A 57,671-nucleotide genomic window follows, 5' to 3' on the forward strand; every position below is an offset into this window, starting at 1 on the left:
TGGGTCGTGAGCACTCGTTCCCTGAGCCTGTCGAAGGGTCGTAAGCGGGGCTGGGTCGTGAGCACCCGTTCCCTGAGCTTGTCGAAGGGTCGTGGGCGGGGCTGGGCCGTGGGCACTCGTTCCCTGAGCCTGTCGAAGGGTCGTAAGCGGGGCTGGGTGGTGAGCGCTCGTTCCCTGAGCTTGTCGAAGGGTCGCTTCCGCGCGCACGTCGCGATGCTTCGACAAGCTCAGCGAACAATGGGGCTGGGTCGTGCGTGCCCGTTCCCTGAGCTTGTCGAAGGGCCGCGAGGGAACCCGGCTCGCGAGCGCCTCCAAATCCCACAACAACCCTTGTACAACGACTCTTGTGCAATTAGGCTCGATCCATGGCCGAGCCCGACCGATCCATCACCGTCAACGACCCGACGTCGATGCGCGCGCTCGCGCATCCGCTGCGGCTGAAGCTTCTCGGCATCCTGCGCGTCGAGGGTCCGCGATCGGTCGGGCAGCTGGCGGATGCCGTCGACGAGGCACCCGGGTCCATCAGCTATCACCTGGGCACGCTTGCCAAGTCGGGCTTCGTCGTCGAGGCGCCCGAGCTGGCCCGCGACGGCCGCGAGCGCTGGTGGCGGGCGGCCCACCAGCTCACGGAGTCGCATCCGGCACAACTGCGTGAGGACCCTCAGACCTTCGGGGCCTACCAGGCGATGCGCCGCGCAATCCTGGCGACCTACCTCGCCGAGCAACTGGCCGCCCTCGACGCCGAGGCCGGCCTCGAGAGACCTTGGCTCGAGGCCTCGACGAGCGGGGACTCCATCGGCCACCTCACGCTCGAACAGTTCCGCGAGTTCACCGACGAACTCAACGCCCTCAATGCGCGTTGGAGCGAGATCGGGCGGCACGAGGGCGCCGGCACGACCCCCATCCACTTCATCTACAGCGCGTTCGTTCGCCCATGACCGCCCCGCGGCAGACCGAGCGCACCGGGACGACACCGACGACGGATGCCGCCGGGCCGAACCCCGCATCCGCCGCCGACGACATCGACGACACCGACGAGCCGCGGCGCCGTGCCCCGCTCGCCGGCCTGCTCACCGCACAACTCGTGTCCCGCGCCGGCAACGCCGTCACGGCCATCGCGGTGCCGCTGTACGCGCTGCAGAGCACCGGGTCCCCCCTCGCCACCGGAGTGGCCGGCGTGTTCGCGACCGTGCCGATCATCATCGGCGGCACCTTCGGAACGGTGCTCGTGGATCGCTTCGGCTATCGGACCTCGAGCATCGTCGCCGACGTGGCGAGCGGCGTGACCGTGCTGGCGATTCCCATCTTGGCCGCCACGGTCGGCCTGCCCTTCTGGGCCCTGCTGGCCCTGGTCTTCGTGAGCGGAGTACTCGACACCCCCGGCGACACGGCCAAGTCGGTGCTGCTGCCGAGCCTCGCTCGACTGGCCCGGATGCCGCTGCCTCGGGCAGCAGGAATCCAGTCGGCGGTGGAACGCAGCGCCACACTCGTCGGCGCCGCGATCGCCGGTCTGCTCGTGGCCACCATCGGCTCGCTGCAGGCACTGCTCGTGGATGCCGCGAGCTTCGCCGTCGCCGCGCTGCTCATCGCCCTGCTCGCGCCCCGGCGCATCCGTGCCGCGCACGACGACGTCGACGAGTCCGCTGCCGTCGCCCCCGCCGGCTACCTGCACGGTCTGGCGGAAGGCCTGCGGTTCCTGTGGTGCACGCCTCTTCTGCGCGGTGTCGTGCTGCTGGTCACGCTCACGAACGCGATCGACGCCGCCGGCATGACGGTGCTGAAGCCCCTCTACGCCACGCAGGCGCTGCACGCGCCGGCCGCTCTCGGCGCGATGGTGGGCTGCTTCGCCGCGGGGGCGCTCACCGGCTCGCTGCTGTTCGCCACCATCGGCAGCCGTCTGGCCGGGCGCGCCCTCTTCGTCGGCTGCTTTGTGGTCGCGGGAGTGCTTCCGTACACCGCCATGGCGATCGGACTGCCCCTGCCCGCACTCCTGGTCGTGCTGCTGGCTTCCGGTCTCGCCGCGGGTTCGATCAACCCGATGATCTCGACCGTGATGTTCGGCCTCGTTCCCGAGGGCATCCGGGCGCGCGTCTTCGGCGTCACGCTCGCGGGAGCCTCGGCCTCGATGCCGCTCGGCGCGCTGGCCGCGGGCCTGGGCGTCGAGGCATTCGGACTGCACGGGGTGCTCATCGCCTGCGCCGTTCTCTACGCGGTGCTCACGCTGGCGCCGTTGTTCGCACCGAGCTTTCGGCAACTCGGCGACGCCCGCTGAGCGCCCGCTGAGGGCGCCCTCCACCGGGCATCCCGCGCCGCCGATGGTGTCGTCGGCGCACATTACGATTGACCCGTGGTCACCGCCCTGTATCGCCGCTATCGGCCCGAGACGTTCTCCGAGATGATCGGGCAGTCCCAGGTGACCGATCCGCTCATGACCGCACTGCGCGCCGACCGAGTGAACCACGCCTATCTCTTCAGTGGTCCCCGCGGATGCGGCAAGACGACGTCCGCCCGCATCCTCGCCCGCTGCCTGAACTGTGCCGAGGGCCCCACCGACACCCCCTGCGGAAAGTGCGACAGCTGCGTCGAGCTCAGCCGCGCCGGCGGAGGATCGCTCGACGTCGTCGAGATCGACGCGGCCAGCCACAACGGCGTCGACGACGCCCGCGACCTGCGCGAGCGCGCCATCTTCGCGCCGGCTCGCGATCGCTACAAGATCTTCATCCTCGACGAGGCGCACATGGTCACGCCGCAGGGCTTCAACGCCCTGCTCAAGCTCGTCGAAGAGCCGCCCGAGCACGTCAAGTTCATCTTCGCCACCACCGAGCCCGAGAAGGTGCTCGGCACCATCCGCTCCCGCACGCACCACTACCCGTTCCGGCTCGTGCCTCCGGCCCAGATGCTCGAGTACGTGCAGCAGCTCTGCGACACCGAGGGCGTCACCGTGGCGCCCGGAGTGCTGCCGCTCGTCGTGCGCGCCGGCGGTGGCTCGCCCCGTGACACCCTCAGCCTGCTCGACCAGCTTATGGCGGGGTCCGAGGATGCGACCGTCGACTACGAGCGCGCCGTCGCGCTGCTCGGGTACACGCACGGCGCCCTGCTCGACGAGGTCATCGACGCCATCGCCGCGCGGGATGCCGCCGGCGCCTTCGCGGGAGTCGACCGCGTCATACAGACCGGTCAAGACCCGCGGCGTTTCGTCGAAGACCTGCTCGAACGGCTGCGCGACCTCATCATCGTCGCTGCGACCAGCCTCAAGGGTGCCTCCGCCGTGCTGCGCGGGGTGCCGCAGGACGACCTCGAGCGCATGGCGCAGCAGGCAGCCCGCTTCGGCCAGGCCGAGCTGAGTCGCACCGCCGACATCGTCAACACCGCCCTCACCGAGATGACCGGTGCCACATCGCCGCGCCTGCACCTCGAACTGCTGGTCGCCCGCGCGCTGGTTCCCTCCAGCGACGAGACCGAGCGCGGCGCTCTTGCCCGCGTCGAGCGGCTGGAGCGCCGCATCGGGGTGTCGGATGCCCCGGCGTCGGGAAGCGAGCCGGCTGCCGGTTCCCTTCGACAGGCTCAGGGAACGAGCTCTCAGGGAACGGCGTCTCAGGCGACGGCAGGGGTTGTCGCTGAGCCCTCGGGAAACCCAGGGAGGCAGCCCTCGGCTGGGACGGTCTCGTCGATGGCCGGGCCCGGAGAGGCTGCTGGTTCCCTTCGACAGGCTCAGGGAACGGGGGCGCAGAAAGCCGCTTCGGGCGCTCAGGGAACGGGCTCTCAGGAACCCGCTTCGGGCGCTCAGGGCACGGCCGCTGCCGAATCGGTCGCGCCGCCGCCCGCGCCCGTCGGACCGGTGACGCTGCAGCAGGTGAAGGATGCCTGGCCCGAGGTTCTCGAGGTCGTCAAGGCCGAGCGTATGAACGCCTGGATGGTCGTCTTCACCGCCCAGGTGCGCGAGCTGCGCGACGACGACCTCCTCGTACTGGCCTTCCCGAGCCAGAAAGACGTCGCCGATCTCAAGCAGGCGGCGGCACCCGGACAGGGCGTCGGCGACATCCTCAAGCGGGCCGTGAACAGCGTGCTGGGCTTCACGCCCAAGCTCATCGCTCGAGTCGAAGGACCGCAGCGCTCCGACGAGCCCGGTGCGCCGACGGATGCGGGCACGCCCTCATCCGGTGCGGCGAGTGGGCCGGCTGCCGCGGCGAAGACCTCGGCAGCCACGGCGCCGGCAGCTAAGGGTTCCGCAGCCCAGGGTTCGGCAGCAAAGGGTTCGGCAGCAAAGGGCTCGGCCGCCCCGGCGCCGACCGGAGCGGCTGCGGCAGCGCCGGCTCCCGCCGGCTCCGCGGCGCGCTCGCGCACCGCCCTGGCTGAGAGCAAGGCGCCGGCGGCGTCGCGTGCAGCGGCCTCCGGCGCAGCAGCAGCGAGCGACGAGGTCTACGACGGCTGGGCGACCATCACCATTCCGGGGTCGGGCGGTGCCCCCGACGCCGGTGCGGCCTCGGTCGCCACCTCGACCATCGCCCCGCCGACGGCCGCGGCGCAGCAGAGCGCCCCGCCTGCGGCGCCGATCGCGCCCACGGCCAGCGCGCCGAGCGCACCCGCGGCCAGCGCGCCGAGCGCTCCCGCACCATCCGTGCCGACCGATGACGACGTGCCGTTCGACGACGACGAGCCTCCCTTCGACCCGTACTACGAATCGGGCATCCCCGAAGATCCCCAGGCCGCCGCTCGTTCCGCAGCTCCGGCACCGACGCAGCAACCCGCCTCGGCTTCTGCGGCACCCTCGGCGACCGCCCAGACGAGCGCGCCGGCACGCCGTCAGCCGAACGCCCGCCGCGGCACCCAACCGGCGGCATCCGGTCCCCAGCGCTACGGGGAGTCGGTCGTGCGCGAGGTGCTCGGCGCGACGTTCCTCGAGGAACAGCCGCACACGCCCAACGTGGGCTTCCGGGGCTAGCGGCGCATGTACGAGGGAATCGTTCAAGACCTCATCGACGAACTGGGCCGCCTGCCGGGCATCGGTCCCAAGTCCGCCCAGCGCATCGCGTTCCACATCCTGCAGACCCAGTCCTTCGACGTGACGCACCTCGCCGAGATTCTCACCACCGTGCGCGAGCGGGTGAAGTTCTGCGCCATCTGCGGCAACATCTCGGAGCAGGAGACCTGCGTCGTCTGCCGCGATCCGCGCCGCGACCCGTCGCTCATCTGCGTCGTGGAAGAAGCGAAAGACGTGGTCGCCATCGAGCGCACCCGCGAGTTCCGCGGCCTCTACCACGTGCTCGGCGGAGCCATCTCGCCCATCGACGGCATCGGCCCCGACGACCTCAGCATCCGCCAGCTCATGCAGCGGCTCGCCGACGGCACCGTCCAGGAGGTCATCATCGCGACCGACCCCAACCTCGAGGGCGAGGCGACGGCGACCTACCTCTCGCGCCTGCTGACCACCATGGAGATCCGGGTGACGCGGCTCGCGTCCGGCCTGCCCGTTGGCGGCGACCTCGAGTACGCCGACGAGGTCACGCTCGGTCGAGCCTTCGAAGGCCGCCGCATCGTCAGCTGAGCGGATGCCGAACCGTTCTGCAAGCGCCACGCCGGCTCTGCTCAGCGCAGCACTTCGACGAGCACGACCCAGGCGATGATGACGGCGGACGCGACGGCGACGATGCTGCCGACACCGATCACCACGAGTCCGGCGCGATTGCCTGCCAGAGCGAGCACGCTGCCCACGCTGTAGGCGACCGGCGCTGCGACGCCCAAGACGATCTTCGCGGTCCGGGCGCCGCGTGGCTGTTCCCGGTTGCCGCTGATCGCCCGAATGGCGAAGGCCTCGATCACCCAGACGAACGCCGTGGCGGCGAGCACCTCCCAGCCGAGCGCCCACACCGGGTTGTCCGGAATCAGGCCGAGCATCGAGGCCGTGATGGCGAGAACGAGAGCCGCGATCGTCGCCCCCGAGCGCGTGGCCAACTGCGGCGACTTCAGGACATCGGCGATGTTGACCGACATGGCGACGATGATGAGTCCGGCAAGCGCGGCACTGGCGCCCGCCATGGCCACGTTGAAGTCCGACCAGCTCGCCAGGGCGCTCTCCATGCGCGGCAGCCTACCGCCGCCCTCCGCCGGGCGCTCTGTCGCTGACAGGGGCGATGCGCTACGTTGAGCGGAAAGTCCGCCGCCAGCGACAGCTTGGGGAAGCATGATCGAGACGGTCATCGGCGAGCAGGGGCTCACGAGCGCCGAGGTCGCCGACCGTACGCGCCGCGGCCTCGTGAACGCGATCGACGACAGCTCCAGCCGCAGCATCTGGAGCATCGTGCGCGCGAACGTGCTCACCCTCTTCAACGGCATCGTGCTGGTCGCCTTCGGGCTGCTGCTCGTCCTCGGGCGCTGGCAGGATGCCCTGTTCGGCCTGACCGCGATCGCCAACGCCGTCATCGGCGTCACCCAGGAGTATCGGGCGAAGCGTGCCCTCGACCAGCTGGCACTGCTGCACGCGCCCAAGGCGCGGGTGGAGCGCGACGGCGTCGAGCAGCTCATCGCCGTGCGCGAGGTCGTGATGGGCGACCTGCTTGTGCTCGTCGCCGGCGACCAGGTGACGGCCGACGGCGTCGTGCTGAGTTCTCGCCGCCTCGAGATCGACGAGTCCCTGCTCACGGGCGAGGCCGATCCGGTCGACAAGTCGCCGGGCACCGAGGTGCTCTCGGGCTCGATTGTCGTCGGCGGAGAGGGCCGAGCCCGCGTCACGCGTGTCGGTGCGGACTCCTTCGCCAACCGCCTGACGAGCGAGGCCCGCCGGTTCTCGTTGGTCTCGAGCGAACTGCGCACGTCGGTCAACCGCATCCTGCGCTGGATCACCTGGGCCATCTTCCCGATCATGCTGCTCGTGGTGAACTCGCAGATGCAGGTGCACGGCGGGTGGCAGGCGGCCATCGAATCGGGCGAGTGGCGCGAGGCCGCGGTCGGCGCGATCGCGGCGGTCATCGCCATGATCCCGCTCGGTCTCGTGCTTCTGACGAGCATTGCGTTCGCCGTCGGGGCGGTGAAACTCGCCCGCCGGCAGGTGCTCGTGCAGGAGCTTCCGGCGGTGGAGGGCCTCGCGCGGGTCGACGTCATCTGCCTCGACAAGACGGGAACCCTCACCGACGGCGAGATCATGTTCGATCGGGTGCACAGCGTCACGGACGAGCCGCAGCAGGGATGGGAAGCGGTGCTCGCGTGGAGCGGGAACGACCCGCGCGCCAACTCGACGGCCCGGTGCCTGACCTCGGCCTTCTCCGACGCGCATCCGGTCGACCCGGTGCACCAGATCGAGTTCTCGTCGGCGCGCAAGTGGAGCGCGGTCGCCTTCGCCACCGACAGTGGGCGCGCCGGCACGTGGGTGCTCGGTGCGCCCGAGATGGTTCTTCGCAAGGCCGAGAACCCAGAGATCCTCTCCACGGCACGCGATCTCGCGTCCACCGGCCGGCGAACGCTCGTGCTCGCGCACGCCTCCGAAACGCTCAGCGACGGCGACGTGGCCGAGGCGGTTCTGCCCGGCGCCCTGCGGCCGGTCGTGCTGCTCACCTTCCGCGAGAACCTGCGACCGGATGCCGCGCAGACGCTCGCCTACTTCGCCAAGCAGGGCGTCGGCATCCGCATCATCTCCGGCGACAATCCGCTCACGGTGGCGGCTGTCGCCCGGGATGCGGGTGTGGAGGTCGGCGCGGGCTATGACGCCCGGCGGCTCCCGACCGACATCGAGCAGATGGCCGACGTGCTCGAGACCGAGCACGTGCTCGGGCGCGTGACGCCCGGCCAGAAGAAGGGCATCGTCGAGGCACTGCAGCGTCGCGGCCACGTCGTCGCCATGACGGGCGACGGAGTGAACGACGCCCTCGCGATCAAGACGGCCGACATGGGCATCGCGATGGAGTCGGGCTCGGCGGCGACGAAGGCCGTCAGTCGCATCGTGCTTCTCGACGGAAAGTTCTCGCACCTTCCGGGCGTGGTCGATGAGGGCCGCCAGGTGATCGCCAACATCGAGCGGGTCTCGATGCTCTTCCTCACCAAGACCGCCTACGCCATCACGCTCTCCGTGCTGTTCGGCGTGCTGCTCTGGGGCTTCCCGTTCCTTCCCCGCCAGCTCTCGATGACGGACGGGCTCACCATCGGCATTCCGGCCTTCTTCCTCGCTCTCATGCCCAACGCGCGGCGCTACCTGCCCGGCTTCCTGCGCCGGTCGCTGTCCTTCGCCATTCCGGCGGGCCTCATCGTGGCTCTCGCGCTCGTGGTGATCAACGGCTTCGCGCGCTCCCTCGACACGGACCCGGCCGAATACCGCACCGCATCCACCATCGCCCTGGCGGTCATCGGGTTGTGGGTGCTCATGGTGCTCTCGCGCCCGTTCACCATCTGGAAGGCGCTCATCGTCGCGGCAATGTACGTCGGACTCGTGCTCGCCTTCGTCATTCCGCTCACCCGTGACTTCTTCGTGCTGGTGCTGCCCCAACCGCAGCTGCTCACGGTCACGCTCGTGACCGCGGTCATCGGATCCGTGCTCGTCGAAGTGCTCCGGTTCATCCAGGTGCGGTGGATGCGCCGGGCCGGCCTGGCCGAATAGCGTCGCCTGCCATACGGCGGAGGATCGATGCTCGGGCGGATGCCGCTGCATCCGCCCGAGCGTGCAACCACCGCCCAATCGCCGGCCGCAACGACGGAGCGCCGGAGCCCGATGGACTCCGGCGCTCGGCCGCTCAGGAGAGCGCTACTTCGTGATGCGCACCGTGACGGGTGAGCTCGTGCTCGACGCATGGTTCGCGTCGTTGGGCACGAACGTGGCCGTGTAGGTGTGCGTGCCGACGGAGGTTCCGCGGGGCAGGGTTCCGATCGCGACACCGAGCACCACGTTCAGCCGCGCGATGACGGTGTTCCCGTCGCGCAGCTCGATCTTGCCCGAGGGCAGGGTGCGGTCGGCCTGCGCGACGTACGCCGCGAAGACCGTCGGCAGCAGCGCGTTGCTCGGCTGCGAGCTGCGCGTCGCGACGAGCGTGGTGCTCGTGGCGACGGGCTTCACGATTACCGGGACCGCGGCCGACTCGGAGCCGCCCACCGTGGCGTCGCCGGCGAACCGCGCGACCACGTCGTACTGGCCCGCCGGCGTCTTGGCCGGCAGCTTCAGGGTGGCGACGCCTCCGCTGAGGGACGCCGTGCCCAGCACTGTCGTTCCGCTCACGAACTGCACCGAGCCCGACACCGGAACCGTCGAGGAGACGGTCGCGGTGAGAACCACCGCGCTGGACCCGTAGGTCTGCGACGAGGGCGTGGCGCTCAGCGTGGTCGTCGAGGTCGGCGTGCCGGCCTCGACGGTGATCGGCAGGGTCACCGTGGTTCCGCTGGGAGCCGCCACGACGGTCAGCGTGTGCGCGCCCGGCGCAGTGCCCGCGGGCACCGTCGCCGAGATCGCGGCCGAGCCGCCCGTCACCGGCGCCGTTCCGATGGCCGTGCCGTCGAGCCGCACCTCGACCGAGGTGTTCTGCGGCGAGCCGAGGCTCGTCAGGTCGAGGCCGCCCACCGTGAAGGCGAGCGTGTCGCCGGCGGCGACGGATGACGGGGGCGCGTCCACGATCGCCGACTGACGCGCGAAGTCCGGCGTGAGGGCGGGATGCGACTGCAGGTAGGCGATCCAGCCGTCCCGGTCGATCAGGCCGGAGTCCTGCGTGTTGGCCCCCTGTGTGAACACCCGGAAGTTGTCGCCGCCCTGCGCCAGGAACGAGAACGTGCCGATGCGGTACGTGGCCTCGGGGTCGAGGGGAGCTCCGTTCACCGTCACCGAGGTGATGTGCGCGCCGAGTGCCGCGTCCGCGTCGTAGGTGTACGTCACGTTGTCGGACAGTCCGAGCTGCAGGTAGGGCCGCGACGGGATGGTGCCATCGGCGTTCGTCTGCCACTGCTGTTCGAGCATGACCTTGAACTGGGCACCGGTGAGCGTCGTGGTCCAGAGGTTGTTGACGAACGGCAGCACCGAGTTGGCCTCGGCGTAGTTGATCACGCCGTCGGGCGCGAAGTACAGCTCCGAACGCAGGCCGCCGGGGTTGACCACGCCGATCTCGGCTCCGCCCCGCTCATCGGAGGCGAGCGTGTCGCGCAACGAGTTCGCCACGAGGTCGCCGAGCGTCGACTCGCTCGCGCGGTCGTCGCGGGTGCCTCCGGTGTAGACGCCGTTCACGTACGAGCCGCCCGAGAAGGCGGTCGTGATGTCGGACGTGACCGAACCGACCGGCTGGTTGCCGACGGTCGCCGCGTTGGCGAGTGCGGCATCCACGATGGTCTTCACCTGCGCGACGGCGGGGTAGGCGGCAACGAGGGCCGCGTCATCCGTCGTCACTCGCGGCACGTTGACCTGGCTGTGCGCGGTCACCTCGTCGCTGTCGCGGTCGTAGGTGAGAACGATCTTGCCGATGTTCTCGCCGTACGAGCCGGTCTGCAGGATGGGTCGCGTCTTGCCGTCCTTGTCTCCGGGAATCGGTGCCTCCCACGCGTACTGCTTGTGGGTGTGGCCCGTGAAGATGGCGTCGACGGCGGGCGAGGTCTTCGTCACGATGTCGGCGAAGGCTCCTCCGGCCGCGATCTCCTGCTCGAGGGTGGCCTTGTCGGGCGTTCCGGCTCCGGCGCCCTCGTGGTACTCGGCCACGATCACGTCGGCCTCGCCGTTGGCGGGGTCGCCGTCGGAGAGTTCGGCTGCCACGCGGTTGGTCGCCGCGACCGGGTCGCCGAAGTCGAGGTCGGCGATGCCGCCGGGGCTCACGAGCGACGGAGTCTCCTGGGTGACCGTGCCGATCACGCCGACCGTGACGCCGCCCATGTCGAAGGTGGCGTACTCGGGCAGCACGGGAGTGGTCGTTCCCTTGGCGTACACGTTCGCGCCGAGGTAGGCCCACTTGGCGTTCGCGCCTCCGTTGATCACCCGATCGGTGAGGTCGGCGAACCCCTGGTCGAACTCGTGGTTGCCCACGGCCGATGCCTTGAGACCCAGCGCGTTCAGCACGTCGATCGTCGGCTGGTCTTTCGCGACCGCCGAGGCGAACAGCGAGGCGCCGATGTTGTCACCCGCAGAGAGGAACGCGACCGGTCCGGATGCCGCGGCCTTCTGCTGCTCGACGGTACCGGCGAACTTCACCGTGTTGGCGTCGATGCGGCCGTGGAAGTCGTTGATGTTCAGGAAGGTGAGGTCGACCGGTCCGGTGGCCGTGCCCGCCGAGAGTCCGACGATCACGGGGTCGTGGTCGCTGGAACGGTACTCATCGGGGGAGTAGAACAGCGTGCCGTGGTAGTTGTAGCGGCTGTACTCCAGCGCGATGGACTCCTCGGCGTTGATCTCCCAGATGTCCGCGCCAGTGGCGCGGGCCAGGGCAGGCCCGTTGAGCAGCACGTGGTCGAGCGAGCCGGAGAGGCCGCTGAAGGAGTACGAGTACTGTCCGGGCGCGAGCTTGGACGCGGCATCCGTGTAGCCGGCGGCGTAGAGCAGGCGCAGCGGGTCTTCCTGGGTGTAGGAGTTGAAGTCGCCGACCAGCGCGACCGACTTCGCGTCGCCCTGGATGGTGGGAACCCAGTCGCGCACGGCCGTCGCCTGGCGCACGCGGGACTCGTTCGAGGCGCCCTGGCCGTTGCCGGTGTCGGCGTCGCCGGGCCACGGGCCGGCAGAACCCTTCGACTTGAAGTGGTTGACGACCACGAGGAACGGGTCGCCGCCGCCGACCGGCGCGAAGGCCTGGGCGATCGGCTCGCGTGCGTTGCCGAACGCCTGGTTGTCGGCGCTCAGGGTGCCGAGGGCGTGGGAGGCGCCGCTGCGCTTCACAGCATCCGTGCGGTAGATGATCGCGTTGGTGATCACGTCCATCTCGGATGCCGGGGGCAGCTCGCTCGACGATGGCACGAACGCCCATTCGTCACTACCGGCGGCGGTGTTGAGGGCGTCGACGAGCGTCGAGAGTGCCTCGTCGGCGACGCCGTCGACGACGAGCGAGTTCTCGATCTCGAGCAGGCCGACCACGTCGGCGTCGAGGTCGTTGATGGCGGCGACGATCTTGGCCTGCTGGCGGCTCAGGTCGTCGGGGTCCCACGCGCCGCGGGGGCTGCATCCGGAGTCCACCGTCACCGGGTCTCCGGTGCGGTCCTTGAACGCGGTGCAGCCGGCTGTTCCGGCGCCGAGGGTCGTGAAGTAGTTGAGCACGTTGAACGAGGCGATCTTCAGGTCGCCGCCGACGGGCTCGGGGGCCGCGGTGCGGTCGTTCTCGAAGCTCACCGGGCTCGGGCCGCCCGCCACGACGGCGGCGGTGGGGTTCAGCTTCCAGACGTTGTTGCGGTAGTCGACGATCACGGGCTGCGTGAAGGTGACCGCCTCGCCGACGCGAACGGGGGCGTCGAGCGAGATGTACGGGGGAGTGAGTGCCGAGTTCGCCGCGGAGAGGAAGTTCGTGCTGGCGCCGTCATCGAGCACCACGCCGCGCGCGGCGTTGTCGGCCGCGGCAGCGGTGGCCTCGGCGGAGCCGGGGGCGCCCACCTCGGTCGGCTGGATGAGCGGGCGGGTTCCGGCGGCGAGGCCCACCTCGCCGTACTGGTTGGTGCTGTACGTGTTCGAGACCGTGAAGTCGCCGGTCGGTGCGAACAGCATCGACTCGATCGCCTCGCGTGCGGCATCCGTCGTCGGCCATGACCCGCTGACCGGGGTGACGGATGCCGGCGTGGCGAGCACGGTGAGGTCGGCTGCGGCGGCGACGTTCAACTCGGTCAGTCCCTGGTACTCGCTGACCGTTCCGGTCACCTCGACGTGCTCGCCGACGGAAACGGACCCGACGGTGGCGGCCGAGTACACGAAGACCGCGTCGGAGGCGGTGTGCGAGGCATCGAGCGTTCCGCCCGTTCCCGGGGTCTGGATGACGTAGCCCGAGAGCCCGCCGGCGGGGTACACCGCTGTGACGACGCCCTCGGTGCTCACCGTCTGCCCGGCCAGGGGCGATGCGGCGCCCGGACCCTGGATGGCGGCGATCGTGACGGGCGTGGGGTCGGTCGGGTCGGTCGGGTCTCCGCCCCCGTCGCCCGAGCCGGTCGGCGTCGGTGCGCCGGCCGTGAAGTCCGCCGCGTTGTTCGCGGTGTTGGCGTGAGCGGCGTTCCGTGACACCGAGGTGGCGTTGGACGTCGCCGGGGCCGCGCCGGTTCCGGCGTAGTCGGCAGCGGTGCCGTAGCCCACGAGGTCGACCACGGCCGCCTGGGCGGCGCACGAACCCACAGGGGTGCCGCACGAGAGGGCGGCGGTGGTCGAGGTGAGGGCGACCTTGCCGTTTGTACCGCTCAGAGCGAGGGTGCCATCGATGTCGGCCGCGACATCCGGTGCGTCGGTGTTGGCCCCGAACGCCTCGCCGACCAGCAACGTCGCGTGCGGCTGGATGGAGCCGCTGAGCGCCGTGACCTGCCACGAGGTGCCGGCCGCCGACGCGTACTGCACGGCCCAGCCGTCGACCGCGACGGCGGAGTCGGTGGTGTTGACGAGTTCGACGAAGTCGCGATCGAAGGGAGCGCCGGAGTTTCCTCCACCGCCGTAGACCTCGTTGATCGCGACCGGAGCACCGACGGCGACCGCCGCGCCTGCCGCGCCCGCTCCCGTCACCGCCCCCAGAACTCCGATGGCGAGGGCCGCGACGGCTCCGGTCGCCTTCTTCACACCAGCATGCACGTCGAGAACTCCTTCGTTGGGGAACACAGCACCGACCCTCGTCGGGGGGACAACCCGCTCAGTCTGTCGTTCGCCTCCGACACTGTGCAAGAGGTCGTTCATGACCATCCCGTGAACGGAAGATCCTGCGGCAACCGTCGCTCGAATCGCCGATTTCGGGGTACATTCGGGCGTCCGCGTCGCGGAGGCTTCCATGGGCGCCCCGTCGTCACATGACTCAGGGGGCATCCGCCGGGAATTATGATGAACGCTTGGGCCGCATCCGCCCACCCGTCCTCGTCAGGAGTCATTCGTGAGCTTGATCGTGCAGAAGTTCGGCGGTTCCAGTGTCGCCGATGCCGAGAGCATCAAGCGCGTTGCCAAGCGCATCGTGGAGACCCGTCGGCAGGGCAACGAGGTCGTCGTCGCCGTCTCCGCCATGGGCGACACCACCGATGACCTCATCGATCTCGCGCACGAGGTCGCGCCACTGCCCGCGCCCCGTGAACTCGACATGCTGCTCACCGCCGGCGAGCGCATCTCGATGGCGCTGCTGGCCCTCGCCATCCGCAGCCTCGGCTACGACGCCCGTTCCTTCACCGGCAGCCAGGCCGGCATGATCACGGATGCGCAGCACGGCTCGGCCCGCATCGTCGACGTCACGCCCGTGCGGCTGCGCGAGGCGCTGGACGAGGGGGCGATCGCCATCGTCGCCGGGTTCCAGGGCTTCAGCCGCGAGTCGCGCGACATCACGACGCTCGGCCGCGGCGGGTCCGACACGACGGCGGTCGCACTCGCCGCGGCGCTCGGTGCCGACATCTGCGAGATCTACACCGATGTCGACGGCGTCTTCACCGCCGATCCGCGCGTGGTGAGGTCGGCGCGCAAGCTCGACCGCGTCTCGAGCGAGGAGATGCTCGAGCTGGCGGCATCCGGTGCCAAGGTGCTGCATATTCGCGCGGTGGAATACGCCCGGCGGCACGGCGTGACGCTGCACGTGCGGTCGTCGTTCAACTACAACCAGGGCACCATCGTCTACGACCCGAACCGGCTGCCCGAGGGAGAAGAGTTCATGGAAGAGTCCATCATCGTCGGCGTGGCCACCGACCTGACCCAGGCGAAGATCACCGTGGTCGGAGTGCCCGACAAGCCGGGGGTCGCCGCGAAGCTGTTCAAGATCGTCGCGCACACCAACGCCAACGTCGACATGATCGTGCAGAACGTGTCGGCTGCGGCGACGGGCCGCACCGACATCTCGTTCACCGCTCCCAAGGACGACAGCGAGAAGGCACTGACGGCACTCAGCAACTCACAGGCCGAGATCGGCTTCGAGAGCCTGCAGTACGACGACCAGATCGGCAAGCTGTCGGTGGTCGGCAATGCCATGCGCATCAACTCCGGCATCTCGGCGACGCTGTTCGAGGCCCTTTACGAGGCGGGCATCAACATCGAGATGATCTCGACGAGCGAGATCCGCATCTCGGTGGTGACCCGTGCCGACTCCATCAACGACGCCGTTCGCGCGGTTCACACCGCGTTCCAGCTCGACAGCGACGAAGAGGCGGTCGTGCACGCGGGAACCGGGCGCTAGTCGCATCCGCACCGCCGCTGTGCCGGACCGGTGTGCAGGAGATGACGGCTTTTGCCGGATGTTTGGCGGTCCGACCGTCCTGCATAACCGCCGAAATCCTGCAGAGTAGACGTATCAACGAGAGGCATGAGAAGTGACTGGCATCAACATCGGCGTCGTCGGCGCCACCGGCCAGGTCGGCGCCGTGGTGCGCCGCCTGCTCGACGAGCGCGACTTCCCCGTCGCGAGCATCCGCTACTTCGCCTCGGCGCGCTCGGCCGGAACGACGCTGCCGTGGCGTGACGAGAACATCGTGGTCGAGGATGCGGCGACCGCCGACCCGACCGGCCTCGACATCGCGATCTTCTCGGCGGGCGCCACGCTCTCGAAGGAGCAGGCTCCGCGCTTCGCCGCAGCCGGCGTCACCGTCATCGACAACTCGAGCGGCTGGCGCATGGACCCCGACGTGCCCCTCGTCGTGAGCGAGGTGAACCCCGACGCCATCGCGGATGCGCGCAAGGGCATCATCGCGAACCCGAACTGCACGACGATGGCCGCGATGCCGGTTCTCAAGGTGCTGCACGACGTGGCGGGGCTCGAGCGGCTCATCGTCTCGACCTACCAGGCCGTCTCGGGCAGCGGTCTCGCCGGCGCCGAGGAACTGGACTCCCAGGTGCGCGCCGCCGTCGGGCAGAACACCCTCGGACTCGTGCACGACGGGGCGGCGGTGTCCCTGCCCGAACCCGTGAAGTACGTGCGCCCCATCGCGTTTGACGTGATCCCGCTCGCCGGCTCGATCGTCGATGACGGCGATTTCGAGACCGATGAGGAGAAGAAGCTGCGCAACGAGAGCCGCAAGATTCTCGACCTGCCTGGCCTGCTCGTCAGCGGAACCTGCGTGCGGGTTCCCGTCTTCACGGGCCACTCCCTCTCGATCAACGCCGAGTTCGCCAACCCGCTCTCGGTCGAGCAGGCCACGCAGCTGCTCGCGGATGCGCCGGGCGTCGCGCTCTCCGACGTGCCGACGCCGCTGCAGGCCGCTGGCAAGGACCCCTCGTACGTCGGTCGCATCCGTCAGGACCCGGGCGTGCCCGATGGCCGCGGCCTCGCGCTGTTCATCTCGAACGACAACCTGCGCAAGGGCGCGGCGCTGAACGCGGTGCAGATCGCGGAACTCGTCGCGGCGAAGAAGGTGCCCGCGGCCGTCTAGGCCCAGCTGGGGTCGGGATGGGCGCGCGGCGCGCCGACCCCGCAGTTTCGGTGGGTGCCTGGACGCCGAGCCCGCAGTTTTCGTGGGTGTGCGCGGGTCCGCACCCTCTATTTCTGCGGAGTGGATGCCTCGCCCAAGCCGAGGCTGCGGGCTGCGACATCCTGATGGGCGAGCCGGCGCAGCGCGAGGATCACCGGTTCATAGAGGGCGGTGCCCAGAACGGCGTACTCGAGCGCCGCGGACGGGTCCTCAGCCGGCATCTGCGCGAGGTCGAACTCCGCGAGCCGATGCAGCGCCTCGCCGTACGCATCGATGCGATCCTCGCTGATCGGGAGCCCCGCGTCTTCCGCCGCCTCCAGGGCGCGCTCCAGTTGCGCTACGGCTGCGAAACGCGGGTCGTAGACCTGCCCGAGCCGCTCCAGCACCGCCCTCGCCCGCGGATAGTCGGCGAGTTCCGCGGCGTACGGCGGCAGCGCCGCGATGGCCTGGCCGAGTGCGTCGAACACCTCGCCCGCGGCGCGCGCCGGGGGAGCGGAATCGACGATGGCGAGCACCTCGCGCGTCTTCTGCACGCTCAATCCGACGGCTCCGGTCAGCGCGCGGATGATGCGCAGGCGCCGAAGGTGCTCCTCGCCGTAGTCCGCCTGCCGTGCCGCCGTCGACCTGCCCGGCATGAGCAGGCCCTCGCGCAGGTAGAACTTGACGGATGCGAGCGGCACCCCCGAGCGCTCGACGAGTTCTGAGACGCGCACGCTACCCCTTCCCTCGGACGACCCGACCCGTTCTCACTCGGACCACCCGCTCCGTCGGCCATGGGCCGTGACTCGAGACTCTTGACTCTGGATACTACCGCTATCTATCCTTTGGATAGTAAAACTATCCAAACGGAGGCTCTCATGCCCACCTCTTCAAGCCTGCTGCTCGCGGGCATCCTGCTGCTCGCGCTGGTCACCGTCGAGTCGGGTGGATACTTCATGACGCGCGTGGTGCGGGGGCGCGCTCCGGCGAACGCGTTGCAGACGAGCTTCTTCCGAGCGGGCCATGCCCATGCCGCCGTGCTCCTGGTGCTCGGCGTGGCGATCCTCGCGCTCGTCGATCGCACGCCGCTCGACGGATTCTGGCTCTGGCTGGCACGCACCGGTGTACCGATTGCGGCCATCCTCATGCCAGCCGGATTCTTCCTCTCCGTTCTCGGACGTGATCCGAAGAAGCCGAACGCACTGATCGTTCTGCTCTGGATCGGCGTCTTCATCCTCACGGCCGCCCTCCTCACCGCCGGCATCGGCCTCGTGGTGGCCGCCGTCTCGTAGTCTCGCCCACAGCGTGAGATGGAAGTGGGATGGAAAGAGGGGCGGATGCCGCAGCATCCGCCCCTCTTTCGTTCGTCGAGCTAGTGGTTGCTCTTCCAGCCCTTGCTGTTCCACGGCTTGTCGGCCTTGGGTCCGTGAAGCACGGGCCAGCCCACTTTCACGCCGGTGTCGATCTTCAGCGCGTTCGCGATGGTGAAGAAGGTGTCGGTCTGGTCCGTCAGGCCGAGCAGCTTGACCGCACTCGGGCCGTAGGCCGCGATGCGCAGCTGCGTACCGGTGTGCTGCTGCGAGCCGCCGGCCGCCGCCGTGCCGTACGAGACGCGCAGGGGCGTTCCGTCGGCGGTGGTGAGCGTCGTTCCGAGGCCGGGAGTGGCGCCGTCGACGATCTGCGAGCTGTGCGCGTGGTCGGCCGTCACGATCACGAGGGTGTTCTTGTCGGCCTTGGCGAACGCGAGTGCGGACTGCACCGCCTCGTCGAAGTCCTGCGTCTCACCGATCTGGCCGCAGGCATCCGCCGCGTGGTCGCGCTTGTCGATGGATGCGCCCTCGACCTGCAGGAAGAAGCCCTTCTTCGACTTCTTGTCGTTGAGCAGGGCGATCGACTTGTCGGTCATCGCCTTCAGCGTCACGCCCGTCGAACCGAGGTAGCCCGGGTTGGGCTGGCACACCGCGCCGGTGGGAGCACCGGAGCCGCCGATGGTCGCGTCGAGCGGCGCGAACCGGGTGGGCAGGTTGCCACCGGCGAACAGGCCGAGCACCGGCGCGTCCTGGCCGGCCTTGGAGAGACCCTTCAAGCCTGAGCCGTCGGTGACGACCTGGTAGCCGCGGTCCTTCGCCTGGTCGAGGAGCGTCAGGCCCTTCCAGTCGCCGGCCTTGGCGGTCTGCGCGAAGGTGTCGGCGCCGCCACCCATGATGAGGTCGGGGCGGGTGTCGAGCAGCTGCTCGGTGATGGATCCTGCTCCGCCGGCGACGAGCGCGTCAGCGCCACAAGTGGGGCTGTCGGGGCCGTAGCAACTGCGGATCGCCACGTGTGCGACCTGCACGGCCGGCGTCGCATCCTGGATCTCGGCGGTGGTGATGTCGCCGGTGCGCAGGCCGTTGGTCTTGGCCAGCTCGAGCAGGGTGTTGTGGGCGGTGCCGTGGATGTCGACCGAGATGGCGTTGTCGTAGGTCTTGGTTCCCGTGGCCCACGCCGTGCCGGTCGAGGCCGAGTCGGGCGTGTAGTCGGGCTTGCCGGCGAGCGGGTCCCCGTCTCTGTAGAGCGAATAGGTCGTGTACTGGCCGGTGATCGGCAGGGCGTCGATGCCGGGCAGCTCGCCACCGGCGCCGTAGAGGTAGTCGCGCGCCACGGTGATCTCGCTGTCGCCCATGCCGTCGCCGATGAGAAGGATGACGTTGCGGGCCGAGGTGGGCAGCAGCGACGAGACGATGCTGCGGGCGTCGGAGAGCCCCAGGCTGCCGTGCCGCACCGCACCGCCCGTCTGGTCGGGGGTGGGCTGGGAACCGGCGTTCGCCGAGAGGCTGCCGGCGGCGACGAGAGCGGCGGCGACTGCAGCGGCACCGACGATCGAACCCGCACGGACGGCCGTGCGAGAAGGGCGGAAAGGCATGTCTACTCCTGATCGAAAGAAAATCGAAAGGTCCGCCGAGGCGGGGTCGTGAGGCGCTCACAGGCCTCTCATAGGTCAGCAGTGGCGAGCGACATCGACATGAACGGCGAGGATGCGATGGATGAACGGCCCCCGAACGGGGGAGCCGCAGCGCGTGCGGGAGCGGTTCCGACGGGCGCGGTCACGCGGATGTGGCCGAACGACGTGCAGGCTCGCCGGCGGCCCGCGGATGCGGCAGAACGATGCGCAGGTCCGCCCCGCGGGTCCGCAGGTATCGCCGCTACTCGGCGGCTTTCCGGACAGCCGCCTCCTGCTCGGCCGTCCCCGGCACAGCGGCCGTCCCGTGCACAGCGGCCGTTCCGTGCGCAGGGCTCTGCTGCTCCGCCCACACCTGCGCGCCCGCGGTGTCACCGAGCGTCGCCACGGGAGGCTCCTGCCTGCGTCGGGTCACGAGGTACGAGCCGGCGAGCACGAGCAGGAAGCCGACGACCGTCCACACGGTGACGCGTTCGCCGAGCACCACGACGCCGGCGATGATCGCGACGGCGGGATTGACGTACGTGATCGTCGTCGACTTGACGGGCCCGATCTCGGCGATCAGGCCGACCATGAGCAGGAACGCGAGGGCACTGCACACGACGGCGAGCACGACGATCGAGACCACGACCGCGGTCGACGGCCACGCCGTGGGCCAGGCGCCGGTGAGCAGCACGAACGGAACGTAGACGACGGCGGTGATCGCGAGTGAGACGGCGACGACCCCGACTCCGGGAAGGTCGGACATCCAGCGGGCGAGGATGGCCGGGCCGAGTGCGTAGCCGACGACCACGACCGCCATCTCCGCCACGGCGATGAGGTCGGAGCCCGCGACGTCGAGACCGACGAGGGCGGCGACGCCCAGCATCCCGAAACCGATGCCCAGCCAGTTCGTGCGCGAGAGCCGTTCGGGCCGGCCCATCGCGAACGCGATCGCCACCCCGGCCAGCGGCACCGTCGCGAGCAGGAGCCCGGCGGTCGAGCTGGGCAGGCGCTGTTCCGCCGAACTCAGGAAGTACCACGGCAGGATGATCTCGGCGATCGTGTACGCCAGCATCGGCCTCCACCGCCGCAGCACCGAGAGCACTTCGCGACGGAAGAACGCGAGCGGCAGCAGCAGCACGGCTGCAAGGGCCGAGCGTGCCAACACCACCATCGCGGGTTCCAGTTCACCGACGGCGATCTTGATGAACAGGTACGGGATACCCCACGCGATCGCGAGCGCAGCGAAGAGGATCAGTCCACGACGAGTCACCACCTCATTGTCCCGGCTGCCACTGACGTCGACCGACCACGGGCTGCCGCGTGCGCGCGATATCCCGCCAACCCTGCAGCATCCGTCCGACGACGGCGGGGGATGCCGCACCCCCTCCAAAGGGGGCGCCGCGCGCCCGGCAGACCGCGCGTGATGTTCCGGCGGGGCGGTGGGCAGGCCATAGTGTCGAATTTGTGACCGACGCGCCTGGCCTGAGCACGACCGACGCGCCTGGCCTGAGCACGGACGACGCGCCTGGCCTGAACACGGACGGTGCGTCTGGTCCGAGCTCGGATGGCGCGCCCGTCTCCACCGCTCGCCCCACCCGTCGATCGCCCGGTCGATCCCGGCCCCGTCGAATCGAACGCGACGGTACCCGCGCGCTGGACCGTTCCGTGGTGCTCAACCAGCTGCTGTTCGGCGTCATCGTGCTGCTCGTCACGGGCCTCGTGCAGGTCGTAGAGCCTCTGCGCGGCGTCGGCTTCACCTTCTACCTCGGAGTCGTGCTCGCGTTCCTGGTGAGCGGATGCGCCATCGTGGTGCCGTGGCACCGCATCCGTCGCGGCTGGATTCTCGCGCTGCCGGTGCTCGACATCATCGCCGTCGGGCTGCTGCGCGACGGGCAGCCCTCGCTGGGCGCCGGTCTGCTCTGGGTGTTCCCGGTCATCTGGCTCTCGAGCTACTTCGGCATCACCGGGGCAGCTACCGCTCTGTTGCTCGTGTGCGCCATCATCCCGTTGAACATCCTCCACGCCGCCGATCCCATCGCGGCACTCTCGGTTCCCTCACTCGTGCTGCTGCCGCTCACCCTCGCCTTCATCGCCCTCTCGAGCGCCATCGCCTCGCGACGCAGCCAGGCCCGGCGCCGACTGCTGAGTCGGCAGGCGCACACCCTCGAGGCCGCGCTTGCACGGGCACGCCGCCAAGAGGACCTCGTGGCGCAGGTGCTCGACTCGGTCGACTTCGGCGTGATCCGGCTGGAACAGGGCGGACGCGTCTCGGTCATGAACGAGGCGCACGCCCGGCTGCAGCGCGCGATCGGCTTCGAGGGCGATGCCCCGCTCTACGCCGCCGATGGCCAGGCGCAATTGGCCGAGGAGGAGGCGCCGTTCAGCCGCGCCCTTAGCGGCGAGGAGTTCACCGGCCAGACCATCTGGGTAGGCGAGCCGGGTGCCTCCCGCACCGCACTCTCGGTGACCGCCCGTCGTATGCGGGGAGAGGGCGAGGGATCGGTGCTCGTCTCGCGCGACGTGACCGCCGAGCTCATGGCGGTGCGCGCCCGCGACGACCTCGTCGCCTCGGTCAGTCACGAACTGCGCACGCCGCTCACCTCGATCATCGGCTACATCGAGCTCGCTTCCGACGAGCAGATGACGGATGACGCGCGCCGCCACCTCGAGGTCGCCGAGCGCAACGCCGCACGCCTGCTCGACCTCGTCAGCGACATCCTCGCCGCCTCCACCCGCGGAGGCACGGGGGAACTCTCCATCGAGCCCGAGCGCACCGACCTGGCCGGGCTCGCGCGCGCGTCGGTCGAGGCGCTGGCGCCCCGCGCGGCCGAGCGCCGCATCACCATCGACACGCACGGCATCGAGCCGACGTTCGCCCTCGTCGATCCCTTCCGAATGCGCCAGGTGATCGACAACCTCATCTCGAACGCCATCAAGTACAACGTCGACGGCGGCGCGATCTCCATCGGCACGGCCACTGACGGCCAGCACGCCTGGATCATCGTGCGCGACACCGGCATCGGCATCCCGAGTGCGGAACAGCCCCGGCTCTTCGAACGCTTCTTCCGTTCCGAGACCGTGCGCGGCTCGAGCGTGCACGGAAGCGGGCTCGGACTCGGCATCAGCCGCGACATCGTACGCAGGCACGGTGGCGAGCTCACCCTGCAGAGCGTCGTGAACGAAGGCACGACGGCCGTCGTGCAGCTACCGGAAGGGCACAGCAGTGCGTGACTTCGACGTCTGGACCGCCACCATCTTCACGGCCGTCGTGGTCGTCGTCGCGGGCATCGTGTTCATGATCGACACCCTCGTGCGGCGCGATGACGCTGCCGGCCGGGTGTGGTCGCTCGGCTACCTGGCCGGCATGCTCACGACCATCTCCTACCTGTTCTGGGCGGCGACCCCGAGCGCGTGGTGGGCCGTCGCGGTGGGTAACTCCGCCTTCGTCGCGAGCGCCGGATGCATGTGGCTTGGGGCGCGCCTCTACAACGGTCGCCGCGGATACGCCTGGGTCCTCGTGGTGGTGACCACGCTCGCGGCGTTCCTGCCGGTGGTCATCGCCGGCGGCGACGGCGGCGACTGGGCAGGCGCTCCGGAGATGTTCATCGGCATCGCGCTCTGCGCCGGCCTCGGTGCATTCGAGTCGCTGCGAGGCTTGCTCGGCCGCAATCCCAACGCCCGTGGGCTGGCAGCAGTGCTCGGCATCCAGAGCCTGTTCTATGTCGCACGGCTCATCGTGTTCGTGAGCGTCGGCCCTGACAGCGACGTGTTCCGAACCGGCTTCGGCACGGTCGCGACGAGCTTCGTTACGGTGACGCTCATCATCGTCGCCGCGATCACCATGTCGGTGCTGCGCGCGGATCGCACCCGACTGCGGGGGCGCGCAGAACGAAGCACGGCCGGCTTCACCGCGAGCGGCTCGCTGATGCGCGGGTCCTTCGACAGGGTGCTCGATGACTGGCTCGTGCGGGCAGACCTGCACGAACAGACCATGGCCGTGCTCGCCGTCGTCTCCGATGGAATCGATGAGGCGGCGATCGCCTTCGGGCGCTCGGTCGCCGACGACATCCGCTCTGCCCTCGTGCTGTCGGTGCGACGCAACACCCCGCCCGGCGGGGTGATGGGCGAGGAAGAGCCCAACACCCTGCTCATCGCGCTTCCCGTGGATTCGGCAGCGGATGCACGTCGACAGGCCGAGATCATCCATGAGGGACTTCTCGAACCGGAAGGGGCGACGGTGGCCGGCATCCGCCCCACCGCGAGCATCGGTTTCGCGACGACGGATGCGCTGGGCTTCGACGCCCGAACGCTCGTGCACGCGGCGAAAGCCGCCGCCACTCAGGCGAGCGAGGCCGGCGGCGGGGGAATCACCGACGCGTCAACGCTGACCCAGGCGGCTCAGCGCGCCGGCGTCAGCCGGTAGCCGACTCCCCGCACGGTCTCGATCCAGCGCGGCTTCGACGGGCTCTCACCGAGCTTGCGGCGCAGGTTGGCCATGTGCACCTCGATGGCCCTGGCGTCGGACTCGTCGGCGAGCAGCGTGCCGAGGTAGCGCTCGCCGCGCAGCGTCATCGCCAACTCGGCCTTGCTCACCACCCGCCGGCCCGACTCGAGCAACTCGACGAGGATGTCGAACTCGCTCGGGGTGAGCGCGAGGTCCGCTCCGTCGCACCGGGCGAGATGCATCGCGCGATGCACGCGCAGGCCGTGGTGCTCGAGCCAGCCGTTCTCCAGCTTCTGGGCCCGGCCGCCGACGGTCGGTTCTGGCGCTTCGGCCGTCGCGGCGGCAGTGGCAGGGGCGGCCGGCACGGCATCCGATGGCTCGTGAACGCCGGTGTTGGTGCGCGGTCGGCGCAGCATCGCCTCGATACGGGCGCGCAGCTCCCGGGGCCGGAAGGGCTTGGTGACGTAGTCGTCGGCGCCGGAGTCCAGGCCCTGCAGGGTGTCGATCTCGTCGGAGCGCGCCGTGAGCATGAGCAGGTAGGTCGAGCTGAACGACCGGATGCGCTTCGCGGTCTCGAAGCCGTCGATGCCGGGCATGCTGACATCGAGCGTGGTGACGACCGGCTCGTGCTCGCGCACCGCTTCGACGCCCTCGATGCCGTTGGCGGCGGTGACCGCCGTGAAGCCGGCCTGCTCGAGAACTGCGGCGAGGAGCGATCGGATGTCGCCGTCGTCTTCGATGATGACCGCGACTCGCTGCTCGTCGCCCACAAGACCTCCCACCGATGCGTGCCCCGGAAACGCACCGAATCGTCACGATACCTCACCGCTGGCGGGCAGCCGTGTCCCCCGTTCGCGCCGATCGCTCGGAGGGCGCCGGGCGTCACCCGACGTTCAGCGCCGTCATGGCCAATCGCTCAGCAGGCGAGCGCCGCCGGTGTGCTGCCCTCGCTCATCGTGGCCTGCACTCCGACATCGCGCACGGGCGTACCGGCTACGACGGTCTTCGACCAGACCTCCTTTCCGGCAACGGTGAGAGTCGGAAGCGCGGAGTTCGGCGTGAGGGCGCAGACGTTCGACATCGAGAACGTGCTCGGCGTCCACGCCGGGTGCCACGACTCGGCCGGCACCGGCCAGCCGGGAAAGAGGGTGCCGCCGGTCGGCGCGGGCGTTCCGGTGACGGCGAGGTTGAGCGTGAGCTTCCACTCGAAAGCCGTCGTCGACGTCGTCGAGACGCTGTAGTCGACGCGGTACCCGGTGCCCCACGTCGTCCATCCCGTGACGGTCGCCGTGCAGGTGGCCTTGACGGCCGCGCTGATCGGAGCACACGCGAGCGCCGGGGTGGGCGTCGGCGTCCACGTTCCCGCGGTGACCGTTGCCTTCGCGTACGCGCGCTCGGTCCACGCCGCCTGTGTGGGAGAGACGGCGGTGAGGCCGCAGAGGGACCCGACGAGGGCGAGCACGCTCGCGACCGTGAGCGTGCTCGTGCGCAGGGTGGAGGTGCGAGAGGGCAGGACCTTGGGCCTGCGCGCTGCGCCACGCCGCATCAGGATGCGCTCGGCGCCACCGCCCGCTCGGTCGCGACAGCGGCGGAGCGACGCCCGCTCGGCTTGGCCGGGGGAGCGGGAAGCAGCAGGATCAGGGCGAGCAGCGCGAACAGCCCGATGATGAGGGGGAAGGCCACCGCAGGCGTGGTGAGGCGCGAGACAAGGGTGCCCATGCCGGCGAGCTGGATGGTGGGCTGCCAGACCTCCGTGCCGACCCGGTAGGGCTCAGGGTCTTCGTAGGCGTTCGCGTCGCCCTTGAGCGTGATCGTGCTGCCGGCATCCGCCACGGCCTTCACCCGGTGCGTCACGAGGGCGCCCGTGAGAGCGCTGTGCAGCGACACCACGTCGCCGGCCTTCACCGAACTGGCGGGCGCCTTGGTGTCGATGAGCAGGTCGCCGGTCATGATGCCAGGTTCCATCGAGCCCGAGATGACGACGAGCGGCTTGATGAGTCCGACCGCCGTGGTCGCCCAGACCAGTGCGCAGACGATGCCCACGGCGGCGCATGCCCAGAGGACGGTGGTGGCGAGTCGGCGCAAGACGTTCATGATTCTTCCGGTGTGATGGTGCGAAAGGTGCTCCGGTCCCGACCAGGAGGGGCGACGGGACCGGAGCGAGGGGCTCCGACCCGAGGGGGTCATGGTCGGAGCGGTTGGGGGTGCAGTTCCGGCCCGCCGCCGCGGGGACGACGACGAGCCGGAAGTATCAGGAGCCGAGCTGGCTGGCGATGGTGACGATGTAGGTGTCGGACTTGCCCACGTTCGCCTGATCCCAGGTCGCGGGGGCGGCCACGGTCAGCGTGATCTTCTGAGTCGCGCCGGCTGCGAGGCTCGACGGCACCGTCGAGAGCGTCACGCTCAGGTTGGTGAAGACGGCCGGGGTGGAGCCGGCGACGGATGCGACGAGGTTCGTCGCCACGTTGCCGAAGTTCTTCACGTAGAGGTCGACGGTGCGCGTAGTTCCCGGGGTCAGGTTCTGGAACGTCGTCGCCGGTACGGCCAGCTGGATGCTCGTCTTGTCGTTGGAGTCCTTCCACTGCGCGTCGGGGAGCGCCGGGTCGAAGCTGCCCTTGATGTCGAAGGTCGCTGCCGACGCCGGAGCCGAGAAGAACACGTTGTCGGTCCACGCCGCGCTGGTGGCGGCGGCGCCGATTCCCAGAACGGCGACGGCCGCGAGCGAGAAGGCGACGACGGCGCGGCGCTTCTTGCGACGCTCCTCGGGGCGGGCGGATTCGAGCTGTTCGGGGGAGTGCTTCACGGTGTGCCTTTCAGACGAGACGGTACGACGACGCGCATGCGGGGCATGCGGCTGCGCTCCGTCCCGGCGGACGCCGGAGCACGAGTCGCAGGTCGCTCGGGCCCGTTCGTAGGGGAGCGGATCCGAGGGGTGCGCCGCTGTGTGGCGCGTTCATCACGCTAAGAGGGCCACCTCAAGCGATCCTCAAGTTCCGCTCAAGGTGCGTCCCCGTCTTCGGGTGACGATCACTCCGCGTCGGGATTGCGCGGCTCGAGGGGTTGCGCCGCAGGGTTCCCTCCAGGCCTAGGCGCCGCTAGCGTCGAGCCATGGCCATCCCTCAGCGCTTCTCCCTCGTGACCCTCGGCGTGAAGGAGGTCGCGGTCGCGACGGCCTTCTATCGCGCCATCGGCTGGGTCACCGCGCCGGCATCCGTCGAGGGCGAGGTCTCGTTCTTCGCGACACCCGGCGGTGTGCTCGCGCTCTGGGAGACCTCGGAGCTGGCGAACGACGCGCACGTGCCGACGATGCACGCCAACGCCCCCGCGTTCCGCGGGGTGGCCCTCGCCGTCAACCTCGCGTCGACCGACGAGGTCGACGACGCCTGCGCAGCCTGGCTCGCAGCCGGCGGAGCGATCGCGAAGGCACCCGAGGCGACCGAGTGGGGCGGATACAGCGGCTACGTCGCCGATCCGGACGGGAACCTGTGGGAACTCGCCCACAATCCGTTCTGGCCGCTCGACGAGCGCGGCCTGCCGCAACTTCCTCAGTAGCTGCGTCGCCGGGGTACATGCGCGTGCATACATCCCCGTTTCGGGGGACGGATGCCGGGCGAATCCCGAACTGGGGGTACGCAGGCCCGAACGGGGCACTTCCCAATTCGGCAGCCGCGGTTAGCGTGGCGCAACTCGATCGCACACCGTCGCATCTCCCCGGCTCCTGCGTCAACGACTCCCGATTCGGACTCCTCCCATGCCTGAAACCGGTGCATCAGCGCCCTTCACGCGGCGCAATCTCGTTCGCACCGCCGCGTGGGTGACGCCGGCGATCATCGTCGCGGCCGCCGCGCCGGCGCAAGCTGCGAGCGCCGTGCACGCGGTGAACCCCGCCAAGCCGCCGGCCCAGCTCATCGTCTACACGTTCCAGCCGGATGTGGTGTGGGACAACAACGGCCACAAGACGAAGGTCAGCACGGTCTTCAAGGTCGATCTCGCCTACGTCGCCAACGCTCAATCGGTGCAGACCATCGTGACGACGATCGCCTTCCCCACCAACGTCGTGAAGAACAAGGCTCCCGTCAATACTCTCGGCGCCGGCTGGAGCTACATCGGTCAGACCAGCAGCGCCTCGGCCGACACGTTCACCTTCACCTGGACCGGCGCGCTGACCGGCACCAGTGCGACGCCGCCCGTCACGTTCGTGGTCGAGCTGGCTCCCCAAGCCAGCGGGTCCAAGCAAATCGGGCTCACCGCGCAGTCGCCGACCGCTACGTCGACCGCCGGTACGAGGTCCGTCCAGCTGTAAGAGGCGTCCAGCGTTGGAGCTGCTCGGCCTCAGCGCACCGGCACGCCGCCACGTACTGTGGAGGCCGGCGCACTGCCCGTCGGCGCGCTCGCCTGCCCGCCCTTCGACGCACCGCCCTTCGTCGCGCTCGCCTGCCCGGTCTTCGGCGCGCTGCCCGTCGGCGCCTTCGCATAGTACGAGGAGAAGTTACCGGCCTCGCGATCGCGCTTGGCGACCCGGTTCAGCACGACCCCGAGCGGCTTGCCCTTGACGGCATTGACGTGCCCGAGCGCCGCCTCCAGGTCGCGGTCCAGCGTATGGCCCGCCGAGACCACGATGAAGGCGCCGTCGGCTCGCGCCGTGAGCACCGCGGCATCCGTCACCGGCAGCAGCGGGGGAGCGTCCACGATCACGAGCGCCTTCTGCCCGAGGAAGTCGAGCAGGTTGCTCATGGCCTTCGAGCCGAGCAGCTCGCTGGGATTCGGAGGGATGCGGCCCGCCGGCAACACGAACAAGTCGATGCCCTTGCCCCACGGCACCGTGACGTCGACGACCTTGGCCGTGCCCACGAGCACATCGGTCAGACCCACCGCGCCCTCGATGCCGAAGCGCTCGGCCACGGTGGGCCGGCGCAGGTCGCCGTCGACGAGGATCACCGGCTGTCCGCCGGCGGATGCCGTCATCGCCAGCCGGGCGGCGACGGTCGACTTGCCGTCGTGCTCGTTCGGGCTCGTGACGATGATGACGCGTGGCGGGTTGTCGACATCCATGAACTGCAGGTTGGTGCGCAGCTTGCGGAACGCCTCGCCGTAGGGCGTATTGCGCATGTCATTGGCGACGGCCGTGGGGTCGTAGCGGCTGACCGCGAGCTGGGGCGCCGTGGGGATGGAGGCGACGACAGGCAGGCCGAACTGCTTCTCGACGGCAGACGCCGAACGGATGCGGCGGTCGAGCTGATTGCGCACCACCGCGTAGGCGACGCCCACCGCGAGACCGATGAGCAGCCCGAGCGCAATGGCCAGACGGGTGTTGGGGAAGACCGGTGAGGTGGGAACGGCCGCGGCCTCCACGGGCACGACGCGCAGCGAGAGGCTGTCCTCGCCGCCTTCGATGGACTTGACCTCGGCGGCCAGCGCGGCGATCCAGGCGTCGGCCAGTGCCGAGGCTCCCGTGGGGGTGCCGGCCTGGGCCGTCACCTCGATGAGTACGGTGTCGAGTGGCTGGCTCACCGAGATGCGCGTGATGAGAGCAGAGGGAGTGGTGTCGAGACCGAGGTCGCCGATGACGCGTTCGGCGGTGGCGCGCCCCTTCGCGAGGTCGACGTACGACTTCGCCCGGCTCTTGGCGAGGGCGTCGCCCGCCGACGCGAGGGCAAGGTTGTCGCTCGTGCCGGCAGTGACGAAGCCGCTCGCGTTCGCGGCATAGCGCGGACTCTGCAGCGTCGCCCAGCCGAAGGCCGCGGCGCCGCCCACGAGGGTCAGCACCAGGATGCCCACCCAGTACGCACGCAGGATGCGCAGGTAGTCACTCAGCTCCACGGGACCCTTTCGTTGGCGACCACCCTACGACACCGCGAGCGCCCCGACACGGCAACCCCCTACAATGCGGGAGTGCCTGCCGACGCCGTCTTCCTCAGCGTCTTCGGACTCTCCTGCCGCCTTCAGCTTCTCGGCGATGCCGCCCTCGAGGCCAAGGACGACATCGAGCGGGCGTGGTCTCGGTGCCTCACCTCGCCGCTCGACGCCGGCCCCGTTCCCGATCTCGACATCCCCCTCGTCATCGCTGCGGATGCCGCTCCCGCGCTCGCGGAGCACCCGGGAGCCGTCGTCGCATCCGACCGCGCCGAACTGCTGCACGCGCTCAGCCCCGCCGTCACGACGCGCGCGCTGGATGCCGTCGCCGGCCGCTACTACCTGCTGCACGCCTGCGGGGTGGCTCTCGACGACGGCGGCGTGGTCGCGTTCGTCGCGGCATCCGGCGTGGGCAAGACCACGCTCGCAACGACGCTGTCGCGCCGGTTCGGCTACGTGAGCGATGAGACCGTGATCGTGCGCTTCGACGGCACGGTGCTCGCGTATCCCAAGCCGCTCTCGGTGCTTGAGGGAACCGACTCGAGCCTGAAGCGCCAGGTGAGCGCCGACGAGCTCGGGCTGCTGGTCGCGCCCGATGACCTGCACCTGGCCGGAGTGGTGCTGCTGGACCGTTCCGACGACGCCGACGAGTACCCCGACATCGAGGAGGTGCCGGTGCTGCACGGCCTGGCCGCCATGACCGAGCAGACCTCGTACCTCACGCGCATGCCGCAGCCGCTCACGACCGCCGTGCGACTGGTCGAGGCGGCGGGCGGCATCCGCCGGGTGCGCTACCGAGAGGCCGCCTCGATCGAGCCGTTCGTCGACGTTCTGCAGGGCGCGGCCCGATGAGGGACATCCTCGTGCGACGGATGCCGTGGGTCGATGCGGTCGAACGCGAGGGCGAGTTGCTCGTGCTCATCGGCGAACGCGTGCTGCTGCTCTCCACGCTGGCGCGGGCGATCGTCGAGGCGACGGATGCCTGGACTCCGGTCGGCGAGATCGTCGCGATGCTCGAGGCGGAGTTCGGCGTTCCCGACGGCGTGGACCCCGACGCGGTGGCGCGTGCCGCGATCGACGCCCTCGCCGCCGACGGCGTGGTGGCTCTGCGCTGACGCAAAGAACGCGCGTCACGCTCTCGCGTGAGCGCATAATCGTTGCGCCGCGCCGAATTCGTGCGTACTGACCCCCGAAGCGGGCGCGCTACGACACCCGAATTGGGTGCTGACCGGCCGAATTGCGGACGCCGCTGCGCGCTAGCATGGGCCAGCTTTTCGCGTTCCCTGATCACGCGTCTCCCGAATTCCCGAAGGTCGTCAGCCATGTCTGCATCGCTCCCAGAGCCCGCACAGAGTGAGCGCGTCGCGCGGCTCTCGCGTCGCGTCGTGCTCAAGAGCGCAGCCTGGGCGACGCCCGCCGTCCTCGTCGCGGCAGCAGCTCCGGCGGCCGCGGCATCCGCGGTGACGGCATTGACCTTCTCTCCGGCACCGGCCATGACCCGAGCCGCGTCGACGCTGAGCATCACGGGCACCGTGCGGAACGCATCCGCTGCGAAGGATGCGGCGACCGTGGTGCTCGTCACCCTCCCGACCGCCTCGCTCGGCACGATCACGACCGGGGGTGCTGGACCCACGTCCGTGAGCGTCTCGGGTGCCAACACGGTGCTGACCTTCGCCGGGCCCACCGTCGTGCGCAACTCTGCGGCCGCCTTCACCCTGAGCGTCCCGGCGAAGTCGGCGACGGATGCGGTCGCCGGCTGGGTGCAGCTCGTCAGCAACGGCGCCTCCGTGCCCGCGCCGCAGGCAGTCTCCGTTGCCGCTGTTGTCGCCGCCGTTCCCGTGCTCGAGATGACGACGCCCAGCCTGAGTCGGGTCGGTTCGAGTCTCACCCTGGCAGGATCCCTCACCGCACGTGCGGCGGAGGTAAGGGGGGTGTCGATCTCCGCGACCTTCGCCAAGAACGACCTCGCATCGAAACAGGCGGCTCCCGCAGGATGGACTCTCGGGACGAAGACGTCGGGCAGCCAGACCACCCTCACGTGGACGCGCGCCGGGTCACTCCCCGCAGCATCCTCAGAGGCCTTCTCCTTCCCGATCACGGCGGCCTCCACAGGGTCGATCACCGCGAGCGTGACCGCGGCCGCGAGCAATGCGGCCGCTGTGGGTCCTGTGCAGGTCACGGTCGGCGCCGTCGTTGTGCCCCTCGCCGGTTCGCTGGTCGTCGCGCTCGCCGAGGTGACCCGCGGCATCAACATCTTCGATCCGCACTACACGGTCGGCGACATCACGGTGAAGAACGGCCTCACGCCGACGAGCACGAAGATCGACACCCTCGACGTAGTCGTCACCTCTACCTGGACCACGGCGACCACGCCGCTTGCGTCGTCACCGAGTCCGGCGCTCACGGCGGGGGCAGGCACCGGCTGGAGCATCGTGAGTTCATCGAGCACGGCGTCCTCGCTCGTCGTGCGGTTGCGCTGGACCGGAACGCCGGTCGCGAGCGGGAGTTCGCTGCCGGCCGTCGGCCTGCGGCTGGACGCCGTGTGGGGACGGTTCGCCGACGTGCTGACCTCGGTGGCGACCGCGACCTTCCGCACGGTGACGGGTACGTCGAAGCCGGCGAGCAGTTCCTAGCATGGGCCGAGCCTCGTCAACGATCGCACCCGGGCTCCTACGGCGAGCGCCTGATCGCCGTTTACGAAACTCATGAGCCTGCGCAGCGTGCCGCTCCGCACCGGTGAGGCCGTCGAGCTGGGGCACGCGCTCATCGAGCGCACGGCAGCCGATGCCTGCGTGCGTGTGCTCTTCATCAAGGGTCCGTCGCTCGCCTTCCATGGCCTGCGCGAGGCCCGCGCATCCGCCGACGTGGATGTGCTCGTCTCGCCGAGCGATGAGGATGCTCTGCTCTCGCCCCTCCGTTCGGCCGGCTGGCACGAACGCCCGTACGGCACGCACGACAAGGAGTTCGTGACGCACTCGGTCACCCTCATCCATGAGGGCTGGCCGTGTGATCTCGACGTGCACCGGGCGTTCCCGGGCTTCCTCGCGGATGCGGGGGAGGTGTTCGACGCGCTCTGGGAACGACGCGTGGTTCTCACGCAGGCCAACCACGAGATCGCCGTGCCCGATCGCGCCGCGAGCATCCTCATCCTGGCGCTGCACTCGCTGCGGGGGTCGGTGAAGATCGCCCGGCACGCGACGGAACTCGACGGGCTCGTGGAGCGGCTCCGTGGCATGACGGATGCCGAGCGCGACGACCTCGTCGAACTCGCGCGACGCACCGGCTGCCGCGCGACACTCGCGCCGTTCTTCGAGCGCATCGGAGCACCCCTCGGGGCCGGCGAGATCGACTGGGACGACCCCGCCTACGTGCTCTGGCGCAAGCGCGTCGAGAGCGGATCGATCGTCGCCCACTTCTGGCTCGAACTCGTCGGCCGCCTGCCTTGGCATCGGGTGCCGAGGGAGACGCTGCGCGCGTTCTGGCCGAGCCCGGCCGAGATGCGCATCATCCATCCGGAGACGGCTGCGGGATGGCGCGCCGTCACCGCCGCCCGCTGGAACCGGCTGCTGCGCGGCACCCGTGACGTGGGCCCGGTGCTGGCCTCGCGGCGGCGCGTCGCCCGCGAGCGGCGCGCCATGGGGGAGCGGCGATGAGCGCGACCCGGGCCATCCGTCGCTCGGGCGACGTGGCCGTCGTCGACTCCGGCGACAGGCTGGTGCTGCTCGACCTCGCCCAGTTGGCCAAGCCCGAGCCGATCGCGCTCGAGGGAACCGCGCGCGAGATCTGGCTCGAGATCCCGGATGCCGGAATCCCGGTCGACGCCGTCGTCGCGTCGCTCGCGGCGCGGTTCGAGGCGCCGGTGCGGGAGCTGCGCTCCGACGTGGAGGCCTTCGTGAATGCGCTCGTGGAGCGCGGCCTGCTCATCGCCCGCGACGCGTAGCCCCGCCCCTCCCCTCGCCGCCCGCCGACCAAAAAGCGAGAACATTCCGAAAAGCGAGGCGATTTTCGGGACGCGCCGCCCCGCGAGCGTCCGACGGCGGCGTGTCGCTCGAGATCGCCTCGCTTTTCGGAAGTGGCCCCGCGGATGCGCCCCCGCCCCGGGTGCTCCGGCGCCCGCCTCCGGCGCCCCGCCCCGCATGCTGCCGCGCAACCCCGCCGGAGCCGGCGACACCCGCGCGTAGACTGGAATACGTGAATTCTGAGGCTCCCATCGACGTCGTCCTCATCGGCGGCGGCATCATGAGCGCGACGCTCGCCACGCTCATCAAGCACGTGCAGCCCGACTGGACCATCCAGGTCTACGAGCGCTTGGGCGAGGTGGCCCAGGAGAGCTCGAACCCGTGGAACAACGCGGGAACCGGCCACGCCGCCCTGTGCGAGCTCAACTACATGCCCGAGGGGCCCGACGGGCGCGTCAACCCGGCGAAGGCCATCACCATCAACGAGCAGTTCCAGGTGAGCCGGCAGCTGTGGGCACACCTCGTCTCCACCGGCGCGCTGCCCGATCCGTCGACGTTCATCAACTCGACGCCGCACATGACGTTCGTTCACGGGCGCAAGAACATCGAGTACCTGCGCCGCCGGTACGCCGCCCTGAGGAACCAGCCGCTGTTCGAGGGCATGGAGTTCAGCACCGACCCGGCGAAGATCGCCGAGTGGACGCCCCTTCTCATGCGCAAGCGCAACAAGCGCCAGCGCATCGCCGCCACCCGGATCGAGGCGGGAACGGATGTGGACTTCGGCGCCCTCACGCGCGCCCTGTTCGCCGACCTCGAGCGCCGAGGGGCCGAGCTGAACACCAATCACCAGGTCACGGGGCTGAAGCGGCGCAAAGACGGCCTCTGGCGCCTGAAGGTGCTGCACACCGTGGGCCGCGATCGCTCCGTGGTCGACGCGCGGTTCGTGTTCGTCGGAGCAGGCGGCGGTGCGCTTGCGCTGCTGCAGCACTCCGGCATCGACGAGATCAAAGGCTTCGGCGGCTTCCCGATCTCCGGTCAGTTCTTCAAGACGAGCAACCCCAAGCTCGTGGCGGAGCACCAGGCGAAGGTCTACGGCAAGGCGGCCGTGGGTGCACCGCCCATGTCGGTGCCGCACCTCGACACCCGCGTGGTCGACGGCGAGGCGTCGTTGCTGTTCGGACCGTACGCCGGCTTCACCCCCAAGTTCCTCAAGACCTCGACGTGGTTCGACCTGCCCTTCAGCATCCGTTGGCACAACATCTGGCCCATGCTCTCGGTGGCCGTTCACAACTTCGACCTCATCAAGTACCTCGTGGGCGAGCTGCTGGCGGGCAAGAAGAAGAAGCTCAAGGCGCTGCAGGAGTTCATGCCGAGCGCGAAGCTCGAGGACTGGGAACTCATCACCGCGGGCCAGCGCGTGCAGGTCATGAAGAAGGATGACAAGGCCGGCGGCGTGCTGCAGTTCGGCACCGAGGTCATCACCGGCGCCAACGGAACGATCGCGGGCCTGCTCGGCGCATCGCCCGGCGCCTCCACTGCCGTGCCCATCATGATCGACGTGATGAAGCGCTGCTTCCCGCAGCAGTGGCGCTCGTGGGAGCCCTCGCTGCGCGACATGATCCCGAGCCTCGGAACAACCTTGAACGACAAGCCCGAGGTCGCCGCGCGTTCGCTCGCGACCACGGCCGCCGCGCTCGGACTGCCCGAGCCGCAGGCCGCGCTCACGGCCGCCGAGGAGCGCGAAGCGCTCCCCGTCTCCGCCTGAGCCGGCCTCTTCGCCGCGTCCCGCCCGGGGCGGTCGCCCTCGGCACCTTCCCGGGCGTGCTGCGGCCCGGCGTGGCTGTCCGCGGTTCCCTGCGCCCTGCCGCCCGACCCAAAAGCGAGGACATTCCGAGAAGCGAGGCGATTATCGGCGACGCGCCGTCTTTCGGCACGCAAAGGCGGCGCGTCTCGCGAGATCGCCTCGCTTTTCGGAAGCTTCCCGGCGCCGCACGGCGCGGCCCCGCCCCTCGACGAGCGGATGCGGAGCGCCCCGACCCTAGACGACGCCCAGATCGGCGTGCTAACGTCGCACCCGCTATGAAGTAGAACCGCCGTCCTGTCCCGCGCCTGAGGCGCCGTTGACGTTCGGCATCTTTCCGCCCGCTCCCGCAGGCCGCTCTCGCGCACGTCGCTGACCGCCGCCCGCACCCGCCGCCCGGTTCATCCGACGGCGACGGAGAGCGCGCGGGCCAGTGACCGCACGCACCGGCACACGCCCGGCGGGGCTTCACCCTGCGCGCGGCATCCGTCGACGGATGCCGCGGGCCCCCCGTGAAAGGTGGTCGCCCATGCGAGCCACAGTCATACACTCCGACCACGTACGCGTCGACGGACTCTCGCAGTCCTACGCTCAGACCCCCGTGCTCACCGACGTGACCTTCGCCGTTGCCCGCGGCGCCCGCATCGGGCTCATCGGCGAGAACGGCGCCGGCAAGTCCACCCTGTTGCGCCTCCTCGCCGGTGCTGAGCAGCCCGACCGAGGCACCATCACCCGGCCGCTGCGCACCGGCATGCTCTGGCAGGAGGTGCAGTTCGATGCAAGCGACACCGTCGCGTCGGTGCTGGAGGCCGCCCTCGCCGACGTGCGCGCCATCGAGCGTGAACTCGCCGCCGCCGCTTCGGCGCTGGCGACGGATGAGGATGCGGACGCGAGTGCGCACCCGGACGCTGCCGCCCCGGAGAACGGCCGCGCTGCAGACGTTGGCACCCCCGCCGACCGCTACGCCGCAGCCCTCGACGCGGCGGAGCGTGCCGACATCTGGAACGCAGACGCCCGCCGTGACGCCCTGCGTGGCGGCCTCGGCATCGGCGGCATCGGCCTCGACCGCCGGCTCGACGAGATCTCCGGCGGCCAGCGCAGCCGGGTCGCCCTCGCCGCGCTGCTGCTCGAGCGCCCGGATGCCCTGCTGCTCGACGAGCCGACCAACCACCTCGACGACGAAGCGGCCGCCTTCCTGGAGTCGCAGTTGCGCGATTGGCCGGGTCCGGTGCTCTTCGCAAGCCACGATCGCGCCTTCCTCGACGCGGTCGCCACCGCGCTCGTCGACCTCGACGTCGCGCGCGGGGCCCTTCAGCCTGCGGGCGGGCGCGCGGAGAGCGGGGCAGCGGCATCCGTCACCGTGTTCGGCGGGCGCTTCAGCGAGTACCTCGACTACAAGGCAGCGGAGCGCGAGCGCTGGCTGCGCCAGTACGCCGACGAGCAGGAGGAGCTCGGTCGGCTGCGACACGCCGTCGCCGACACCGCCCGCCACATCGCGCCGAACCGCGGCCCGCGCGACAACGACAAGTTCATCTACGCCTTCAAGGGCGGCAACCACCAGCGCGCCGTCACGCGCCGCGTGCGCAACGCCGAGGGGCGCCTGCAGACTCTCGAGCGGGAGCAGGTGCGCAAGCCACCGGCCGTTCTCGCGTTCGCCGGCATCCCGTCGGGGTCGCAGGCCCTTGCCGAAGGACTGCTCGTGCAGGCGACGGATGCCGCTGTCGCTGGCCGCCTCGCACCCACGTCGGTGCGCATCCCATCGCAGGCGCGGCTGCTCGTGACGGGAGCGAACGGTGTGGGGAAGTCCACGCTGCTCGGCCTGCTTTCCGGGCGCATCGAGTCGGCATCCGGGGTGCTGAATCGCCGGAAGGGCCTGCGCGTCGGGCTGCTCGAGCAAGACGTGCGCTTCCCGGATGCGGGCCTCGCCGTGCGCTCCATCTACGAGCAGGTGCTGGGGGAGAAACGTGCGGAGCAGGTGCCGCTTTCGAGTCTGGGCCTCATCCGCCCGCGCGACGAGACCCGCCCGATCGGCGCGCTCTCAATCGGGCAGCAGCGTCGGCTCGCCCTGGCGCTCGTGATCGCGCGGCCGCCGCACCTCTTCCTCCTCGACGAGCCGACCAACCACCTCTCGCTCGCGTTGGCCACGGACCTCGAGGAGGCACTCGGCGGCTATCCGGGTGCCGTCGTGATCGCGAGCCACGACCGCTGGCTGCGCCGGCGCTGGAACGGCGAGGAGCTCCGGCTGCAGCCGGCGCGGTCGGAGGCACTCGTGTGAGGGATGCACCTGCGCAGGCGTTCGGGCGCTTTGCAGGACCGGTTCACCCGAACCGGTCCTGCAAACCGCACGATTTCCTGCCGAACGGGCGCGCGGATGCCGACCTCCCGTCGCCGCCTTTCGAACACACAGGCCGCAATCTTGCAAATGAGTCGAAGCTGTGTTCGACTTGAAGCATGCGGTGGAGCGGTCAGGAACTGAACGTCGAGAACACGGATGCGCTGCCCGGCCTCGCGAAGCTCAACAACCTCGTGCGCTCGGTGCAGACGCCGGAGTTCGCCGGAATCACCTTCCACGAAGTGCTCGCGAAATCGGCGCTGAACAAGGTTCCCGGCCCGATGCGCATACCGCTGGAGTGGACGGTGAATCCCTACCGTGGCTGCTCTCATGCGTGCGCCTATTGCTTCGCCCGGCCCACCCATACCTACCTTGACCTCGACGGCGGCAACGACTTCGACCGCCAGATCATCGTGAAGGTCAACGTGGCCGAGGTGCTGCGCAAGGAGCTCGGCCGCCCGAGTTGGGAACGGCATCCGGTCGCCCTCGGAACGAACACCGACCCGTACCAGCGCGCCGAGGGCCGCTACAAGCTCATGCCCGAGATCATCGGCGCGCTGGCTGACAGCGGCACGCCGTTCAGCATCCTGACCAAGGGCACGCTTCTGCGACGTGACCTTCCTCTCATAGCGGATGCTGCCACGGGCGTTCCCGTCGACATCGCCATGTCGATCGCGGTGTACGACGATGAGTTGCAGCAATCGGTGGAGCCCGGCACGCCCACGACGAAGGCGCGGCTCGCGACGGTGACGGCCGTGCGCGATGCGGGACTCGACTGCACGGTGTTCATGATGCCGATCCTGCCGTTCCTGACGGACACGGTCGCTCATCTCGACGAGGCGATGCGGCAGGCGAAGGAAGCCGGGGCGACGGCTGTCGTGCATTCCGCACTGCACCTGAAGCTGGGTGTCAAGGAGTGGTTCCTGCTCTGGCTCGGCCAGGAGCATCCGGAACTGCTGCCGAAGTATCGGGCGATGTATCGCTCGACGTACGCTCCGAAGGAATATCGCACCTGGCTGGCGGAGAGGGTGCGCCCGCTCGTGCGCAAGCACGGCCTCGACCACGCGCGCACGTCGCCGACGACGGGCGGGGTGCTCTCGCACGCGGATCCGGCGCCCACCCTCTTCTGACGGGGGCGTTCGCTTCGACAGGCTCAGCGAACAGCTTTTCGAGGAGCCCGGTCCCTGAGCTTGTCGAAGGGCCCGGGTCCCGCCTGCGTGGCCGGGTTCGCTTCGACAGGCTCAGCGAACAGTGGGTGGGAGGGCCGCCACCTGTCTGCGTGCTTAGGTTCGCTTCGACAGGCTCAGCGAACAGCTGCTTCGAGAAGCCCGGTCCCTGAGCTTGTCGAAGGGCCCGGACCCTCTACGTGGTGGCGTTCGCTTCGACAGGCTCAGCGAACAGTGGGTGGAAGGTCCGGGACCACCTGCGTGGTGGCGTTCGCTTCTACAGGCTCAGCGAACAGTCGTATCGAGAAGCCCGGTCCCTGAGCTTGTCGAAGGGCCCGGACCCGCGCGGTGATGCGTTCGCTTCGACAGGCTCAGCGAACAGCGGGCGGGAGGGCCCGGACGCGTCTGCCTGGCCTGGTTCGCTTCGACAGGCTCAGCGCACAGCATGCGCCCCGAACTCCCGCCCCCGACCCCCTTTCGCGGCATCCCAAACCGGGGTACATTTCCGCCACAAAGCGGGGGACGTTCCATGCATAGGGGTGAAATACTCGGGAAAGGAGTGAACGATGGCGCTCGGCTTACCGATCCACCTCGCGGATGCGACCATGAGTCGCGCTCTCGCGCGCGCCTCGCACTGGTTCGGGTTGGTCTGCCTGGTGGGCGCCCTCGTCTCCGTCACCTCGCTCAGCGCAGCGCATCCGGCAGACGGCCTCTGGCCCACGATCATCGCCCTCGTGCCCATGGGCATCCTGCTCATCACCCTCGCAACCACCGCCACCCTCGTCGCGACCGTCGGCTATCTCGTGATCGGCGGACTCTCGAGCTTCATCTACACGGCGACGCTGCTCGGCGACCCGCACGTGTTTCCGGCGAGCAACCTCTTCGTCGTCGCACTGCCCGCCATGGCTCTCGTGATGGTCGGCGGTGTCGGCACCCGACCTTTCGTGGGCGTCGCCTGGGCGAGCGCCGGCCTCGTGATCGGCGAGGGCGCCATCATCGCCGCCTGCCTGCTCACCGACGTGCCCTACCGCCTCGACGGGTTCGTTCCGACCATCTACCTCTTTCTTTCCGGCGTACTGATCATCGAGGGGCTCGGTCGCCGCCGCATCCGGGCCACCCAGCCGGCCATCCTGCGCGCGGCCCGCGACAACACCGCCTTCTCGCTTCGCCGAGACCTCGAGGCGCGCGCCACGAGCTTGGTTCACGACACCGCCCTCAGTCACCTCGTCACCATCGCCGCGAGCCGGCCGGGGCCGCTCGATCCGCGCTTCCGCACCACCGTCACGCGCGATCTCGAAAGGCTCGTGGGTCAGGAGTGGCTCACCGGAGCGGAGGCGAGCCTCGCCTCGCTCTCGGCCGACTGGGCCCTCAGCCCCCTCGCAGAGGCGGTGGAGGCGGCCCGGGGCCAGGGACTCCGTGTCGAGATCGCCGGCGACCGCCGCGCCGTCAGCGACCTCCCTCTCGACGTGGGCCAGGCCCTCGGGCTGGCGGTGCGGGCGTGCCTCATCAACGTCATCCGCCATGCGGGAGTGGATGCCGCCGAGATCGCGATCATCGGCGACACCCCCGACGAGACCTCCGTGATGGTGACGGATGCTGGCCGCGGCTTCACGCCCGAGCCCGGCAGCGCGGGCATCGGCCTGCGGCACTCCGTGCGGCAGCGCATCGAAGACGTCGGGGGAGACGTGCGGGTGTGGTCGCGGCCGGGGGCCGGCACGAGCGTGCTGCTCACCGTGCCGCGGAAGGCGGCGCGCGCCGACCACGACGGCGACTTCGAGAATCTCGACGACGTGCGAGAGCAGGCGTGATGCGGCTGCGCATGTACGACCCGGTCTCCTACGCGCCCCCGACGGGCCGATCCTGGCTCGTCAGCCCACAGAGGGTCGACCCGCTCGGCACGCTGGGAGCCTGGCCGTTCAGCGTGGCCGCGTGCGTCATCGCCCTGGCGTACGGCGTGCTGCAGACCGCGCTGCAGTGGCCGCATGTCGTCGATCCGGTGCTCGCCATCGGCGCCGTCGGCATGCTCGCGCTGGCCTGCGTTGCCTTCCTCGTCGAGGCCAGGCCGGCGGCGGCGCCCATGCACCTGCACTCGGTGGTACTCGTCTACGTGCTCACCGCGGCATCCACCGTGCTCGAGATCTTCAGCCGCCTGGGCAAGAACGCCCTGCTGCAGGATGACTTCGGCCAGATCGCGGCGGGCCTGCTCATCATCTCGTTCGCGCCCTATCGTCCGGCGATCTCGCTCATCGTGGCCTCCTTCACGGGAGCAGCAACGCTCACGGCGCTGCTCCCGCTGCAGACCGCGTATCTGGCCGTGCACGTTCCGTTCGCGGAATACGCAGTCGTGGTCGTGACCCCGGTTCTCGCGCTCGGACTCGCCGGCGCCGCCTTCAGCGATCAGATCGTGCGCAGCGTGCAGGTGTGGCAGCGCCTCGCGACGCAGGCCGTCTTCTCGAGCGACGTCGAAGAGCGGCAGGGTGTTGCCCGCAGCGTGCAGCAGGAGCAGGTGACCCTGCTCTCCCGCGAGGTGCTGCCGCTGCTCACCCGCGTGCTCGCCGCCGCACGCATCGAGGAGCACGACGTGATCCGCGCCCGTGAACTTGCACAGGCGGTGCGCCGCACCCTCGTGCGCGAGCTCGACCGCAGCTGGCTCGACGACCTCGCCGACCGCCAGCTGGCCCGCACGCCCACGGCGCTCGTCATCGACGACCCCGAGCAACTCGCGGTCACCATGAGTGCGGAGCAGCGGGTCGGCCTCGCCGCGTTCATCGTCGCGCTCTGCGAAGACCCCGCGATCGGGGGCGGCGACGTGAGGGTCAGCATCCGCCCGACGGATGCCGCGGGCCTCAACCGCGTGCACATCACCGCCACGACGGGCGTGGCCACACGGGCCCTGCGACGCACGCTCGCCCAGTACCTGAGCGTGGTGAGGGTGCTCTTTCGGGGGGCACGATCCACGCTCGCTGAACGTCGGCTGACAGTAAGATTCGACTATGTCGAGTCATGACCTCGCCGCGCCCCGCCGGGTGCGCATCGGTCTGCTCGACGATCACGAGGTGCTGCTCGACGCCGTCACCAGCTGGATCCACGCGAACGCGCCCGACTTCGAACTCGCCGTTCGCGCGCGCAGTTGGATCGAGTTCGTGCGGGATCCGGGTTTTCCCGTCGACCTCGTGCTCATGGACTTCCAGCTCGTCGAACCGGTCTCGATCGAGGCGCGCATCCGCACCTGCCGCGCTGCGGGAGCGAAGGTCATCGTGATCAGCGCGCTCGACAGTTCCGACGCACGCAGCCGTGCCGCGGCATCCGGAGCCATCGCCTTTCTCTCCAAGTCGCTGCCGATGCGCGAGGTGATGGCGGCGGTGCGCACGGCGCTGCGCCTGCCCGAGCCGGCCGCATCCGGAATCCCGAACCCCGCACGCACCGAGCGACTGCCGTTCGAACGGCCGCAGCTGAGCCCGGGGGAGCGCCAGGCACTCGCGCTCTACGCCGCGGGCCGGTCGACGGCCGAGGTCGCCGACGCCATGCACGTCAAGTACGAGACCGCCAAGACGTACCTGCGCCGCGTGCGCGAGAAGTACCAGCGCGTCGGTCGCCCGGCCAGCCGCAAGGTGGAGCTCATCCGCCGTGCCGCCGAAGACGGCATTCTGGAGTAGCGTCGTTCGGGCTGCCTGCCTGACGCATCCGTTGCGCTCGGCACGCGCTGCATGCGCACGACAAGGAGAAGACACTCGCCATGGCCAAGCTCTACTTCCGCTACGGTGCGATGAACTCCGGCAAGAGCACGGCCCTGCTGCAGGCCGCGTACAACTACGAGGAGCGCGGCCACAACGTGCTGCTCGCCAAGCCGGCCATCGACACCAAGGGCGACCTCGGCATCCTCTCCCGCCTGGGCGTCACGCGGGACGTCGACTTCGTTCTTGCCCCGACGACGGATGCGTACCGGGCCTTCCAGCAGCACCGGGCCACGGTGATCGAGACGACGAACCGCGACGTGAGTTGCCTGCTCATCGATGAGGCCCAGTTCCTCAGCTCCGACCAGGTCGACGATCTGCTGCGCATCGCGATTCTCGAGAACGTGCCGGTGCTGGCCTACGGCATCCGCACCGACTTTCTCACGAATGCCTTCCCCGGCAGTCGTCGTCTGCTCGAGATCGCGCACAGCCTCGAAGAGCTGAAGACCATCTGCCGTTGCGGGCGCAAGGCGATCTTCAACGGCCGCAAGATCGGCGACCGCTTCGTGTTCGACGGCGCGCAGGTGGCGATCGACGGCGTCGAGGTGACCTACGAGTCGCTGTGCGCGGCCTGCTACCTGCAGGAATCGGGCGGCCGCCTCGGCCACCGCTGAGCGCGCCGCCCACGACGGCCCGTCCCCTGAGCCTGTCGAAGGGCCGCAACCGCCCCGTCCCCTGAGCCTGTCGAAGGGCCGCAACGCCCGTCGCTGACGGGACCACTCGTTCCCTGAGCCTGTCGAAGGGCCGCGACGCCCGTCGCTGACCGGACCACCCGTCCCCTGAGCCTGTCGAAGGGCCGCGACGCCCGTCGGACCACCCGCCCTGAGCCTGTCGAAGGGCCGCAACGTCCGGCACCTTCGTACACGGCATCCTCTTGCGCAACCCCATCCCGGCTCAGAGGCGCCCGACCTAGCATGACGGGGTGTTGTCTCGACCCACTGCTCGGCTCGTCGGGCTCGACGTGCTGCGGGGCATCGCCATCCTGTTGGTGATGCTGCGCCACGCCCGCCCGGCCGTCTTCGGCACCGCCGGCCTGGTCGGGGTCGTGATGTTCTTCGCGCTCTCGGGCTACCTCATCACGGGGCTCATCCACCGCGACGTCGAGCGATTCGGACGACTACGGTACGGCCGCTTCTACCGCAACCGCGCGCTGCGGCTGCTGCCGGCGCTGCTGTTGCTGGTGCTGGTGTTCGCGATCGTCACGGTGCTCGTCGACCCGCTCGACGAGTCCGACAGCCTCGGATCATCCGTGCTCTTCGCCCTCACCTACACGATGGACCTGCCGTTCGTCGATGGCAGTGCCGCGCTCCAGCATCTCTGGACTCTCGCCACCGAAGAGCAGTTCTACCTGCTCTGGCCGCTGCTGCTCACGCTCGGGCTCCGGATGCGGCGCATCGGCCTCGTACTGATCGGGGCCGTCGTGCTCGTGAACGTGGCGATCGCGGCATCCCTCGTGGTCATGTCGCCCTCGGTGACGGACCTCTATACGTTGCCCACCTCGTGGGCGGTCGCCATGATCATCGGCGCGGCGGTCAAGCTCTACGAACCCACGGTCGACCGGATGCTGCACGGCCGAGCGCTCACCGTCGCGGCCGTCGCGTCGGGGCTCTTCGTCGTGGCGATGGCGTTCCTGCCCGACACGAAGAGCGACGCGCTCACGTATTTCCTCATGTGTCCCGCCGTCGCGGTCGCGAGCATGGTGCTCATCCTGCGGGTGAAGGCGTGGCAGGCGTTGCCCTCCCAGATACTCGCCCCGCTGCTCGGCCTTGGCGTGATCTCGTATGCGGCCTACCTCTGGAACTACCCGATGGTGAAGTGGCTGCACGCCCTGGAGCTGCCGCAGCCTTGGCTGTGGGAGATCCCGTGCACGATCGCGGCGGCGACCCTCAGCTGGTTCCTGCTGGAGCGCCCGATTATGCGCTGGAAAACCCGTATCGACGCTCGCGCGCATGCGGCAGTGGCAGCCGAGTCGGAGCGTTCCGCCGAACGCGAGCTGCAGCCTCTGAGCGCGCGCGTCCCCTGAGCGCGCGTCCCCTGAGCTTGTCGAAGGGCCGCAACATGCGCTCCCAGCGCTGGGCGGGTTCGCTTCGACAAGCTCAGCGACAGCTTCGAGCGCGCGTCGCCCTTCCGCGTTCCCTGAGCTTGTCGAAGGGCCGCAACCTGCGCTCCTACTCAGCCCCCGTTCCCTGAGCCTGTCGAAGGGTCGCTCCCAGCGCTGGGCGGGTTCGCTTCGACAGGCTCAGCGAACAGTTTCCAGCGCGCGTCGCCGTCGTTCCCTGAGACTGTCGAAGGGCCGCAACATGCGCTCCTGCTCAGCCTCCGTCCCCTGAGCCTGTCGAAGGGCCGCAACATGCGCTCCTGCTCAGCCTCCGTCCCCTGAGCCTGTCGAAGGGCCGCAACATGCGCTCCTGCTCAGCCCCCGTTCCCTGAGCCTGTCGAAGGGCCGCTTCCAGCGCTGGGCGGGTTCGCTTCGACAGGCTCAGCGAACAGTCTCCAGCGGCCGTCGCCTTTTCGCGTCCCCAGAGCGAGGTCGAAGGGTCACATCCCCAGAACGAGCACCAGCATCCCGTTGTAGACGACGTGGGCGATGATCGCGCCGCCGATGCGCCCGGTGAGCGCGGTCAGCACCCCGACCGCCAGACCGAAGATCAGCGTCGCGACACCCACCACCACGGCGCTCTGCCAGATGAGCAGCGACGTCGTCGCCACGTGCAGCAGCGAGAATACGATCGACGTCACCACGACAGCGAGCCACGGGATGCGCGGCACGAACCCGGTACGCGTCGGCGGCACGAGAGCGTTGTCGTCGGCTGCAGCATCCGCCCCCGAACCCGTCAAACGCGCCGTGGCCCGGGTCAGCGCGCGTTGCATCAGCCCGCGAAAGTACACCTCTTCTATGAAGGGAGCGATCAACACGGGAGCCAGCAGGCCGCCGAACAGCCACCAGAAATCGTTGGCAGGCTCTCCGAATGACAGGTTGCCCTGCAAACCCCCGTACACCGCGATCTCCACAATCGTCGCGATGGCGCGCAGCACCAGCCCCAGGCCCACGCCCCAGAGCAGGTCGAGCCAGGTGAAGCGCAGCCCGAAGTCGCGCACGAGCGACCCGGTTCCGCGGGCGAAGCACGCCCACAGCGCCACCGCCATGAGCGGCACCCACACCACCGCGTACGAGAGCACCAGAGCGGCCGGCCCCGACATCACAACGGTGCGCGTGAGCGCGCCGAGCGCCCACACGCCGAGCAGTGCGAGCAGCACACCGACGGATGCGGTGCCGACCCCCCAGTGCGGGTCACGTGGGGTCGGCGCGGCTGCGGGCATCCGGTGTTCGCTCACGCCCGCAAGCGTATCGGGGCGTCTCGCGACGCAGTGGGGCGCCGGGCGGCCCGGAGGAACTGTGGCAACATGAACTGTTGGATTACCGGGGGACGGAAAGGCAATAAGTGGAGCTGCGCGATTACATCCGCATCCTGCGCAAGCGCTGGGTGCTCATCGTGCTGCTCACGCTCATCGGGATCGGTGCTGCTGCGGGGTATTCGCTCGCGAAGACGCCCGAGTACAGCTCGAGCGCGAAGGTCTTCGTGAGCACGAGCGGCGGCGACACGGTGAGCGACCTGCAGCAGGGCAACACCTTCACCCAGCAGCGGGTGAAGACCTACGCCGACCTGGTCTCCACCCCCATCGTGCTGCTGCCGGTGATCGGCGACCTCGGCCTCACCGACAATGCCGACCAGCTCGCCGCGCGGGTGACAGCGAGCGCACCCCTGAACACCACGCTCATCGAGATCGACGTGGTGGATGAAGACCCGGCCAAGGCCGCGCAGATCGCCACGGCAGTCAGCGAGAGCCTCGCCACCACCGTCGAGCAGATCGAGAAGACCACGCCCGAGGGCGACAGCCCCGTTCACCTCACGCTGGTGCAGCACGCGTCGGTTCCGCAGAAGCCCACGAGCCCGAACGTTCCGCTGAACATCGCGCTCGGCGCCCTCATCGGCCTCGCGCTCGGCATCGGCGTGGCCGTGCTGCGCGAGACGCTCGACACCCGCATCCGCAACGAGCGCGACGTCGAGCTCGTGACCGACCGGCCCATCCTGGGCGGCATCGCCTTCGACAGCAAGGCGGCCGAGCGCCCCCTCATCGTGCACGCCGACCCCAAGAGCCCGCGGGCGGAGTCGTTCCGGACGCTGCGCACCAACCTGCAGTTCCTGGATGCCGGCCGCGCCGACCGCTCGTTCGTCGTCACCTCGAGCATCGAGAGCGAGGGCAAGAGCACCACCGCGGCCAACCTCGCCATCGCGCTCGGCGACGCCGGAGCGCGGGTGCTGCTCGTCGACGCCGACCTGCGCCGCCCCAAGGTCGCCGACTACATGGGACTCGAGGGCAGCGCCGGCCTGACCGACGTGCTCATCGGCCGCGCGAGCGCCGACGACGTCATCCAGAAGTGGGGACGCACGCATCTCTACGTGCTTCCGGCCGGCCGCATCCCCCCGAACCCGAGCGAGCTGCTCGGTTCCACGGCGATGTTCTCGCTCATCAACCAGCTCGGCCACACCTTCGACGTCGTCATCTACGACGCGCCGCCCCTGCTTCCCGTCACGGATGCCGCCATCCTCGCCCGCAGCGTCGGGGGAGCCCTTGTGGTCGTGGCCGCTGGTCGCACCCACAAGAACCAGCTGAAGGGTGCCGTCTCGGCACTCGACAACGTGGGCGCCCCGGTGTCGGGCATCGTGCTCACAATGCTGCCGACCAAGGGACCGGATGCCTACGGCTACGGCCGCTACGGCTACGAATCCGGCTACGGCTATGAGGCCGACCTCAAGCCGATGAAAGCGGCCGGCTGACCGTGGCGTGGTCGGGCTACCAGGGAGCGCCGCTGCGCGTTCTCACGGTGTGCACCGGAAACGTCTGCCGGTCACCGCTGGCTGAGCGCCTGCTCGAGGTGCGCCTCGCCGCCGCCGGCGTGCCCGCCGTTGTCGCGAGCGCCGGAACGGGTGCTCTCGTCGGGGAAGACATGACCGAGCCGACCGCCGAACTCGTGGCACGCTACGGGGGAGCGCAGCGCCCGCAGCGCGCGCGGCAGCTCACCGTTGCGATGCTCGAGAACGCCGATCTGGTGCTCACCGCATCCCGCTCTCACCGTGCCGAGGCCGTGAGCGAACTGCCGCGCGCCAACCGGTACGCCTTCACGCTGCGCGAGTTCGCCCGTCTCGCTGAGACCGCGCGCGCCGAGAACGACTTCGAGATCGAAGACCTCGCCTCGCCGGCCGCGCTCGTGCGTGCCGTCGGAAGCTACCGCGGCTACCTCCCGCCGCTCGCCTCCCCCGACGATGACGACGTCATCGACCCGTACCGGCGACCGCAGGAGTTCTACGACGAGACCGGCCGCGTGCTCGACGACGCGACGCGGGTCATCGCCTCCGTTCTGGGAAAGCCGCGCGCCGATGGCTGAGCGTCGCCCCTTGAAGCTCACGGGTGCGCGGCCCCCGCTGGCGATCAAGCCGCCGCGTCGGCCGGTCGGATCGCTGCGGCTCTGGTCCGCCATCGCCATCGTCGTGCTGCTCGGTATCGACATCGTGTTGGTCGGCACTGCCCTGGCCGGCCCGACGGCGCCCGTGCCCACCGATACTCCCCGGCAGTTCACCTCGACGCCCACGCCGACGGATGCCCCGGCGAGCACACCGTCGCCGACCGCGACTGACCAGCCGGGGGCGGCGCCGGCCGGCTCCAAGCCGTCGCTCACGCTGCTCGCCGCCGTCGATGACACGGATGCGTGGCGTGCCACCCCCGGAAACTGCGGTGGCGACGACGCCGTCATCGAGAGCAGCAACGATGGTGGCGACTCGTGGCAAGCGCATCCCACCCGTGACGCCGCCATCCACGAGGTGCTCTCTCTGCAGGCCGTCAGCGCCACGACGGCATTCGTCGTGGCCAAGGCCGGGCCCGATTGCGCCGTGGGCTTCTATCGCACGTTCTCGTCGGGCGTCACCTGGGAAGAGGATGCGGCCGACTTCGACGACCGGAGCTACCTCGACCCGGCCGACGCCGGCAAGGTGGTGCTGAACGGCAACGCCCAAGCGGCCCCGTGTCCGGCGCCCCGGCAGCTTGCCCAGACCGATGGTCTCGTCGCGGTGCTCTGCGACGGCTCGATCGCCCTGGCGACGGATGCCGACACCCCGAGCTGGCGCACCATCGACGCCCCGAACGCGGTGGCTTTGTCGGCCGACGCCGGCCGCCTGACGGTGGCTCGCACAGCCGACGGCTCGTGCCCCACGGTCTCGATCACGAGCATCGCGGCGACGGACGAGCGCTTGGCCGCCGCGACGGCCTGTGCCCCGGGCGACAAGGCTCCCGCATCCGTCGCCCTGACCACCCGTGACAACACAACCTGGCTGCAGCAAGACGCCGCTACAGCACTAATCGCCCCCTGATCCCGCGCACCCTTACCCTGTCGAAGGAGTTCGCTGAGCCTGTCGAAGCGCCGCGCCTGCCCCTCCCGCTCAACCACCCCGTTCCCTGAGCCTGTCGAAGGGCCGTTCCCAGCCCTCCCGCTCAACCACCCGCTCCCTGAGCCTGTCGAAGGGCCGTTCCCAGCCCTCCGGCTCAGCCACCCTGCACCCTAAGCCCGTCGAAGGGCCGCGCCATGCCCACCCGCTCACCACCCGCTCCCTGACCCTGTCGAAGGGCCGTTCCCAGCCCTCCCGCTCAGCCACCCGTTCCCTGAGCCTGTCGAAGGGCCGCAACACCCCCTCCCGCTCAGCCACGCGTTCCCTGAGCCTGTCGAAGGGCCGCAACACCCCCTCCCACTGGGGCAGCAAAACTGACGCTCCGTCACTCCATGCAGACGTAACCTTAATCCGACCTCGTGCACTTGGGGTGGCATTAGCGTCGCCCTCGGCCACCGCATCCGGCGCCTGCTCGGGAGCTGAACCCAAGCTCGTCGAGCCGCAACTGTTGCGCGGCTGGACGATCGCCGGCGGCGTACCCTGAGCCTGAAGTAGGTCAATGCCCCACAAGGTGGGGCGTCGGCACGGGCTCCGGTGTCGGCGGCAACATATCTGCGAAGCTAAACTCAAATACCGGTCGACGCGCACCAGTCGTCTGTACACCGTGGGGAAATCAAACGTAATGGTCATCGAAAAAGCGCGTATGAACGCCCGCTCGGTGACCGACTGGCGTCGCGGTTACATGCATCGGCTGGCGGCAACGGACGCGCTCGTTCTCATCTGGGTGGTGTTCGGAGCTCAGATCTTCTGGCTCGGCTTCGACCGTGAGGCGAGCGGGTTCAGTGGTTCCCGTGGTGACCTCGCGGTCAGCTACACGATCGTGTCCGTCGTGCTCATCGGTGCGTGGATGCTTGTGCTGCGCGTGTTCGGAACACGCGGCTACCGGGTCATCGGCGCCGGGTCGCAGGAGTATCGCCTGGTCGTAAACGCTTCGATCTGGCTCTTCGGCATCGTCGCGATCGTCGCCTTCCTCGTGAAGCTCGACCTTGCGCGCGGATACATTCTTATCGCCTTCCCACTGGGTATCGCAGTGCTGATCTTCTCGCGCTGGCTCTGGCGACAGTGGCTTCGAGTGCAACGCCAGCAAGGGCGGTTCAGTTCCACGGTGGTGCTGGTCGGCTCCGCCCGATCCTCCGCTGCCATCGCCCGCCAATTGAAGCGTGTGCCGGACGCCGGTTACAGAGTCGTGGGTGCCTGCGTCGACGGCGCTCAGGAGTCAGAGGTGCTCATGGAGCTTGGAATTCCCGTCCTCGGGGGAATCGCTCAGGCTCTCCCAGCCCTTGAGTCGAGCGGAGCCGACACCCTCGTGATCACGAGTTCCGATGAGCTCCCGCCCGAGCGGGTGCGGGAGCTCAGTTGGGGCCTGGAGCCCGGCCGGCAGCACTTGGTCGTCGCGCCGAGCTTGGTCGACATCGGTGGCCCTCGCATCCACACCCGGCCTGTGGCGGGCCTGCCATTGATCCACGTGGAGACGCCGACCTACGAAGGCCGCAAGCACTTCGCCAAGCGCACATTCGATGTCGTCGGGTCAGCCTTGCTACTCCTCCTTCTTTCGCCGGTGTTCCTCCTGATCGCCGTCGCCGTCAAAGTGACAAGTCCAGGCCCGGTCTTCTACAGGCAGGAGCGCATCGGTCTTAACGAGAAGCCGTTCGCCATGCTGAAGTTCCGATCGATGACGGTTGGGGCGGATGCTCAATTGCGCGACTTGCTTGAGGCCCAGGGCACTCACGGCACACCGCTTTTCAAAGTGAAGAACGATCCGCGCCTGACGCGCATCGGTGGCTTTCTCCGCACCTATTCGCTCGACGAACTGCCCCAGTTGCTCAATGTGTTCATCGGCAACATGAGTCTGGTCGGCCCTCGGCCTCAACGTGAAGGTGAGGTTGAGCTCTATGATTCCGCTGCTCGTCGCCGACTGCTGGTTCAGCCGGGCATGACCGGCCTCTGGCAGGTCAGTGGACGGTCTTCGCTCTCGTGGGAAGATGCGATGCGCCTCGACCTGTATTACGTCGAGAACTGGTCTTTGACTGGAGACATTGTGATCCTCTGGAGAACCGCCCGAGCCGTGACTGCTGGCGACGGGGCGTTCTGACGCGATGAGTTCTCCCTTCTCTTGGCCGGCGGTCGGCGTCGCCGTCGCCGGTGGCGCGGTTTTCGCACTGGGGATCGTTTTGCCTCGCCTTCAGCTCCGCGCGGAGACGCGACGCGGCCGATCGACGGCGTCGACTCCGCAGGTCCTTCCGCCCCGGCCATCCATCGACGTGATTGTTCCCTCATATCTCGAGACGGCGACGATCGGACCGACTGTGAGACGTCTGAGGGATGCGCTGAGGGAGTACCCCGGTCCCTCCACGATCACTGTTGTCGCGAGTGATGAGGCGACGGGTGACGCTGCCGTGGAGGCGGATGCCGACCGGGTGATCCGCTTGGAGCGATCTGGGAAGCCGCATGCCTCCGCCGTTGGCGCAGCAGCATCCAGTGCCGATGTGTTGGTCTTCACAGATGCGAACTGCGAGATCCAGCCGCAACGTTGGCCCAGCATCGTGGTCGAAGAGCTCACGCGTTGGCATCTCGTCTCGGGCAACAAGACGGAGCGGGGCACGCGGGAAGCGCTCTTCTGGCAACTCGAGGCGTCAACGAAGCAAAGACTCTCTGAAGCCGTGGGCACACTCAGTGTGGTCGGCGAGTTGATCGCCATTCGCCGAGCGGACTACCGGCCGACGCCGCCGGGGATTGTTGTCGATGACCTATGGCTTGCGGCCCAATTGGTCTTCGAAGGAAAGCGGGTTGGCGTATCGGATCTACTGCAGACTGTGGAGGATCCGGCGTCGAACAAGGACCAATGGGGCAGGCGCGTTCGGATCGCGAAGGGGCTGCTCCGGGAACAATTGCCTCAACTTCGGCTTCTATCCTCGAGCCCGGAGGGCCGACTCTTCATCGGGCATAAGTTGTATCGGCTGACCGTGGGATGCTTTGGGTTCTGGGTTGCAGTGGCAGCCGCCGGTGTCTCTTCCTGGCCCATTAGTCTCGTCCTTTATGCAGGCGTCCTAGGCTGTGCCGTCACGTACTCGGGTCGCGTGATGCCTCGTGCTTCACTCGGATTACCCATTTCGGCGATAGGAATGCAAGCCGTTCCGGTTGCGGCGCTATATTCATTGATTCGAGACCGGTTCCGATCCGCTTCATCTGACGCGGAGACCGTCGGTTGGGCAAAGGTGGAGCGCTGATGGACGCCGCACCTTGGGTGCTCGTAGTGACGAAGAACGACTATCGGCAGGAACGCGACGGTGGATCAAAACGCGTCGCCGCTGTCGTCCGAGCTCTCGCGAGCGCGGGATTCGACGTTGAGACCATCGGTGTCCGGCCGTTCGCGTCGTCCGCGGCACGCGCGACAGGGATCGGTTCGTTTTGGCGGGCTGTGCCCGCAGTCCTTCGAGTGTTTCAGTCGACGATTCGCACGCTCAGTCTTTCAGTGCTCAAATGGTTCAGCATGGTTGCAATCCGTCAGATGGTCGACATCACACATCAGCGTCAGAGCAAGCCAACATGGGTAGTCGTAGAGTTCAGCCAATTGGCCACCTACCGCAACGCTCTGCAGTGTGCGGTCGTACTAGACATGCACAACCTCGAGTTCGAACTGCTGGACAATTACGCCGCGTCCGAGAGTCGGCCTCTGCAACGCCTTGCGGCTATGTACGAAGCTCGAAGCATGCGACGTCTGGAGTCGCGGGTTGGCCGGGAGTTCGACGTTATCTCGGTCGTGAGCTCTCACGACCGCGCTTTGCTGGACCGCTGGACGGATACCGCTGAGTCTCACGCCACCCTAGTCACCGCTCCCAACGGAGTGAGCGAGGGGAGCTTTGCATACGAGGGTGGCCGTCGGGACACCGTTGTCTTCGTCGCGCACCTCGGCTGGCGCCCAAATGTCGATGCCGCCGTGTGGCTGGCTCGAGAGGTGTGGCCTCTCGTGAGAATCCGGAAGCCTACGCTGCGGCTGCAGATCATCGGTCGCTCACCCTCGCCAGAGGTCTTGAAGCTGGTTGCCGACGATATCGCTGTCATCCCAGATGTGGAAAGCACCGTGCCGTTCGTGGGTGCCGCTCGCGTCGCAACTGCCCCGCTTCACGCCGCTGGTGGTACACGCATCAAGATCCTCGAGGCGCTCGCAGCTGGCACGCCTGTGGTTGCCACCTCCTTAGGTGCTCTCGGACTTGACGGGCTTGACCCGGAGGCGCTGGTGATCGTTGACGATCCGGCGAAGTTCGCGGAACAGCTGGTCGAAATGGCCGGCAACGAACCTGACCGCTCGCATCTTCGGGACATCATGGGCCCATATCGGTGGGACACAACACTCTCGCCACTGATCGACGCTCTCGTAGCGAAATCGACGACCGAAAGGTCCGTCGCATGAGAGGCGACCGCATGTCCGGCAGCGTGCGCGTGGGCGTTGTGATCATCTCGCATAACTCAACAGAATTTCTCGCAGACTGCCTGGAGTCACTTGCAGCAGAGCCGATCAACAGGGTGATCGTCTGGGACAACGCCTCTACTCGCGAGCAGGCCAGCGCTTTGTCGATCCTGTGCGAGGGGTATCCGTCGGTGCAGCTCGAACTGAGTGAGGAGAATGTCGGCTTCGGTCCCGCAGTCAATTCAGCGGCGGCACGACTCCGCGACGCGGGCGAGGTTGACTACCTCTGGATACTGAATCCTGATGTTGTCGTGCGGGCGGGGGCGTTGGCGCGCCTGGTTCGAACGGCCGTCGACGACGACTGGGCTGTGCTTTCCCCGATGATCGTTCGGAAGGGCCGGCGAGGAGACGTACGCGTTTGGTACAGCGGGGGCGAACTCCGGGTGCGAGAAGGTCGTTCCCGCCATATTCGCATCGGCGAGCCGCTGTCCCCTGCGGATACCGGGGTGTCGTCGGTCAGCTTCGTTAGTGGGGCAGCGCCGCTCATCTCCGTTGCGGCGTGGGATCGCCTTGGAGGCTTCCGTGAGGACCTTTTTCTGTACTGCGAAGACGCCGATCTTTCCTTGCGTGCAACCGAGCACGGGCTGCCTATGGGAGTCGACCGTGAGGCGGTGGTCGAGCATGTCGAAGGCGGGTCTTCGGGTGGACACGGACCAGGGCCGACGTTCTATTACTACGTCCAGCGCAATCGGTTCCGCGTCTACGCCGACGCCACTAACACGGTCGGGCTCCTCCTCGGCCGTGGGGCGATCGAGACGTTCCGCCTGCTCGTGCTCACCCTCCGCCCGGCCGGGAGGAATCGAATCGAAAGTCTCTCATCCTCCGTTCAGGGCTTGATCGCCGGCATCAGAGGCGAATCAGGTCCCCGCCCATCGAGGAGCACTCCGTGACGCTCAAGTCGATGCAGGTTTACGTAGAGGCTCGAACCGCGCATCTTGAACGCGGATCGGTGAAAAGTGCCGACCACCTATTCGTCTATAACGGCGAAAGTTATGACTTCGACCTGGATCTCGCCGCTCGAACGGGTGCGGTCAGAGCGGGAACAGTTGCGACGGCAACGATGATCCTTCGCCGCAGGCCTGACGTACTCGAGCTCAATGAGCCGGCTATGGCGGGAGCATGGGTGAAGCTCTTCGTCTACACCGCTGCCGCCAAGTTGGCATCAATCGGTAGATCGAAGATCGCGATCGTCACGTATGCCATCGAAAACGCCGACCTGCGTGCTGCTTTTTCCCACAAGACTCACCTCCCACGCGGAATCAGCGATGCAGTCACGGCCTTCATTGTCCGGTTGCTGTGCCGGGGATTCACGCGAATTGCGTTCGGAACTCAAGGGGCTCGAGCAAATTATGAGGATCTCGTCGGGCGGCGCAATCTCAATCGGTCTGAGACGGCAGACTTTCGCGCGCTCGAGCCGGCGTGCGATTGCAGTGGGGACGACAAGGTCGATGAGCGCGTTGTCTTTCTCGGCGCGTTCGAGGAACGCAAAGGCCTCTTGCGAGTCATGGAGGCGTGGCCGTCTGTCCAGAAGGCTCGTCCACAGGCACGGTTGACTATCGCGGGAAAGGGTCCTCTCGAGAACCGAGTGAAAGAGTGGGTCTCTGCAAACGACGGTGTGGACCTTGTGGTTGACCCGGCTCGTGAGAAAATTCACGAAATTCTTCGCTCTTCAGCCGTGCTCGTACTCTTCTCGCAGCGCACTGGCACGTGGAGGGAGCAAGTGGGCCTGCCGATCGTCGAGGGCTTATCGCACGGATGCACCATCGTCGCCTCAGCCGAGACAGGATTGTCCGACTGGCTAATAGCGCACGGCCACGGCGTTCTCGAAGCGTCAGCGAACACGGGAGAGCTCGCACGGGTCATCGAAGAAAAAGTGAAAGCACCGATTGACCGGGGCGAGGTGCTGAGGTCGCTTCCTGAGAGCAGTCAGCGGCTGGAAGCCGGCCGGTGGATGTATGGCCGGACGGTGGTCGTGTGACTCGCGTCTTCCTGCTCAATAACTATTCGATGCGTCAAGCACTGAAACGCTTTCAGGACGGGGAATACCCTGGGCAGCATCTGTGGGGCTATCCGAAGGGTGGAAGCCGAGGCGATACGGAATGGGTGCTCCCGACCTCCATCTATGACGTTTCGTGGATGCGAAAAGGGGTCGCACGCGCGGTGCGCAATGCCATCGTGAAGCTCGTGGGTGACCCACTGCAGCAGCTAGCGACGTGGCGTTCGGCGGAACCTGGCGACGTGGTCTACGCCGCGGACCAACGGTCGGCATCCCTCCTCGGACTCGCAAAATCCCTCAAGTGGTTCAGGCGGCCCTTGGTGGTTGTGGTGCATCACCCCCCGCGCAATCGTTGGGAACACTGGTGCCTCGGTTCTGCGGATGCCGTTCTGTACCTAACTCCAAGTATTCAGCCGCGATTGGGTAGCTCCCTTCCGAAGATCAGGGATTTCCGATTCGCACCTTGGGGCCCTGCACTCGATTCGGATGTTTACACCGTGACGCCACCTGCGGATGCGGCGTACGACTTCGTATCTGCCGGCAAGACCAACCGCGATTACACCCCACTGCGTGCAGCAGCAGAGCTTGGAGGCTTGAGTGGCGTCATCTATGACGGCTCTTCCAAGACGGTCTTCATCGATGGGGCGGCCCACGTCACGCGCGGTCAGTATGACTACGTCGAGATCATTGCCGCGATGAAGGCCGCCCGCTCCGTCGTCATTCCGATTTGCCACGGCGAGACCATGGCCGGGCTGACAGAAGTGGCCGATGCAATCGCGCTGGACAAGCCGGTGATCGTCAACCGCTCGACGGCATTTCCTTATGAAATCGAGTCGACCGGAGCCGGGCGGACCCTAGCCAACCTCTCGGTAAAACTGCTCGTTTCTACCATCCATGATGCCCGGTCCCAGAGTATTGGTGGAGCGCGCACGCTTGCATCGACGTTCAATATGGATGCGTACTGTGATGTCCTTGACTCCGCGTTAAGGGACTGCCGGACCCCGACGGAACAAAGGCGATGACCCACGAGTCGGACGTTGCATTGACGGCGCCACTTCGCAGAAGGGGTAAGGGGTGGATCCCTGCGCGCCTTCGCAGATTCGGCCCCGTGATGGCATTGACATTCGCCTCCCAGCTGTTGTCTGCCGGGTCCACCCTGATCCTGCCTACGTTGGGCCTTGCAACCGCAGACCTTTACGCTGCCGCAACGCAGATGGGTCTGGCGAGTCTCACGGGCATCGTCGTCGGCATTGTCTATAACCTTGCGATCGGCCGTCCTAACTTCAGAGGATGGAGGCTGTGGGCTGGCTTAGCAGCGCTCTTCTCAATCGGGATCGCAACGGTTCTGTTCTTCCTCCTGAGGGGGCAAGGTCTTTTTGACCGGCTTCCCATCAACGAGGGAGCGGTGGTTATAGCTTCCTTCGGCCTCGGCGGGGCCCTTCTGAGTGCCGGCGGCGTAATCGCTGTTCGGGAGGCATGTTTGGGCCGACCGAATCTACTCGCTGGCGTCACTGTGGCTCCAAACGCAGCGCTGTTCATCGCCGTTGGAGCCACTGCCCTGTTCTCCAGTGGCGTGCGGACCGTTTGGGAAGTGACGATCCCCGGCTTGGCTTGGGCGTTGGCCGCTCTGGTCATGTTGATCGTGTCGTTCAGGCGGATGCGTATGCACGACGGTGCGCCGGAGAACCTCTCCGAAAGCCGCCACCCAAGCACCCTCCAGACCGTCGCTCTCGCTCTTGGCGTAATAACGAGTTCCATCTTGCCGTCGTTCTATATGGCCGCCGTTGTCGGACTGGCGGTCGGTTTGCCCTACTTCCTCTATCTGTCCACGAAGCTCGGGAACTCGTTCGTAAGCCTGGGCGTCAATTCCATCCTGATGGTGAAGTACAACTGGGTCCAAGAACACCGACTGCATCTTCGGTGGCCCGTGCTTCTAGCAATATTCGGCACTGCACTGATTGCCCTTGCCGTCATCGCACATGTCTGGAAAGGCAGCACACTCCAGCCACTGAGTTATGTTCT

46 protein-coding genes (1 of these 46 running past the window's edge) are annotated in these 57,671 nt (G+C 68.6%); 35 read left to right on the plus strand and 11 right to left on the minus strand.

Translation table 11 applies throughout. From position 1 onward, the window contains the following. The first annotated feature begins 365 nt into the window (after window positions 1–365). The 4 genes from WDJ51_RS08860 (at window position 366) to recR (ending at window position 5,545) form a co-directional block, all read left to right on the plus strand. Window positions 366–938, plus strand: a complete 573-nt coding sequence (locus WDJ51_RS08860) for an ArsR/SmtB family transcription factor (RefSeq protein WP_337852088.1) — start codon at window positions 366–368, stop codon at window positions 936–938. After that, window positions 935–2,272 (plus strand): MFS transporter, encoded by a 1,338-nt coding sequence (locus WDJ51_RS08865; protein ID WP_337852089.1) that lies wholly within the window; start codon window positions 935–937, stop codon window positions 2,270–2,272. Before WDJ51_RS08860 ends, WDJ51_RS08865 begins: the two co-directional genes overlap by 4 nt. A gap of 75 nt (window positions 2,273–2,347) precedes the next feature. Further along, window positions 2,348–4,942, plus strand: coding sequence for a DNA polymerase III subunit gamma and tau (locus WDJ51_RS08870; RefSeq protein WP_337852090.1), 2,595 nt, complete (start codon window positions 2,348–2,350; stop codon window positions 4,940–4,942). Window positions 4,943–4,948: 6 nt separating this feature from the next. Continuing rightward, on the plus strand, window positions 4,949–5,545 hold the full coding sequence (gene recR, locus WDJ51_RS08875; protein ID WP_337852091.1) for a recombination mediator RecR: 597 nt from the start codon (window positions 4,949–4,951) through the stop codon (window positions 5,543–5,545). Window positions 5,546–5,586: 41 nt separating this feature from the next. On the opposite strand, the gene WDJ51_RS08880 is transcribed toward recR, so the two are convergent. After that, window positions 5,587–6,078 (minus strand): hypothetical protein, encoded by a 492-nt coding sequence (locus WDJ51_RS08880; RefSeq protein WP_337852092.1) that lies wholly within the window; start codon window positions 6,076–6,078, stop codon window positions 5,587–5,589. A 103-nt stretch (window positions 6,079–6,181) separates the two neighbouring features. Between WDJ51_RS08880 and WDJ51_RS08885 the strand changes: the two genes are divergently transcribed. Next, window positions 6,182–8,584, plus strand: coding sequence for an HAD-IC family P-type ATPase (locus tag WDJ51_RS08885; protein WP_337852093.1), 2,403 nt, complete (start codon window positions 6,182–6,184; stop codon window positions 8,582–8,584). 144 nt (window positions 8,585–8,728) lie between these two features. Here the strand turns inward: WDJ51_RS08885 and WDJ51_RS08890 are convergent, their stop codons facing one another. Continuing rightward, on the minus strand, window positions 8,729–13,720 hold the full coding sequence (locus WDJ51_RS08890; protein ID WP_337852094.1) for an ExeM/NucH family extracellular endonuclease: 4,992 nt from the start codon (window positions 13,718–13,720) through the stop codon (window positions 8,729–8,731). A gap of 265 nt (window positions 13,721–13,985) precedes the next feature. Between WDJ51_RS08890 and WDJ51_RS08895 the strand changes: the two genes are divergently transcribed. Then, the gene (locus WDJ51_RS08895) at window positions 13,986–15,263 is read left to right on the plus strand and encodes an aspartate kinase (protein ID WP_337852095.1); all 1,278 of its coding nucleotides are present in this window, start codon (window positions 13,986–13,988) and stop codon (window positions 15,261–15,263) included. A gap of 133 nt (window positions 15,264–15,396) precedes the next feature. Continuing rightward, window positions 15,397–16,452: an aspartate-semialdehyde dehydrogenase gene (locus tag WDJ51_RS08900; RefSeq protein ID WP_337852096.1), complete on the plus strand. Its 1,056-nt coding sequence runs from the start codon at window positions 15,397–15,399 to the stop codon at window positions 16,450–16,452. 107 nt (window positions 16,453–16,559) lie between these two features. Here WDJ51_RS08900 and WDJ51_RS08905 read toward each other — a convergent pair whose 3' ends face one another. After that, window positions 16,560–17,204 (minus strand): MerR family transcriptional regulator, encoded by a 645-nt coding sequence (locus WDJ51_RS08905; protein ID WP_337852097.1) that lies wholly within the window; start codon window positions 17,202–17,204, stop codon window positions 16,560–16,562. A 144-nt stretch (window positions 17,205–17,348) separates the two neighbouring features. Between WDJ51_RS08905 and WDJ51_RS08910 the strand changes: the two genes are divergently transcribed. Next, entirely contained in the window at window positions 17,349–17,762 is a 414-nt protein-coding gene (locus WDJ51_RS08910; RefSeq protein ID WP_337852098.1) for a hypothetical protein, read from the plus strand. An 80-nt stretch (window positions 17,763–17,842) separates the two neighbouring features. On the opposite strand, the gene phoA is transcribed toward WDJ51_RS08910, so the two are convergent. Both phoA and WDJ51_RS08920 read right to left on the minus strand, forming a co-directional pair. Next, the gene (phoA, locus tag WDJ51_RS08915) at window positions 17,843–19,372 is read right to left on the minus strand and encodes an alkaline phosphatase (RefSeq protein WP_337852099.1); all 1,530 of its coding nucleotides are present in this window, start codon (window positions 19,370–19,372) and stop codon (window positions 17,843–17,845) included. A 280-nt stretch (window positions 19,373–19,652) separates the two neighbouring features. Further along, a complete protein-coding gene (locus WDJ51_RS08920; protein WP_337852100.1) occupies window positions 19,653–20,663 on the minus strand; it encodes a DMT family transporter in 1,011 nt (336 codons plus the stop codon). A gap of 398 nt (window positions 20,664–21,061) precedes the next feature. Between WDJ51_RS08920 and WDJ51_RS08925 the strand changes: the two genes are divergently transcribed. Both WDJ51_RS08925 and WDJ51_RS08930 read left to right on the plus strand, forming a co-directional pair. Further along, a complete protein-coding gene (locus WDJ51_RS08925; protein WP_337852101.1) occupies window positions 21,062–22,624 on the plus strand; it encodes a sensor histidine kinase in 1,563 nt (520 codons plus the stop codon). Further along, on the plus strand, window positions 22,617–23,816 hold the full coding sequence (locus WDJ51_RS08930) for a GGDEF domain-containing protein (RefSeq protein ID WP_337852102.1): 1,200 nt from the start codon (window positions 22,617–22,619) through the stop codon (window positions 23,814–23,816). The genes WDJ51_RS08925 and WDJ51_RS08930 overlap by 8 nt, the downstream gene beginning before the upstream one ends. Here the strand turns inward: WDJ51_RS08930 and WDJ51_RS08935 are convergent. The 4 genes from WDJ51_RS08935 to WDJ51_RS08950 form a co-directional block, all read right to left on the minus strand. After that, window positions 23,792–24,607, minus strand: a complete 816-nt coding sequence (locus WDJ51_RS08935; RefSeq protein WP_337852103.1) for a response regulator transcription factor — start codon at window positions 24,605–24,607, stop codon at window positions 23,792–23,794. The two genes, WDJ51_RS08930 and WDJ51_RS08935, sit on opposite strands and share 25 nt — an antisense overlap. A gap of 146 nt (window positions 24,608–24,753) precedes the next feature. After that, a complete protein-coding gene (locus WDJ51_RS08940; protein WP_337852104.1) occupies window positions 24,754–25,383 on the minus strand; it encodes a hypothetical protein in 630 nt (209 codons plus the stop codon). Further along, a complete protein-coding gene (locus WDJ51_RS08945) occupies window positions 25,383–25,931 on the minus strand; it encodes a signal peptidase I (RefSeq protein WP_337852105.1) in 549 nt (182 codons plus the stop codon). Before WDJ51_RS08945 ends, WDJ51_RS08940 begins: the two co-directional genes overlap by 1 nt. A gap of 157 nt (window positions 25,932–26,088) precedes the next feature. Then, entirely contained in the window at window positions 26,089–26,640 is a 552-nt protein-coding gene (locus WDJ51_RS08950; RefSeq protein WP_337852106.1) for a hypothetical protein, read from the minus strand. A 305-nt stretch (window positions 26,641–26,945) separates the two neighbouring features. Here WDJ51_RS08950 and WDJ51_RS08955 point away from each other — a divergent pair, with 305 nt between their 5' ends. After that, entirely contained in the window at window positions 26,946–27,389 is a 444-nt protein-coding gene (locus tag WDJ51_RS08955) for a VOC family protein (RefSeq protein ID WP_337852107.1), read from the plus strand. A 199-nt stretch (window positions 27,390–27,588) separates the two neighbouring features. Then, window positions 27,589–28,140, plus strand: coding sequence for a hypothetical protein (locus WDJ51_RS08960; protein WP_337852108.1), 552 nt, complete (start codon window positions 27,589–27,591; stop codon window positions 28,138–28,140). 29 nt (window positions 28,141–28,169) lie between these two features. On the opposite strand, the gene WDJ51_RS08965 is transcribed toward WDJ51_RS08960, so the two are convergent. Then, complete coding sequence (locus tag WDJ51_RS08965) at window positions 28,170–29,657, minus strand: polysaccharide biosynthesis tyrosine autokinase (protein ID WP_337852109.1); 1,488 nt, start codon at window positions 29,655–29,657, stop codon at window positions 28,170–28,172. A gap of 72 nt (window positions 29,658–29,729) precedes the next feature. Here WDJ51_RS08965 and WDJ51_RS08970 point away from each other — a divergent pair, with 72 nt between their 5' ends. The 13 genes from WDJ51_RS08970 (at window position 29,730) to WDJ51_RS09030 (ending at window position 44,705) form a co-directional block, all read left to right on the plus strand. Further along, entirely contained in the window at window positions 29,730–30,542 is an 813-nt protein-coding gene (locus tag WDJ51_RS08970) for a hypothetical protein (protein ID WP_337852110.1), read from the plus strand. Beyond that, window positions 30,539–30,805, plus strand: a complete 267-nt coding sequence (locus tag WDJ51_RS08975) for a hypothetical protein (RefSeq protein WP_337852111.1) — start codon at window positions 30,539–30,541, stop codon at window positions 30,803–30,805. Before WDJ51_RS08970 ends, WDJ51_RS08975 begins: the two co-directional genes overlap by 4 nt. 207 nt (window positions 30,806–31,012) lie before the next feature. Then, window positions 31,013–32,323: a hypothetical protein gene (locus tag WDJ51_RS08980; protein ID WP_337852112.1), complete on the plus strand. Its 1,311-nt coding sequence runs from the start codon at window positions 31,013–31,015 to the stop codon at window positions 32,321–32,323. A 72-nt stretch (window positions 32,324–32,395) separates the two neighbouring features. Continuing rightward, entirely contained in the window at window positions 32,396–33,343 is a 948-nt protein-coding gene (locus WDJ51_RS08985) for a nucleotidyltransferase family protein (protein WP_337852113.1), read from the plus strand. After that, window positions 33,340–33,630 carry a PqqD family protein gene (locus WDJ51_RS08990; RefSeq protein ID WP_337852114.1) on the plus strand — a complete coding sequence of 97 codons (291 nt, stop codon included), beginning with the start codon at window positions 33,340–33,342 and terminating at the stop codon, window positions 33,628–33,630. The genes WDJ51_RS08985 and WDJ51_RS08990 overlap by 4 nt, the downstream gene beginning before the upstream one ends. A 251-nt stretch (window positions 33,631–33,881) precedes the next feature. Next, window positions 33,882–35,414: a malate:quinone oxidoreductase gene (locus WDJ51_RS08995; RefSeq protein ID WP_337852115.1), complete on the plus strand. Its 1,533-nt coding sequence runs from the start codon at window positions 33,882–33,884 to the stop codon at window positions 35,412–35,414. A gap of 565 nt (window positions 35,415–35,979) precedes the next feature. Beyond that, the gene (locus tag WDJ51_RS09000; RefSeq protein WP_337852116.1) at window positions 35,980–37,725 is read left to right on the plus strand and encodes an ABC-F family ATP-binding cassette domain-containing protein; all 1,746 of its coding nucleotides are present in this window, start codon (window positions 35,980–35,982) and stop codon (window positions 37,723–37,725) included. Between the two features lie 176 nt (window positions 37,726–37,901). Next, the gene (locus tag WDJ51_RS09005; RefSeq protein WP_337852117.1) at window positions 37,902–38,912 is read left to right on the plus strand and encodes an Rv2578c family radical SAM protein; all 1,011 of its coding nucleotides are present in this window, start codon (window positions 37,902–37,904) and stop codon (window positions 38,910–38,912) included. Window positions 38,913–39,514: 602 nt separating this feature from the next. Next, entirely contained in the window at window positions 39,515–40,756 is a 1,242-nt protein-coding gene (locus tag WDJ51_RS09010; RefSeq protein WP_337852118.1) for a sensor histidine kinase, read from the plus strand. After that, on the plus strand, window positions 40,756–41,955 hold the full coding sequence (locus WDJ51_RS09015) for a hypothetical protein (protein WP_337852119.1): 1,200 nt from the start codon (window positions 40,756–40,758) through the stop codon (window positions 41,953–41,955). The genes WDJ51_RS09010 and WDJ51_RS09015 overlap by 1 nt, the downstream gene beginning before the upstream one ends. Further along, the gene (locus WDJ51_RS09020) at window positions 41,942–42,604 is read left to right on the plus strand and encodes a response regulator transcription factor (protein ID WP_337852120.1); all 663 of its coding nucleotides are present in this window, start codon (window positions 41,942–41,944) and stop codon (window positions 42,602–42,604) included. The genes WDJ51_RS09015 and WDJ51_RS09020 overlap by 14 nt, the downstream gene beginning before the upstream one ends. A gap of 80 nt (window positions 42,605–42,684) precedes the next feature. Further along, the gene (locus tag WDJ51_RS09025) at window positions 42,685–43,296 is read left to right on the plus strand and encodes a thymidine kinase (protein WP_337852121.1); all 612 of its coding nucleotides are present in this window, start codon (window positions 42,685–42,687) and stop codon (window positions 43,294–43,296) included. Window positions 43,297–43,604: 308 nt separating this feature from the next. Continuing rightward, window positions 43,605–44,705 (plus strand): acyltransferase family protein, encoded by a 1,101-nt coding sequence (locus tag WDJ51_RS09030; protein ID WP_337852122.1) that lies wholly within the window; start codon window positions 43,605–43,607, stop codon window positions 44,703–44,705. 515 nt (window positions 44,706–45,220) lie between these two features. Here WDJ51_RS09030 and WDJ51_RS09035 read toward each other — a convergent pair. Continuing rightward, window positions 45,221–46,018, minus strand: coding sequence for a CPBP family intramembrane glutamic endopeptidase (locus WDJ51_RS09035; RefSeq protein ID WP_337852123.1), 798 nt, complete (start codon window positions 46,016–46,018; stop codon window positions 45,221–45,223). A 107-nt stretch (window positions 46,019–46,125) separates the two neighbouring features. Between WDJ51_RS09035 and WDJ51_RS09040 the strand changes: the two genes are divergently transcribed. The 10 genes from WDJ51_RS09040 to WDJ51_RS09085 form a co-directional block, all read left to right on the plus strand. Next, window positions 46,126–47,523: a polysaccharide biosynthesis tyrosine autokinase gene (locus WDJ51_RS09040; protein WP_337852124.1), complete on the plus strand. Its 1,398-nt coding sequence runs from the start codon at window positions 46,126–46,128 to the stop codon at window positions 47,521–47,523. Between the two features lie 2 nt (window positions 47,524–47,525). Next, the gene (locus tag WDJ51_RS09045; protein ID WP_337852125.1) at window positions 47,526–48,131 is read left to right on the plus strand and encodes an arsenate reductase/protein-tyrosine-phosphatase family protein; all 606 of its coding nucleotides are present in this window, start codon (window positions 47,526–47,528) and stop codon (window positions 48,129–48,131) included. Then, on the plus strand, window positions 48,124–49,110 hold the full coding sequence (locus tag WDJ51_RS09050; RefSeq protein ID WP_337852126.1) for a hypothetical protein: 987 nt from the start codon (window positions 48,124–48,126) through the stop codon (window positions 49,108–49,110). The genes WDJ51_RS09045 and WDJ51_RS09050 overlap by 8 nt, the downstream gene beginning before the upstream one ends. A 697-nt stretch (window positions 49,111–49,807) precedes the next feature. Next, window positions 49,808–51,277 (plus strand): sugar transferase, encoded by a 1,470-nt coding sequence (locus tag WDJ51_RS09055; RefSeq protein ID WP_337852127.1) that lies wholly within the window; start codon window positions 49,808–49,810, stop codon window positions 51,275–51,277. Window positions 51,278–51,281: 4 nt separating this feature from the next. Beyond that, a complete protein-coding gene (locus tag WDJ51_RS09060; RefSeq protein WP_337852128.1) occupies window positions 51,282–52,412 on the plus strand; it encodes a glycosyltransferase in 1,131 nt (376 codons plus the stop codon). A 26-nt stretch (window positions 52,413–52,438) separates the two neighbouring features. Next, window positions 52,439–53,596, plus strand: a complete 1,158-nt coding sequence (locus tag WDJ51_RS09065; RefSeq protein ID WP_337852129.1) for a glycosyltransferase — start codon at window positions 52,439–52,441, stop codon at window positions 53,594–53,596. A gap of 11 nt (window positions 53,597–53,607) precedes the next feature. Beyond that, window positions 53,608–54,543: a glycosyltransferase family 2 protein gene (locus tag WDJ51_RS09070; RefSeq protein ID WP_337852130.1), complete on the plus strand. Its 936-nt coding sequence runs from the start codon at window positions 53,608–53,610 to the stop codon at window positions 54,541–54,543. Beyond that, window positions 54,540–55,631, plus strand: coding sequence for a glycosyltransferase (locus WDJ51_RS09075; protein WP_337852131.1), 1,092 nt, complete (start codon window positions 54,540–54,542; stop codon window positions 55,629–55,631). The genes WDJ51_RS09070 and WDJ51_RS09075 overlap by 4 nt, the downstream gene beginning before the upstream one ends. Further along, window positions 55,628–56,671 carry a hypothetical protein gene (locus WDJ51_RS09080; RefSeq protein WP_337852132.1) on the plus strand — a complete coding sequence of 348 codons (1,044 nt, stop codon included), beginning with the start codon at window positions 55,628–55,630 and terminating at the stop codon, window positions 56,669–56,671. Before WDJ51_RS09075 ends, WDJ51_RS09080 begins: the two co-directional genes overlap by 4 nt. 86 nt (window positions 56,672–56,757) lie before the next feature. Continuing rightward, window positions 56,758–57,671, plus strand: partial view of a hypothetical protein gene (locus tag WDJ51_RS09085; RefSeq protein ID WP_337852133.1) — the 5' portion only. Its footprint extends 298 nt past the window's final position; only the first 914 of its 1,212 coding nucleotides appear in the window; it begins with the start codon at window positions 56,758–56,760; its stop codon lies beyond the right edge, outside the window.

This window comes from Rathayibacter sp. YIM 133350 (assembly GCF_037404875.1).
Taxonomy (GTDB): Bacteria; Actinomycetota; Actinomycetes; order Actinomycetales; family Microbacteriaceae; genus Orlajensenia.

Excerpts from the sequence above, each read along its gene's own strand:
- WDJ51_RS08860 (WP_337852088.1), top strand. The coding sequence starts at position 366 with ATGGCCGAGCCCGACCGATCCATCACCGTCAACGACCCGACGTCGATG.
- WDJ51_RS08865 (WP_337852089.1), top strand. The coding sequence starts at position 935 with ATGACCGCCCCGCGGCAGACCGAGCGCACCGGGACGACACCGACGACG.
- recR (WP_337852091.1), top strand. The coding sequence starts at position 4,949 with ATGTACGAGGGAATCGTTCAAGACCTCATCGACGAACTGGGCCGCCTG.
- WDJ51_RS08880 (WP_337852092.1), bottom strand. The coding sequence starts at position 6,078 with ATGGAGAGCGCCCTGGCGAGCTGGTCGGACTTCAACGTGGCCATGGCG.
- WDJ51_RS08885 (WP_337852093.1), top strand. The coding sequence starts at position 6,182 with ATGATCGAGACGGTCATCGGCGAGCAGGGGCTCACGAGCGCCGAGGTC.
- WDJ51_RS08910 (WP_337852098.1), top strand. The coding sequence starts at position 17,349 with ATGCCCACCTCTTCAAGCCTGCTGCTCGCGGGCATCCTGCTGCTCGCG.
- phoA (WP_337852099.1), bottom strand. The coding sequence starts at position 19,372 with ATGCCTTTCCGCCCTTCTCGCACGGCCGTCCGTGCGGGTTCGATCGTC.
- WDJ51_RS08940 (WP_337852104.1), bottom strand. The coding sequence starts at position 25,383 with ATGCGGCGTGGCGCAGCGCGCAGGCCCAAGGTCCTGCCCTCTCGCACC.
- WDJ51_RS08945 (WP_337852105.1), bottom strand. The coding sequence starts at position 25,931 with ATGAACGTCTTGCGCCGACTCGCCACCACCGTCCTCTGGGCATGCGCC.
- WDJ51_RS08955 (WP_337852107.1), top strand. The coding sequence starts at position 26,946 with ATGGCCATCCCTCAGCGCTTCTCCCTCGTGACCCTCGGCGTGAAGGAG.
- WDJ51_RS08960 (WP_337852108.1), top strand. The coding sequence starts at position 27,589 with ATGCCTGAAACCGGTGCATCAGCGCCCTTCACGCGGCGCAATCTCGTT.
- WDJ51_RS08975 (WP_337852111.1), top strand. The coding sequence starts at position 30,539 with ATGAGGGACATCCTCGTGCGACGGATGCCGTGGGTCGATGCGGTCGAA.
- WDJ51_RS08980 (WP_337852112.1), top strand. The coding sequence starts at position 31,013 with ATGTCTGCATCGCTCCCAGAGCCCGCACAGAGTGAGCGCGTCGCGCGG.
- WDJ51_RS08985 (WP_337852113.1), top strand. The coding sequence starts at position 32,396 with ATGAGCCTGCGCAGCGTGCCGCTCCGCACCGGTGAGGCCGTCGAGCTG.
- WDJ51_RS08990 (WP_337852114.1), top strand. The coding sequence starts at position 33,340 with ATGAGCGCGACCCGGGCCATCCGTCGCTCGGGCGACGTGGCCGTCGTC.
- WDJ51_RS09000 (WP_337852116.1), top strand. The coding sequence starts at position 35,980 with ATGCGAGCCACAGTCATACACTCCGACCACGTACGCGTCGACGGACTC.
- WDJ51_RS09005 (WP_337852117.1), top strand. The coding sequence starts at position 37,902 with ATGCGGTGGAGCGGTCAGGAACTGAACGTCGAGAACACGGATGCGCTG.
- WDJ51_RS09010 (WP_337852118.1), top strand. The coding sequence starts at position 39,515 with ATGGCGCTCGGCTTACCGATCCACCTCGCGGATGCGACCATGAGTCGC.
- WDJ51_RS09015 (WP_337852119.1), top strand. The coding sequence starts at position 40,756 with ATGCGGCTGCGCATGTACGACCCGGTCTCCTACGCGCCCCCGACGGGC.
- WDJ51_RS09020 (WP_337852120.1), top strand. The coding sequence starts at position 41,942 with ATGTCGAGTCATGACCTCGCCGCGCCCCGCCGGGTGCGCATCGGTCTG.
- WDJ51_RS09025 (WP_337852121.1), top strand. The coding sequence starts at position 42,685 with ATGGCCAAGCTCTACTTCCGCTACGGTGCGATGAACTCCGGCAAGAGC.
- WDJ51_RS09050 (WP_337852126.1), top strand. The coding sequence starts at position 48,124 with ATGGCTGAGCGTCGCCCCTTGAAGCTCACGGGTGCGCGGCCCCCGCTG.
- WDJ51_RS09055 (WP_337852127.1), top strand. The coding sequence starts at position 49,808 with ATGGTCATCGAAAAAGCGCGTATGAACGCCCGCTCGGTGACCGACTGG.
- WDJ51_RS09060 (WP_337852128.1), top strand. The coding sequence starts at position 51,282 with ATGAGTTCTCCCTTCTCTTGGCCGGCGGTCGGCGTCGCCGTCGCCGGT.
- WDJ51_RS09070 (WP_337852130.1), top strand. The coding sequence starts at position 53,608 with ATGTCCGGCAGCGTGCGCGTGGGCGTTGTGATCATCTCGCATAACTCA.